Source organism: Streptomyces aureocirculatus (assembly GCF_000720475.1).
Taxonomy (GTDB): domain Bacteria; phylum Actinomycetota; class Actinomycetes; order Streptomycetales; family Streptomycetaceae; genus Streptomyces; species Streptomyces aureocirculatus.
Window position 1 is genome coordinate 1 of sequence record NZ_JOAP01000060.1, and the last position, 43,245, is coordinate 43,245.

Sequence of the window (43,245 nt, forward strand, 5' to 3'; positions counted from 1 at the left end):
GCGGTCCTGAGGGCGGCCCGGGCGATGGGTCCGAGGGGGGCTCGGCCGGTGGGTCCGACGGCGGCCTTGGCGGCGGCCTTGGCGGTAGTCCTGGCGGTGGTCCTGGCGGCAGGCCGGACGGCGGTCCTGACGCCAGGCCTGTCGGTGGCTTCGGCGGGGCGGGGCGTTCTGGGCCGAGACGCGTGCGGGGTTACACCCATGACTGAGGCGGACGGAGTCGGACCCGCGCGCCGGGCCGACGTTCTCGACCCGCGTACCGCGCGGCGGCGCTACGTCGTGGTGTGCGCGTTGTTCTGGCTGCCGCTGGGGATGGCCATCGCCCCGATGGTGACGCTGCTCACCGAACGCGGCCTCGGCCTCGCGGCCGTCGCGGGCTGTATCGCCGCGCACTCCCTCACCGCCGCCGTCCTCGAACTCCCCACCGGTGGCCTGTCCGACGTACTCGGCCGGCGCCCGGTACTCGCCGCCGCGGGCCTGCTCGACCTCGTCGCCCTCGTCCTGCACGCCCTCGGCACCACCGTGTGGGTGCTCGCCCTCGGCATGGCCCTGAAGGGGGCGGGCCGCGCCCTGTCCAGCGGCCCCGCCGAAGCCTGGTACGTCGACACGGTGCACGCGAGCGCGGGGCCCGACGCGGAGCTGCGCACCGGCCTGGCCCGCGGCGGCGCGGCGACCAGCGCGGCGCTCGCGGCCGGCGTCCTCATCGGTGGCGCGCTGCCCTGGCTCCTCGGCCTCGGCCCCGACCTCGGCGCCCGGCTCGACGAGGCCACCGGCGGGCTCGTGCTGCCGCTCTCCGTACCCGCGCTGCTCGGCGTGGCGGTCGAGGTCGTCTTCCTCGTGTACGTGCTCACCGCGCTGCCCGAGCCGCCCCGGCCGCGGACCACCCTGCGCGGGGTCCTGAGCGGCGTCCCCGCCACCGTCATGGCGGGGGTGCGCCTCGGCGGCCGGGACGCCCTCGTGCGGCGGATCCTGCTCAGCGCGGCGGCCGCGGGCAGCGCCCTTGTCACGGTGGAGGTCCTCACTCCCGGCCGGGCCGTCGACCTGACCGGTGCGCCGGAGACGGGGGCGGTGCTCTTCGCGGGCCTTGCCTGCGCCGGGTTCCTGTGCTCGATGGCGGGCAGCCACCTCGCGCCGCCCCTCGCCCGGATAGCGGGCGGCAGCGAACGGGCCGTCCTGGCAGGTCTCGGCGCGGCTGCGGCCGGGCTGCTGCTGCTCGGCGTCACCGCGGCGGCCTCGGTGCCCTCGACTCCCGCGGGCCCGGTCCCGCTGGCCCTGGCCGTCCTCGGCTACGCGCTCGTGTACGTGGGGCTCGGCGCCGCGGGTCCCAGCGAGAACGAACTGCTGCACCGCCGCGTCGACAGCGCGGGGCGCGCCACCGCCCTTTCGGTGCAGTCCCTCGCCCTGCAACTGGTCGGCGGGGGCACGGGGATGGCCGTCGGCCACCTCCCCGCGGGCGCGCCGCGCTGGCTCCTCGGCGGCCTCGTCCTGCTCGCCGGGGCCCTACTGTGGGTGCGCCGCACCACGGCGCGCCGGGCCCCCACGGGCTCCGCGCCCAACGGCCGCGTGGGCACCGCCCCAGCGACCACCGACCCCGCCCGCACCGACCTCGCCCGCTCCGACCTCGCCCGCTCCGACTCCGCCCGCTCCGACTCCGCCCGCTCCGACTCCGCCCGCACCGACTCCGCCCGCACCGGCTCCACCCGCATCCGCCCCGCACGCACCGCGAAGGCACGCACCGCGAAGGAAGGCACGTCCTGATGCGCACCCTCCACGTCGTCACCCACCCGGAGGCGACCCACCACGTCGAGAAGGTGGTCGGCGGCTGGCACGACTCCGAACTGACCCCCGCGGGGCGGCAGTCCGCGGCGGCGATCGCCCGCGCCCTGCGCGCCGACATCCCCGGCGGCGCTGACGTGGAGATCATCTCCTCGGACCTGAGACGCACCGCGCAGACGGCCGACGCCGTGGCCGAACTGTTCGGCGTGCGGCCGGTCCTCGACCGGCGGCTGCGCGAGAAGTCCTACGGCGACGCGGAGGGCAGGCCGCAGGAGTGGCTCGACCGGCGCTTCGTCCCGCCGCCGGCCGAGGGCGACCGGATGAACCACCACGAAGGCCCGCGGGGCGCCGAGACCCGGGGGCAGTGCGCGCGCCGCGTCTACGCCGCGGTGGAGGACATGTTGCGCCGCCCCCACACGCACCAGATCGTCGTCACCCACGGCTTCGCCCTGACGTTCGTCGTCACGGCGTGGATCGGGATGCCCCTCGAATCCGTGGGCTCCGTCAGCTTCCCGGTGCCCTCCGGCAGCATCACCGTGCTGCGCCAGGACGACTTCTTCCACAACCGTCAGGTCGTACGAGTGGGCGACAGGCCCGCGCCGTGACGGCCCCGGCCGGAAAACCGGAGGCTCCGCGCACCCCGCCCGGATACCTTCGCCCGCATGGCCGATGAAATCTTCCAGGACCCGCGACTCGCCGCGCTCTACGACGTGTTGGACCCCGCCCGCGGCGACCTCGACGCGTATCTGGGGATCGTGACGGAGTTCGGTGCGCGGCGGGTCCTCGATCTGGGGTGCGGTACGGGGGTGTTCGCGCTGCTCCTCGCGGAGCGGGGGATCGACGTCGTGGGCGTCGACCCGGCGCTCGCCTCCCTCGATGTGGCCAGGGCCAAGCCGGGTGCCGAGCGGGTGCGATGGATTCACGGCGACGGGACGGATCTGTCCCCGCTCGGGGCCGACCTCGTGACCATGACGGCGAACGCCGCCCAGCAGATCACCGGTGCCGGTGCCTGGCGGGAGACGCTGCGGGGCGTGCGTGCGGCGCTGCGGCCGGGCGGGCGGTTCGTGTTCGAGACCCGCGATCCGTCGCTGCGGGCCTGGGAGTCGTGGAACCGCGCGGCCTCGCACGGCGTGACGGACGTGCCCGGGGTCGGGGAGGTCGAGAGCTGGGTCGACCTGTTGGCGGTCGATGGCCCGCTGGTGACGTTCCGCTGGACCTATGTGTTCGCGGCGGACGGCCAGGTACTGACGTCGGAGTCGACCCTGCGGTTCCGCGAACGGGAGGAGACCGAGGGCGACCTGGCCGCCGCCGGCTATCTCGTCGACGCCGTACGGGACGCTCCCGACCGCCCCGGCCGAGAGCTGGTCTTCCTCGCCCGCACCTCGGGGGAGCAAGCCCCGTAAGGGGCGCGGGGAACGGCGCGCTCGGCCACGAATCAGCCGCAGTCGCGTCTGCGGGGTGTCTTGGCAGTTGCGTCTGCGGCTTTGCGTGGGCTGGTCGCGCAGTTCCCCGCGCCCCTTGGTGGGGCGGGGTTGCTGTGGATCTGATAGCGGGAGAAGGCTGCTGGGCAGGTGAGAAAGTCGGGTGTGTGACCCGGAGGCGTTACGACGAGATCGTGTCCGAGCTGCGGGACGTGGTCGAGAAGCGGTCCAAGGGGCAGTTCCGCATCGGTGACCGGGCTCTGGAAGTCGAGCCCGCGCGTTCTCGCGGGGGTGCTCCGGGTGAGAGGGAGTTCTCGGTGCAGCGGACTTTGACGGAGCTGGCTGAGGACATCGGGTTGAAGTACAGCTCGGTGCGTAATGCGCGCTGGACGGCATCGCGGTGGCCGCAGGAACATCGGCAGCCGGGCGTGTCCTACACGGTGCACCGCATCCTGGGCGGGATCGAGGACGACGAAGAGCGGTACGCCGCGGTCAAGACACCGCCGGAGGGGAAGAGCCGGTGGACGCCGGACGATGCCAGTCGGCGGGTGGGCCGTCAGGTCGAGAACCCCGTCTCGCCGCAGGAGAAGGTCATCGCGATCCACTCGCTCGCCCGGGACGACGAGGTCACGGCCCGGGTGACCGGTGACCTGCTGCGGCGGCCGAAGGCGGCGACCAAATTCCCGGCGGAGGAGAAGGCCCGGGTGGTCGAGGAGTTCACCCGGGACGAGAGGGTCGCCACGACGGCGGCCACGAATCTTCTGCGCAGGCCCGACGTCGCCTTCAAGGTGATGAGTGCCTGTTGACCGGACTAGCAGAAGACACGCCGAGGATGGAGAGGAGTGGATCTCTTCTGGGCGATAGACCTCGTGCAGCTCGAAGTGAGGAGGCTGCATGGGGGCCAGGACTGGCGAGGTTGAGCGGGACATCACAGCGATCCGCTTGCCGAAGTGGGGGCGGGTGGTTCCCGCCGAGGGTGTGGTGCCGTGGCTGGTGGTCGGCCCGGACGAGGTGCCGGTGGAGCCGATCCGGCGCTACCTACGGGACTTCACGGCGAGCAACCGGCCGGGCTCGGTACGCAACTACGCGTACGGGCTGCTGAGATGGTGGCGGTGGCTGCAGGCCGTCCATGTTGAATGGGAGCACGCGACTGCGGCGGAGGCCCGGGACTTGGTGCTGTGGCTGCGCCAGGCGGACAAACCGCGGAACTCTCCCCGGCGAGCGTCGGCCCACACGGCGGGCAAGGTCAATCCGATCACTCGCAAGAGGAACCTGGGCGACGGCTACGAGCCCCGGACTGTCCGTCACAACAACGCCGTCGTCCGCAGCTTCTACGAGTTCTGGATCGAGATCGGCGAAGGCCCTCTGGTCAACCCCATGCCGCTCGACCGCAAGGGGCGCCGCCCGCACGCGCACCACAACCCGCTCGAGCCGTTCCGAGCCGAAGGCCGGGTCCGCTACAACCCCAAGGTGCCCCGATCCAGGCCCCGTGAGATTCCGGATGAGCGCTGGAAGGAGTTGTTCGGGGCCCTTCGTTCCAACCGCGACCGCGCGATCCTGGCACTGGATCTCAGATGCGCCGCCCGTGCGAGTGAGGTCCTCGGACTGCGTGGTGTCGACCTGGACCGGGGCGACCAGCTCGTGCGGGTCCGGCGCAAGGGCAGCTACGCCGAGCAGTGGCTGCCCGCCAGTTCCGAGGCCTTCATCTGGCTGCGGCTCTACCTGGCCGAGCTGGGCCTGTTGGACCCGAACGACCCGATCTGGTGGACACTTCGACGTCGCGATCACGGTGACGGCCTGCGGCACCAGCCGATGAACTACGACGCCTTGAGGGCTGTGCTCCGGCGGGCGAACGCCCTGCTCGGGACGGACTACACGATGCACGACCTGCGACACACCGCGGCTCTGCGCATGAGCCGCGATGAAAGCCTCTCGCTCAGGGACGTACAGACCATCCTCGGCCACACCCACCTCAGCACCACCGCCGACGTCTACCTCATCGAAGATGAGGCCCGGGTGATCCGTCGCGTTGCCGAGCACCTGGCGGCACGTGAAGTTCGTGCTCAGCAACCTCCGCCGCAAGTTGCCGTCGGCTACCACGCCACTGACCTGGACGTGCTGTTCGGAGGCCTTCCCCGGTGACCACAACTGCCAGCAGGGCAACAGATTCTGTCCTCTCGGTTCGCGACGCCCTCGGGAGCAAGTGGGGTGATCGGTCGCGCGGGGCCGCCCGGATCCTCGACTGGCTCAAGTCTTTCCCCGGGAACGGCTGGCAGGAACGATGGCTCGTCTCCGGTGCCGACAGCGGCTTGGCCTGGCTCGATGTCGTCACGGACGGATACGGCTGCGTGGAAGCATCTCGACGGGAAGTGACCACAGACGGTCTGGGCTGCTTGCTCCTGGCCAGGGTGGTGCGTCCGAGTTACGAATTCCTGCAGTGCTACCGGACTTCGGGACTCTATCGCCACGCCGAGCTGGAGTTCGGCGCTGACCTGTTCAGCAGGCTCCGACAGTCCGGCATGACCCGGGGAACGATCCCAAGTCACCTGAGCACGGCCGAGAACAGCCTGGTCAAGGTTGCCTTCCGGACCGGCCGCGACCTAGCCGATCTCACCGCAGACGATCTGATCGCTTACCACGACTGGAGCAAGGAGACCTTCGGCAAGGCACCCATGGGGCTTCACGCCGCCTGGGACCTCCTGCGCGACATCGGGGTCCTGGACGAGAAGCTGTCCTTGCGTCGGACACTGGCACGCGGGCAGATGCCGACAGCACGGCTCGTGGACCGGTACGGCATCCGATGCGGGCCCGTCCGGGACGTGTTCGTACGCTACCTGGACGAGCGCCGCCCCAGCCTCGACTACAGCTCGGTATCCGGCCTGGCCAGCCAACTGCTGGGTGCATTCTGGGCCGACATCGAAAGGCACCATCCCGGCATCTCCAGCCTCCACCTGGCACCTGAGATCGCGGAGGCATGGAAACAGCGGGTGAAGGTGATCAACCGTCCGGGCAAGGCCCCCGCCCCCCGCGAGGCCTGGGCGAGCGTGCTGACCGCCGTCCGGGCATTCTATCTCGACATCGCCGAGTGGGCCCTTGAAGATCCGAGCTGGGCTGCCTGGGCTGTCCCCAGCCCGGTCCGCCGCTCCGACACCGGCGGCTATACCAAGGTCAAGAAGAAGGCCCGGGCCAAGATGCACCAGCGGGTGCGTGAACGGCTGCCGCGCCTGCCTGAGCTCGTCGACACCACTGAACAGCACCACGCCCACCAGAAGCGCCTGCTGGCAGCGGCCGAGGCCACCCCTATCGGTGAGACCTTCGCCCTGGACGGTCGCGACTATCGGCGCATCGACAGGAAGGACGACCAGCCAGAAAGCGATTCCACTACCGACCCACCATCGTGCTCGCGCAGGACATCACCACCGGCGAGCAGGTCGACCTCACCCGCAGCGAGGATGAGGCGTTCTGGGCCTGGGCGGTCATCGAGACACTCCGTCACACCGGAGTGCGTCTCGAAGAGGTGCTGGAACTGACTCACTTGGCGCTGGTGTCCTACGAGCTTCCCGACACCGGTGAGATCGTTCCGCTGCTGCAGATCGTCCCGTCCAAGAGCAACGAGGAACGACTCCTACTGGTCAGCCCCGAGCTGGCCGGCGTCCTTGCCACCGTCATCAGTCGGCTCCGCGGCGACAACGACGGCGTCGTTCCCTTCGTCGCGCGCTATGACCCCCACGAGCTGGTCACAGGGCCGGTGCTTCCACACCTGTTCCAGCGCCGCGTCGGCTGGAGGCGCGATGTCATCACCACCAACATGGTCTACCAGTTGCTCAACGACACCTGGCCCGGGCATCACTGACCGACCAAGCTGGCCAGCCGTTGCGTTACACGCCCCACGACTTCCGAAGGATCTTCGCGACCGAAGCCGTCACCGGCGGACTCCCTGTCCACATCGCTGCCCGTTTGCTCGGTCACGCCTCAGTGGTCACCACGGAGGCATACGTGGCCGTGTTCCAAGCGGACCTGATCCGCTCCTGCCGGGCCTTCCTCGACAAGCGTCGCTCAGTCCGGCCCGTCGAGGAGTACCGCGAACCCACCGATGACGAATGGCGTGAGTTCCAGGAACATTTCCACACTCGCAAGCTCGAATTGGGCGATTGCGCCTGCCCCTACGGCACCCCTTGCCAGCATGAGCACTCCTGCCTCAGATGTCCCATGCTGAGGGTCTCGTCCCGTCAACGAGGACGCCTGGTCGAGATCATTCGTAACCTCGGCGACCGCATCGACGAGGCGCGGATGAACGGCTGGCTCGGCGAAGTCCAGGGCCTCCAAGTCAGCTTGAGCAAGGCCAAGGAGAAGCTCGTCGGCCTTGACCGCAGCATCGACCGGACCCGCTCGACCGGCGGTTCCGTCCACCTCGGCATGCCGACCATCACCAAGTAACTCAGGAATCGAGAAGCTCAAGATCGTACGCCGAGCTCTCCCTTGGTGAACCCGTATTTGTGTGCCGCGAGCACAGTGGCGAGTGCAGGGACGAGCAGTGCGAGCGTGACCCAACTCAGCCAGGATGCATCCAATCCGCTGAGGACGATGCCTCCGATGATGCCACCACCGGCGATTCCGACGTTCCATCCGGTGGTGAGGAGTGCTTGGGCGACATCGCCGGCGTCGCCTGCTGCTTCGGCGACTGCGGTCTGCAGCAGGGTAGAGGTGCCGCCGAACGCGAGCCCCCAGAGCGCTGCGCCGGCGTAGACGAGCGAAGGCACGCCGGAGAAGATGCCGAGCAGCAGCGCGCATGTCGCGAAGAGCACACACGCGAGGATCATGAGGAGGCGCAGGTGCCGATGGACGTGCGCTCCGGCGATCCAGATGCTCACCAGCGACACCAGGCCGAAGGTGAGCAGCACGGCGCCGACTTGACCTGCCATGCCGAGCAGCTTGAGGAACGGGGCGATGTAGGTGTAGAGGATGCTGTGGGCGAGCACGAACGTGAGGGTCACGAAGAGCACGGGCGCTACGCCGGGAATGCGGAAGGTACGGGTGAGCGGGAGCCGTGAGCCCTTGGGCTGTCCGGGGAAGTTCGGCACCGCCGCGATGACCCACACGATCAACGCGAGCGTGAGGACGGTCATGATCCCGAACGCGTATCGCCACTCGACGAGCTTGGCCAGAAACGCCGCAGCAGGAACTCCGACGGACAGGGCAACGATTGCGCCCCCCATCGCGATCGCCATTGCCTTGCCGCGCTGATGTGAGGGAACCATCCGTACCGCGTACCCGGCCAACAGCGCCCAGAGCAACCCGCCGACGATGCCGCCGAGGCACCGGGCGGCTAGCGTAAGTGCGAAGCTCTCGGAGAGCGCGGTGATGGTGTTGGCGATCGCGAATCCTGCGATCGCCAACAGCAGCAAGTGTCGGCGCGGCCAGCCGATCGTCGCCTTGGTGAGCGGGATCGCGGCGAGGATCGCCCCGATCGCGAAGACGGTGACGCTCTGCCCGGCAGCACTCTCGCTCACACCCAGGTCTCGGCTCATCCCGGGAAGCAGCCCGGCGGGCATCGTCTCGGTCAGGAGCGTTATGAACCCGGTGGCGGCCAAGGCCAGAAGACCCGCCAGTGGGAGCCGGGCGTTCGTTATCGAGGGAGATGGCACAACATGTGTTCGTGTCATGGCCCTATGATCGAAGGGTGACATTGGTGTGAGGGTCAATTCGGTGTCCGCTGAGTCACACGACGCCAGCCACAGAGGGCGAGGAGAGGGATATGCGGATCGGTGAGTTGTCGACGCACACGCGGACTCCGGTGAGGTTGCTGCGCTACTACGAGGAGCAGGGACTGATCGCGTCAGATCGACTGCCCAACGGATACCGGGACTATGAGGAGTACGTCGTTGACCGGGTTCTCCAGGTACGAGGCCTGCTCGACGCAGGGCTGCCCACACGGATCATCAAGCAGATCCTGCCCTGCCTGAACACCCCCCGCACGATCCACATGCCCTACGTCACGCCAGACATGGTCGCAACGCTCGAACACGAACGCGACCGCATGGCCGAAAAAATCGAATGCCTCACCAAGAACCACCGAGCCATCACCGACTATCTCGACGCCGCACGCCGCGATACCCGAGCCTCCTACCGGTAGTCCGCTAAACGACAGTACCGCCCGCCACCAGGTCAACCAGGTCAACCAGCGGCACCACGGCCGACAGCAGCTATCCAAGCCGCCTGAACCTACAGAACGAACGTCATCTGTCCAGCGGCCGACAAGGGCTTGCGTGGCAGCGGCCGGGCGGGCGGTGCAGACGTCCCAGAGAAAGTGCATCCCTGCTCCAGAGCCGCCAGCCGACGGCTCTGGAGCCTTTCTGGAGAAGCTGTGCGCTGGCGTCAGGCGCGGGCCGGAAGGGTCAGACGGTGCTGGCGAACCAACCGACCGTCTCATTGCCATGGGTGCCGTCGCTCTTGGCATTGGTGGCGTAGATCTCGTTGAGGCGGATCAAAAAGCCCTCGGGTGTCACGCTGGCGATGCGCAGGCCGGGAGTGTGGGCGCCGTTGAACGTCTGCACTTGCGCGAACACCACGACCTCAGCTCCTTCAGGGAAGGGGGTGGGGAAGTTGACGCGGGTGAAGGTGGACGTGTTGCCGCCCTGGGTCTCCACGGGGTTGTCGGAGCGCAGGGTCAGTTTGCCGGTCTGCGTCATGCTCATGGGTCCAGCCCTTCCTCGATCGAGCTTGCTGAGCGGGCAGTCCGGCCGGTCCGTCCCGCCGGAGCATGCTCACCCGCCGGGCTGGCCATGCGGCATCCATACGATTGAGTGATCGCTTTCCGGCCACCCCACTCCTGCCGGCCCACACCTCGCATCAGCCGTGGTGAGCGGACGAACCGGCCAAGGGGTGCGCAGGTCGCCCTCGCCCTGTTCTCGCACAGGACTGGACCGGCCCGACGGCACGGCCGATGCGATAGCAGCAGTCCCGCTCCGAGGCCGAAGCAGACGCGCGATGACATGCCCCTTTGGAGTCAGGTTCTAAGGGGCGCGGGGAACGGTGCGCTCAGCCAGGAAATAGCCGCAGTCGCGTCTGCGGGGTGTCTTGGCAGTTGCGTCTGCGGCTTTGCGTGGGCTGGTCGCGCAGTTCCCCGCGCCCCTTGGGGGGTGTCGAGGGGTGCCCCGTCAGGGGCGCGGGGAACGGCGCGCTCAGGCACGAAACAGCCGCAGTCGCGGCTGCGGGGTTTCTCGGCAGATGCGTCTGCGGCCTTTCGCGGGCTGGTCGCGCAGTTCCCCGCGCCCCTGGGGGGGGGCGGGTCGCAGGCCTACGTGGTGCGCACCGCGCGGGTGCTCTCCCGTTCGATCAGCCGCGGCAGCGGCACCTGCACCGTCCCCGCGGGGCCGTCGTCGAGGAGCCCGAGAAGTTCCCGCGCCGCCGTCCGCCCGAAGGACACCGTGTCACGGGAGAGAGCGGTGAGCCAGGGGTGCACCATGCGGCACAGGGCCGAGTCCTCCCAGGCCACCACGGACACGTCGTCCGGGACGGCGAAGCCGAGGGAGGCAGCGGCGGCCACCCCGGCCACGGCCATCACGTCGTTGTCGTACACGAGCGCCGTCGGCGGAGCGTCCGCACCGAGGACACGCCGCGTCACCGCGGCCCCCTCCGCGTCGGAGTAGTCCGTGGTCACCGAGCGCACCTCGGTGAGCCCGCGCCGGTCGGCCTCCGCCCGCAGCGTACGCATGCGGCGCTCGGTGTGCGCGAGGCCGGGCAGCCCGGCGATGTGCACGACCCGGCGGTGGCCGAGCGCGTGCAGATGGCCGACGACGGACGCCATGGCCCCCGCGTCGTCGGCCCAGACGGTGGACAGACCGGGGCGCTGCGGCCGCTCGGTGTCGGGCACGCCGCCGGTGACAACCGCAGGCAGGCCCAGCTCCGCGAGGAGCTCGGGCCGCGGGTCGTCGGTGCGCGGGTCCACGACGAGGACACCGTCGACCCGGTGCTCGGCCCACCACCGCCGGTACACCGCGCACTCGGCGGTGACGTCCTCCACCACCTGGAACAGCAGACCCAGTTGACGCTCGGCCAGCACCTCCTGGATGCCCGAGATCAACTGCAGGAAGAACGAGTCGACGCCCAGCGTCCCGGCAGGACGTGCCACCACCAGGCCGACCGTCGCCGCCCCCTCGCCCGAAAGGGCACGCGCGGCCGTGCTGGGCCGCCAGCCCAGTTGCTCGGCGACCCTGCGCACCCGGTCACGCGTGATGTCGGAGACCCCGGGACGGTCGTTGAGCGCGAAGGAGACGGCGCTCTCGGACACCCCGGCGCGCCGGGCGATGTCCTTCATGGTCGGCCGGCGTGCCGGTGACCGCTTGCCTTGCACCCGTTGCCCCTTTCCGCCTGCGGCGACGCGCAGGGTGTGTGCCGCGGTGCGCGCAGGGAATCGGCGCGCGTGGACTCGGTGCGCGCATGGACCGCCGACTGCCGACTGCCCCCTGCCGACCACCGCCTGCGCGGCCACGCACCGGGCTTGGCCTCGTACTCGTACGTACTAATGCGCTTGAGCCAGCACAGCCTAAAGCGCTTTAGCGTTCTCTGGCAAGGGATTCAACACGCCACCCTGACCTGCTAGTTCGGCAGTGCGAACGGGATCTGAGCCAGCAAATCGCCCCCAATCCATTGACTTTTTACTTCCGTTCCATGCAGGGTCTGCCTCGGTGCGATTTCCGACGCGGCCGACACCGCCGCCGGTGATCGCCGCCGCCCACGCCGGGCCGAGCAAAGGAGCCGTTCACCGTGCGTCAATCCCGGAGTTCCCGGATATCGAGAAGCCCCCGCGGAGCGGTCACCGCCGCCGCCCTCGCCGCCGTCATGCTCGGTCTGAGCGCCTGCGGCAGCGGCGACGACACCGGCTCGGCCGACGCCTCCGGCAAGGTCGAGGGCGACATCACCTTCCAGACCTGGAACCTGAAGGCCAACTTCAAGTCGTACTTCGAGGGTCTGATCGACGACTTCGAGAAGAAGTACCCCGACACCAAGGTCAAGTGGGTGGACCAGCCCGGCGAGGGCTACGCCGACAAGATCAGCGCGGATGCCGCCGCGGGCACGCTGCCCGACGTCGTGAACGTCTCGCCCGACCTGGTGGCCCCGCTCGCCAAGGCGGGCCTCGCGCTCGACCTGGACAAGTCGGCAGGAAAGTACGAGAAGGAGTACCTTCCTGGCGCCTGGGAGAGCCACCAGGTGCCGGGCCTCGACGGCACGTACGCCTTCCCCTGGTACCTGAACACCGGGCCGCTGTTCTACAACAAGCGCCTGTTCAAGGACGCCGGTCTGGACCCGGAGAAGCCGCCGAAGACCTACGACCAGTTGTTCGCCGACGCCGAGAAGCTGGCCGAGGAGAGCGACGGCAAGGTCGCCACGCTCGCCAATGTGCCCGCCATCGAGGACTTCGGCCGCTACGGCGTCCCCCTGATGAACAAGGAGGGCACCGGCTTCGCCTTCAACGACGCCAAGGGCGTCGAGCTCCTCACCAAGTACAAGAAGCTGTACGACGCCAAGGCCCTGGACGGCCAGGCGCTGACCGCGACGCCCGAGTCGACCGGCAAGAAGTTCCTCACCGAGGCCGTCGCCATGAACCCGGGCAGCGCGCTCGACCTGGAGAAGTTCAAGAAGGACGCGCCCCGGCTCTACAAGAACATCGGCATCACCCCGCAGATCAGCAGCACCGGCAAGGACAACATGTATGTGATGGGGGTGATGGTGAACACCCGCACCAAGCAGACCCCCGCCGCCGTGGCCTTCGCGCACTTCGTCACCGACGCGCAGCGCCAGATGTCCTTCGCCAAGAAGGTCGCCATCTTCCCCAGCACCAAGGGCTCCCTGGACGACCCGTACTTCACCAAGGCGGACGGCTCGGACCAGACCCGGGTGCGGATCGCCGCCGCCAAGTCCCTGAAGACCGCGGTGAACTACACGCCCGTGCTGTTCAGCGAGCAGATGAAGGTGGAGCTGCGCAACGCCGTCGCCCGGGCCCTCCAGGGCAAGCAGAGCCCCAAGGAAGCACTTGACAACGCTGTCAAGAGCTGTGACCGGCTGCTGAAGCAGAGCTGAGCCCGGTGCCGAGCCACCCCAGGACCAGGGAACGTACGCCATGAAGAGTCAAGGAGCAGCCGCGGCGGCCACCGCGGGCCCGGAGGCCGTCACCGCGGCGGGGCGCGGGCGCCGCGCCGGTGCGCCGGGCGCCGCGGGAGGGCGAGAGGGCCGCGACGGCGCGTCGGGCACCGCCCGGCAGGGGCCCGCGAGGCGCCGCGTCCGGCGCCAACTGGTCACCAGCCCGTGGCTGTTCGCCGCCCCCGGCCTCGCGGTCGTGGGCATCTTCATCCTCTATCCGTTCGTCAGCACCGTCATCAACTCCTTCACGGACAAACGGCAGTTGATCGAGGGCAAGTACGTCGGCCTGGCGAACTTCCGCGAGCTGCTGCACGACGACATGTTCTGGATCGGCCTGCGCAACAGCACGCTGTACGTCCTCGTGGTGGTGCCCGCGCTCGTCGTCCTTCCGCTGCTGCTCGCACTCCTGGTGCAGAAGCAGATCCCCGGCATCACGTTCTTCCGGTCGGCCTTCTACACGCCGGTGGTCGCCTCCATCGTCGTGGTCGGCCTGATCTGGGTGTGGATGCTCGATGAACGCGGCCTGGTGAACGCCGTCCTGGAGGCGGTGGGCGCGGGCAAGGTCGGCTTCCTCAGCGACCAGTGGCTGCTGCTGTTCTCCGCCATGGGCGTCACGGTCTGGAAGGGCCTCGGCTACTACATGATCATCTATCTCGCGGCGCTCGCGAACGTGCCCCGCGAACTGCACGAGGCGGCCGCCGTGGACGGCGCGGGACCGGTGCGCCGGTTCCTCTCCGTCACCGTCCCGGCGGTCCGCTCCACCATGGTGCTTGTCGCGGCACTGTCCTCGGTGGCCGCCTTCAAGGTCTTCTCCGAGGTGTATCTGATGGCGGGGCCGACCGGCGGCCCCGCGGGCGAGGACACCACCCTCGTGATGCTCGTGCAGCGCACCGGCACCGGTCTGACCGGGCGGGTCGGCTATGCCTCCGCGATCTCCGTGGTCATCTTCGTCGTCACCGTGGCACTGATGCTGCTCGTGCTGCGCGCGGACCGGAAGGAGGACGCGTGATGCCCGCACCGAAGACGGCCCCCGAGGCCCCTGCGTCGCATGTGCCGCATGTTTCCGGGGAGAACCGCACCGTCCCCGGCACCCGCGGGCGCCGCGGCCGGGTCAGGGACGAGAACGGCCGCCGCATGCCCCTGTGGGAGCTGATCCTGCGCTACACCCTGCTGCTCGGCGTGCTCGCCCTGATGATCGGGCCGTTCCTGTGGCAGCTCTCGACGTCCCTGAAGGGCCCGCACGAGAACATCTTCAGCTCGCCGCCGAGCTTCCTGCCCTCCGACCCGACCCTGCACAACTACGAGCGCGTCGCCGACACCATCCCCGTGTGGGACTACGCCCTGAACTCCCTCAAGGTCGCCGCCGCCAACGTCTTCACCAACTGCGTGGGCGCGGCGCTCGCCGGCTACGCCCTCGCCCGCCTGCGCTACCGCGGCCGCAAGGCGGCCACCCTGGTGTTCATCCTCGCCATGCTGGTCCCCGTCGAGGGCATCATCATCGCCCAGTTCACGACGATGCGGGACCTCGGTCTGAACAACACCCTGATGGGCGTGCTCCTGCCCGGCTGCGTCTCGGCGCTCAACGTCCTCCTGATGCGCAACGCCTTCCTCAATCTGCCCTACGAGGTGGAGGAGGCCGCGTTCGTGGACGGCGCCAACGTGTGGCAGCGGTTCTTCCGCATCGCGCTGCCCGCCGTGAAGGGCACGCTCGCCGTGGTGGCGATCTTCGCCTTCATGGGCGCCTGGGACGACTTCCTGTGGCCGCTGATCGTGCTCAGCGACCCCGACAAGTTCACGCTCACCATCGGCCTCAACTACCTCCACGGCACCTTCGCCAACGACGAACGCCTCGTCGCCGCGGGCACCGTGATCGCGGTCCTGCCGCTGATCGTGCTCTTCGCCTGCCTGCAGCGGTACTTCTTCCGCGGCGTCGGCGAGGGCGCGGTCAAGGGCTGAAAGGCGCGCCGCCCGCCGCCGCCCGCCCGCACCGCCCCAGCTCCCAGAACCAGGATCCGCATGACGTCTGACGACACGACCGGCGCGGCCCCCGCCGCCCGGCCCCGCTTCGGCGCCAACTACACCCCGAGCGAAGGGTGGTTCCACCACTGGCTCGACTTCGACATCGACGCCGTACGCCGTGATCTCGACGGCGTCGCAGCCCTCGGCCTCGACCACGTCCGGGTCTTTCCCATCTGGCCGTACTTCCAGCCCAACCGCACCCTGATCCGGCCCCGCGCCGTCGAGCAGCTTGTCGCGCTGGCCGACGCCGCCGCCGAGCGGGGCCTGGACGTGAACGTGGACGGCCTCCAGGGCCACCTGTCCAGCTTCGACTTCCTTCCCGCCTGGACCCAGACCTGGCACCGCCGGAACATCTTCACCGACCCCGACGTGGTGGCCGGGCAGACCGCTTATCTGCGCACCCTCGCCGCCGCCCTCGCCGACCGGCCGAACTTCATCGGCATGACCATCGGCAACGAGATCAACCAGTTCGCGGCCGGGCCGCACCCCGACCCCGACCGCATCACCCGCGAGCAGGCGGCCACCTGGCTGCGCACGGTCCTCGCCGCCTGCGAGGAGGGCGCCCCCGGGAAGCTGCATCTGCACGCCGAGTACGACGCCGCCTGGTACCAGGACGACCAGCCGTTCACACCCGCCCAGGCCGCCCGCATCGGCGCCGTCACGGCCGTGCACTCCTGGGTGTTCAACGGCACCGCCCAGCGGCACGGGCAGAACGGCGTCGCCACCGGGCAGCACGCCGCGTACATGATCGAGCTGTCCAAGGCGTGGGCCCTCGAACCGCACCGGCCCGTGTGGCTCCAGGAGGTCGGCGCGCCCGCGCCCCTCATACCGCCCGCCGCCGCCGCGGACTTCACCGAGGCCACCGTGAACGCGGCGCTCGACTGTGCGGACGTGTGGGGCGTGACGTGGTGGTGCTCCCACGACGTGTCGCGCTCGCTCGCCGACTTTCCCGAACTCGAGTACAGCCTCGGCCTGTTGACCAACGACGGGCGGGTGAAGCCCGCGGGGGAGGCGTTGGGGCGGCTCGCGAAGGAGTGGCGTGACCGGCCCGCGCCGCCGGTCCGTACCACCGCGGTCGTCGTCGACATCGGCGCGGACTTCGGGGGGCGGGCCGTGTGTGCCCCCGGGGGTGCGGTGTTCGAGGCGTTCGCCCGGCTTGCCGGGGACGGGGTGCGGTCCGCGTTCGTCCTCGCGGAGCGGGCGGAGGATGCGGCTCACCTCGCCGCCCGGGGCATCCGGGAGGTGGTCCGCCCGTCCGACGTCCTCGGCTGAGGGGCCCTGCCGGGGGCTCCCCGCTGTATCCATCAGCGCGCTCCGCGCGCGGGCACCCCTTTCCCGTAACCAGGGGCGCTGCGCCCCCTGGAACCCCGCCCTTTATCGGCGCTCCGCGCCTCGTCCTCAAACGCCGGACGGGCTGAAATATCCCCGCCGCACCGGAGAGAGTTTTTGAGCCCGTCCGGCGATTGAGGACGAGGCCGCAGGCCGATACGGGGTCTGGGCGGAGCCCCAGGATCGGAGAAGGGGTGGGACTGGGGCGCCCCGCGAGGATCCACCCACCCGCACCGAACCACACACCGCACCGCACCCCCGAAACACGGAGACCCCCTATGCACGACGACCGCAGCCTGGTCGAGGGCCGCCTCAAGCGCGTCCTCGACGAGCGCATCCGCCCCGCCGTATACCCCGCCTCCGTCCCCCTGGACATAGCCGTCTGGAACGCCCCGGGCGAACCGGTCCCCGTCGCCGATGGCCTCGCCGCCACCCCCGAGCCGACCGAGGTCGGCGCCCGCTGGGGCGCGCCCTGGGGCACCAGTTGGTTCCGGGTCACGGGCACGGTCCCGGCCCAGTGGGCGGGCAGGACGGTCGAGGCGGTCCTCGACCTCGGCTTCGACGAGAACATGCCGGGCTTCCAGTGCGAGGGCCTGGTGTACCGCCCGGACGGCACCCCGGTGAAGGGCCTGAACCCGCGCAACCAGTGGGTGCGTATCGCCGCCCCGGCGAAGGGCGGCGAGGAGGTGTGCCTGCACATCGAGGCCGCGTCGAACCCGGTCATCCTGGACTACCACCCCTTCCTGCCGACACAGCTCGGCGACAAGGAGACGGCGGGCAGCGAACCGCAGTACCGCCTGGAGCGCATGGACCTCGCCGTCTTCGACGAGACGGTGTGGCAGCTCGTCGTCGACCTGGAGGTCCTCGGCGAGCTGATGCGGGAGCTGCCCGAGGACTCCGGCCGCCGATACGAGATCCTGCGGGCCGTCGACCGCGCCCTGGACGCCGTCGACCTCCAGGACGTCAACGGTTCGGCGGCCGCCGCGCGCGCCGCGCTCGAAGGCGTGCTCGCCGCGCCCGCGCACGACTCCGCGCACCGCGTCAGCGCCGTCGGGCACGCGCACATCGACTCCGCCTGGCTGTGGCCGCTGCGCGAGACGGTGCGCAAGGTGGCGCGTACGACGTCCAACATGACGGCGCTGCTCGACGACGAGCCGGACTTCGTGTTCGCCATGTCGCAGGCCCAGCAGTGGGCCTGGATCAAGGAGCACCGGCCCGAGGTGTGGGCGAAGGTGAAGAAGGCCGTCGCGGACGGGCGGTTCGTTCCGGCCGGTGGCATGTGGGTCGAGTCCGACACCAACATGCCCGGCTCGGAGGCCATGGCACGGCAGTTCGTGCACGGCAAGCGGTTCTTCCTGGAGGAGTTCGGCGTCGAGAACGACGAGGCGTGGCTGCCGGACACCTTCGGGTTCGCGGCGGGCCTGCCGCAGATCATCAAGGCGGCCGGTTCCAAGTGGCTGCTCACGCAGAAGATCTCGTGGTCGCAGACCAACAAGTTCCCGCACCACACCTTCCAGTGGGAGGGCATCGACGGCACCCGGATCTTCACGCACTTCCCGCCCGTGGACACGTACAACTGCTCCATGAAGGGCAGCGAGATCGCCCACGCGGCCAGGAACTTCAAGGACAAGGGTGTCGCCCGGCACTCGCTCGCGCCGACCGGCTGGGGTGACGGCGGTGGCGGTACGACCCGCGAGATGATCGCCAAGGCCGCGCGGATGCGTGACCTCGAAGGCTCGGCGACCGTGAACTGGGAGACCCCGGCCGCGTTCTTCGAGAAGGCCGAGGCGGAGTACCCGAACGCGCCGGTCTGGGTCGGCGAGCTCTACCTGGAGCTGCACCGTGCCACCCTCACCAGCCAGGCCGGCACCAAGCAGGGCAACCGCCGCAGCGAGCACCTGCTCAGGGAGGCCGAGCTGTGGGCGGCGACGGCCGCCGTGCGGGCCGGATTCCCGTACCCGTACGAGGATCTCGACCGGATCTGGAAGACGGTGCTGCTGCACCAGTTCCACGACATCCTGCCCGGCTCGTCGATCGCCTGGGTGCACCGCGAGGCCCGCGCCACCTACGCGGCGGTGGCGGCCGACCTGGACGCGATCATCACTGCGGCCCAGCGGGCCCTCGCGGGCGACGGCGCGAGCACCCTGGTCTTCAACTCCGCGCCGCACACCCGCGCGGGCGTCCCCGCGGGCGGCGCCGCACTGCCCCTGGCGGCCGGGGAGTCCGCCATCGCCGTGCGCGCGGACGGCGGCTACCTCCTCGACAACGGCCTGCTGCGCGTGGAGATCGACGCCCGCGGCCTCGTCGTCTCCGCGTACGACATCGCCGCCGGACGTGAGACCGTCGCCCCCGGCGCCGCCGCCAACCTGCCCCAGTTGCACGCCGACTTCCCGAACATGTGGGACGCCTGGGACGTCGACGAGTTCTACCGCCACTCCGTGACCGATCTGACGGACGTGGCGGAGGTCGTCCCGTGCGACGGGGCGTCCGTGCGCGTCGTGCGGCGATTCGGGTCCTCCCGGCTGACCCAGGTCCTGACCCTCGCGCCGGGCGAGCGGCGCCTTGACATCGACACGGAGGTCGACTGGCACGAGACGGAGAAGTTCCTCAAGCTGGCCTTCCCCCTCGACGTGCACGCCGAGCGGTACGCCTCGGAGACCCAGTTCGGCCACTTCCACCGGCCCACGCACACCAACACCAGTTGGGAGGCCGCCAAGTTCGAGGCGTGCAACCACCGCTTCCTGCACATCGAGGAGCCCGGTTGGGGTGTCGCCCTCGTCAACGACTCGACGTACGGGCACGACGTGACCCGTGCCGTGCGGGACACCGACGCCGGTACGACCACGACGGTGCGCGTGTCGCTGCTGCGGGCGCCGCGGTTCCCCGACCCCGAGACCGACCAGGGGGTGCACCGGTTCCGGCACGCCCTGGTGCCGGGGGCGGGCATCGTCGACGCCGTGCGTGAGGGGTACCGCATCAACCTGCCGGAGCGCCGTGTCACCGGTGCCGCGGACGCGGTGGCGCCGCTGGTCGCCGTCGCCGACGACGCCGTGGTCGTGACGGCCGTCAAGCTCGCCGACGACGGCAGCGGGGACGTGGTGATCCGCTTCCACGAGGCGCACGGCGGGCGCGCCCGGACGACGCTCACCCTCGGCTTCGAGGCCGGGTCCATCGCCGTGACGGACCTTCTGGAGCGGCCGCTCGACGGGGTGCTGGCCCCGGAGCGGGACGGCGCCGTCCTCACGGTGGCGCTGCGGCCCTTCGAGCTGGTGACGCTGCGGGTGGCGCGCGCCTGAGCCGGTCCGCGGCGGGTGCGGAGGGCGGCCGCCTCCTGCGCCCCCTCCGTGCCCGCCGCACCGGACGGCGAGGCGTTCTCACCCGCCGTGCATGGCGACCGCGTCCGTTGCCATCTGGTCGAGGAACGTCTGGAGCGCGTCGTTGAAGGCGTCGGGGCGCTCCATGTTGGGGTAGTGCGCGCAGCCCTCGATGGTGACCGTCCTGCCGTCGACCACGGAGGAGGCGAGGCGCTCGGCCATGGCCAGGCAGTCCTCGGAGTCGACGGCGCCGCTCAGGGCCAGCACGGGTACGTCGATCTCCGCGGCGCGGGCCCAGGTGTCGGTGACCGGCAGGATCTTCGGCGGCTCCGCGCCCGTGTGCTTGCTCAACGTGTGCGTGACCATGTCCCGCACCCGGTGGACCACGCTCGGCTCCACGTCGTCGAAGGTGCGGTGCGGCCCCGCCACGAACGATAGGTGCGCCGCGGCGAACGCCGCCGCGTCACCGGTGGCCGCCGCCCGTGCCCACTCGGCCTGAATGCCCTTCACCCACGGGTCGGCGTACTCGGGTTCGCTGGTCCCGGCGCCGCTGACCACCAGGGCTCGGACCAGATCCGGGTGTTCGATGGCGGTGTCCACCGCGATGCCCGCGCCCATCGAGAGCCCGACAAGCACGGCCGGGCCGACGTCCAGGTGGCGCAGGAGCGCGGCCAGGTCGTCGGTCTGGCGGAACGGCACGCTCGCGTTCGCGGACCAGCCGTGGCCGCGGACGTCGGGGGCGATGACGCGGAAGTTCCGGGAGAAGCGCGCGATCTGGTCGTCCCACATGCGGTGGTCCACGAAGCCGCCGTGCAGCAGGACGAGCGGGGTGCCCCAGTTGGTGTCGCGGTAGGCGAGCGGGCCGTCGGCGGTGTCGAGGAAGAGCACATCAGGGGTGTCTGTCATGACAACCAAGGTGTCATCTTCGGACATCTTTGACAACTGAGGTGTCATGTTGGCGGGACGCCTTGACACCCCGGGTGTCATACTTGCGCCGTGACCGACGCCGCGGAACCGCTCGCCCCCGATGACCTCGCCGCCCGCCTCACCGAGGTGTTCGACCTGGTGGGCCCCCTGTACCGGCGCGTGCAACGCAAGGTGGAACAGGCCGCCCCGCTCGACGGGCTCTCCGTGGGCACCCGTGCCGTCATGGTCCTGCTGCGCGAGCACGGGCCCATGACCGTCCCGCAGATGGGCCGCGCGCAGTCCCTGAGCCGCCAGTTCGTCCAGCGCATGGTGAACGACGCGGCGTCCCGCGGCCTGGTCGAGTCCATCCCCAACCCGGCCCACCAGCGGTCCTCCCTGATCCGCCTGACCGAGGCCGGAGACGCGGCGATCACCGCCGTGCTCACGCGGGAGCGGGACGCCCTGCGCCTGGTCGGCGGCGATCTCACCGACGCCGACGTGGCGGCGTGCGTGCGGGTGCTGACGAAAGTGCTTGAGCTGTTCGACGATGTCGACGTGAACTGAGCGACGGCGCCGGTGCGAAGAGGATCTCCTCCGGGTCGGCGGTGGCGTTCATGGCCGCCAAGTGCCGCTCCACGTCGCCGCCGCGTCTACGGCTCGGGCCCACGCGGTGACGAGAGCCGGGTCGGTGGCCAGAACTCCCGTACATAGGTCCGCCGCCACCACACCCCGTCCGCCCGCAGCTCCCGCCACGTCGCGAACTCGTACCGGTAGAGCACGGCCCGCACATACGCGGGCGGGGCGTCGGCCGGGAACGGCACCCGGCGAAGGAGCCGCAGCGTGTCCCGGTCCCCGTCGAGCAGCCGTTCCACGAACGGCCCGAACCAGGCGCGGGCGTACGCGGGGGAGAGACCGGCGAACCACATCATCCAGTCGAGCCGCAGATGGTAGGGCGCGAACTGCCGCGGCCACCGCCGTACGTCCCCGGGCTTGCCCTTGAACTCGTACTCCAGCCACACGGAGTCCGCCCGCGGCACCGCGTCCGCCGTGCCCTCGATCACCACTTCCTGCCGCGTCCGGCTGATGCTGCCGAACGCGCCGTAGGAGTTGACCAGGTGCAGCGGGTCGAAGGAGAAGTTCATGATCTGCCGCCGCGAGAACAGGTTGCGGGCCGGACGGTAGCTGAGGCCGAGGAGCCCCGCGGCCGCGGCGAAGACGAGGACCTCGTACCAGAGCGGCGGAGCGGCGAGGTCCGTGGGCGGCGCCGCAGCGGCACCGAACAGCCAGGTGAAGTCGACGGCGCTGACGGCGAGCACGATCGTCAGCCAGTTCAGCCACGCGAAGTTGCCGGAGAGCACCAGCCACAACTGGGTGGCGATCATCAGCAGGGCCGCGCCCGTTGCGACCGGCTGCGGAGTGAACAGCAGAAAGGGCACGGCGAGCTGGGTGACGTGGTTGGCGGCCGCCTCGACGCGGTGCAGCGGCTTCGGCAGTTGGTGGAAGAACCAGCTCAGCGGCCCCGGCATGGGCTGCGTCTCGTGGTGGAAGTACAGACAGGTCAGCTTCCGCCAGCACGCGTCGCCCCGCATCTTGATCAGCCCGGCGCCGAACTCGACCCGGAAGAGCACCCAGCGCAGCAGGAAAAGGACGAGCACCGGCGGCGCCACGTCGTCGCCCGCGAGGAACACGGCGAGGAAGCCGATTTCGAGCAGCAGCGACTCCCAGCCGAAGCCGTACCAGGTCTGCCCCACGTTCACGATCGACAGATACAGCGCCCATGGCAGGAGCCACAGCAGCATCGCGCCCCACAGCGGAAGCAGCCCGTCCACGCCCGCGAGCAGCGCCACCGCGATCGCGCAGCCCGCCCAGGCGCACAGCGCGAAGAACCGGTCCGAGTAGTGCAGGTGGAAGAGGCCGGGGGCCCGGCGGAACGGCACGTTCGCGACGAACCGCGGCACCGGCAGCATGCCGCGCTCGCCGATGAGCGCACGGAACTGCAGCGCCGCGCCGAGGAAGGCCACGAGGTACAGCGCGGCCAGCATCCGCTGGAAGACGAGGCGGCTGAGCCAGTAGGAGTCCGCCGTGAACCACTCCACCCCTCCATTGTGGCCAGGAGAGCGCCAGGAGTGCGGCACGAGTCCTGCGCGCCGCGGCGGGCCCGGGGGCCGGCTCAGCGGGACGGCGCCACCAGGCCCGCCTCGTACGCGATGATCACCAACTGGACCCGGTCCCGTGCCCCCAGCTTGGAAAGCAGCCGCGTCACATACGTCTTGGCGGTGGCGACGCTGATGTGCAGCCGCGCGGCGATCTCGGGGTTGGACAGGCCGCTGCCGACCAGCGTCAGGACTTCCCGCTCACGCCCGGTGATGCCCGTAAGGACCGCGCCGTCCCGCGGCGGCGGGGCGGCGGGGCGGTCCGCGAACTCCTTGATCAGACGGCCGGTGACGCTCGGCGCGATCAGGCCGTCCCCGGACGCGACCACGCGGACCGCCGCGAGGATCTCGTCCAGGGCCATGTCCTTGACGAGGAAACCGGACGCGCCCGCGCGCAGCGCCCCGTACACGTAATCGTCGTCGTCGAACGTCGTCAGGACGACGACGCGGGTGGCGTCCGTGGCACCGGTGATCAGCCGGGTGGCCTCGATGCCGTCCATGCCGGGCATGCGGATGTCCATCACCACGACGTCGGGGCGCAGCTCCGCGGTGCGGCGGACCGCCTCGGCCCCGTTGCCCGCCTCGCCCACCACGTCGAGGTCGTCGGCCTCGGTGATGACCATCTGGAGCGCGGTGCGCACGAGCGGCTGGTCGTCGGCGAGCAGGACCCGTACGGTCGCCGCCGTCATCGCACGCCCTCCGGCACGGGCAGACGCGCCGCGACCCGGAACCCGCCCCCGGGGCACGGCCGGGCGGAGAACTCGCCGTGCAGCAGACCGACCCGCTCCCGCATCCCGAGCAGGCCGTAGCCACCACCCACCGGAGGGCCGCAACCGGAACCTGAACCGGGAGCGGCACCAGCACCGCAACCGCCACCGGAACCGGAACCGGAAGCGGCACCAGCACCAGCGCCAGAGCCGGAAAGGGAAGCGGCACCAGCACCAGCACCTGAGCCGGAAACGGAACCGGCGGCCGGAGAGTCGCTGCCGCCGTCCAGGACCTCGATGGCCACGTCGTCGCCCCGCCTCTCGACCGTCACCCGGCAGGAGCGCGCGCCCGCGTGCCGCACCACGTTGGTGAGGGCCTCCTGGATGATGCGGTACGCCGACACGTCGATCTCCGGGGGCAGCGGCCCGCGCTCGCCCAGCCAGCGCACGTCGACGCGCACCCCGGCGGCCGTCGTGACGGCGGCGAGCCGGTCGACGTCCGCGAGGCCGAGGCCGGGGTCGAGCGGCGCCTGCTCGCGAGGCGCGCCCGGCTCGGCGGTGCGCAGCGCGCCGAGCATCCTGCGCAGCCCCGAGAGGGTCTCGCGGCTCGCGGTCTCCACCTCGCCGAGCGCCTCGCGCGCCCGTCCTGGCCGGGAGTCGATGACGCGCCGTGCCGCGCCCGACTGGAGCGCGATGATGCCGATGCTGTGCGCCACCATGTCGTGCAGTTCGCGCGCGATGCGCAGCCGCTCCGCGGTGACGGCCTGGGCCGCGGCCCTGGTCCGCAACTCCTCGGCGTGGTCACGGGACCGGCGTGCCGCGTCACCGAGCAGCCAGGCGACGACGGCCGTCAGCGCGACGGTCAGCTCGGCGGAGGTGCCGACCACCCAGCCGCAGGCCAGACGCGTGGCCAGATAGGCGGTGAGCGTGCCGAGCGCCAGGGCCAGGGCGACGGCGCCGGTCCTGCGCGGCCTCGTCGCGGTGATGGCGTACACCGCGACGTCCACCGCGACGAACTGGAGCAGCGGGATCTCGGCGACGCTCAGGGTCGTCGACATCCCCGCCGAGGCCCCGAGGAGGAGACCGAGCCCGGCGAGCGGCCGCCGGTCCAGGAGGTGACTGCCCGCGAGCGCCAGGGCGGTGGCCGTCGCGAGCATCGTCAGGCCGTCCCAGCGGAAGAACAGGACGCCCTGCTGGGCCGGTTCGGCCTCGCCGGGCAGCCGGAAGCGCGTGAGGACCGTGAACGCCGACCCCACCCACCAGGCCAGTGCCGTCCAGGCGCCCGGCGGCAGGCGTTTGAGCAGGGGCGGCGTCGGTGTCGCGGACATGCCCGCATCGTAATCGGGAGATCATCGGCGCGGATCGGGCCACGGGTGTACAACCAGGGTCGACATCGGGGGCGCCGATTGTCCGCGGTGGGCCGATGCCTGGGGGGCGCCCGCCCCGGCACCGTTGACCCATGATCGAAGTCAAGGACCTGACGAAGCGCTTCGGCGCGACGACCGCTGTCAAGGACCTCACCTTCACGGTGCGGCCCGGACGCGTCACCGGTTTCCTCGGGCCGAACGGCGCCGGCAAGTCCACCACCCTGCGCATGATCCTCGGCCTGAACGCGCCGACCGGCGGCTCCGTCACCGTCGGCGGCCTTGCCTTCCGCGACCGGCCGCGCGGCCTGCGGCACGTGGGCGCGCTCCTGGACGCGGGCGACGTGCACGGCGGCCGCAGCGCCGCGGCGCACCTGGCCGTGCTCGCCCGCAGCAACCGCATTCCGCGCCGCAGGGTGGACGAGGTGCTCGCGGAGGTCGGCCTCGCCGGGGCGGCGGGGCGCCGCCGCGTCGGGGGATTCTCGCTCGGCATGAAGCAGCGCCTCGGCATCGCCACCGCCCTGCTCGGCGACCCGCCGGTGCTCCTCTTCGACGAGCCGCTGAACGGCCTCGACCCCGAAGGGGTGCTGTGGGTGCGCGGCCTGTTCCGGCGCCTGGCCGGTGCGGGGCGCACGGTCTTCGTGTCCAGCCATCTGATGTCCGAGATGGAGAACACGGCCGACGAACTGATCGTCATCGGCCGCGGTGAACTCATCGCCGCCGAGAGCCTCGCCCGGTTCGCGGCCCGTGGCTCCGGCGCCGGCGTCACGGTGCGCACCCCGCGTCCCGCCGCCCTCGCCGAGGTGCTGACGGCCGCGGGGGGCACCGTGAGCCAGGACGGGCCGCTGCTCGCCGTTACCGGCCTCGACGCGTCCCGCATCGGCGACCTCGCAGGCCGCCACGCCCTGCCGTTGCACGAACTCACCCCGCGCACGGCCTCCCTGGAGGACGCGTTCATGAAACTCACCGCCGACAGCGTCGAGTACGCCACAGGAGACGCAGGAGAATCCCGATGACCAACAGCCGTGTGACCGGTGCCCGTGAGAGCCCCGCCCCGGCCGTGCCGACCGTGCCGATGCCGCCGCCCGCCGCCCGCTTCCGTGACCTCCTTGCCGCCGAGTGGCTGAAGCTGTGGTCGCTGCGCTCGACACCCTGGGCGTATCTGATCGCGGCGCTCGCCGTCATCGGCTTCAACGTGGGGCAGGCGTACGACACCTACCGCTACTGGACGATGGAGAACACGGCGGACAAGGCCCGGTTCGTCCGCGACGGCATCCCCCTCGCCGAGGCCTTCACCTCCAACGCGGCCTCGATCCTCATGCTCGCGGCCGGAGCCATCGGCGCGGTGACGGTCGTGGGGGAGTACGGGACGGGGCTCATCCGGACGACGTTCGCCGCCGTGCCCGCCCGCCGTTCGGTCCTCGCGGCCAAGGCGGCGGTGCTCGCCGGGGTCACCACCGCACTCGGCGCCCTGATCGCGGCGGTGTCCTTCTTCGCGACCCAGGCGATCCTGGCCGGGCGGGACATCGGTGTCTCCGCCGGCCATCCCGGCGCCCTGCGCGTCATCGTGGCGTCCGCGCTGCTCACGCCGGTGTCCGCGCTGGTGGGCATGGCCGTCGGCGCCCTCCTGCGGCAGATGGGCACCACGATGGTGGCGACCTTCGTGACGCTCCTGATCCTGCCCCTCGTCGTGAGCCCGGGCCGGTACTGGTCCGCCCTGCTCGCACACGCCCTGCCGTATTCCGCGTGGCAGCGCCTGACCGAGGTCGGCTCGCCCGTCGTGGCGTATCCCTGGTCGCAGGCCGGGGCGTGGACGGTGTACGGGGCCTGGGCGCTGGGGGCCGTGGTGCTCGCCGTGTTCACCGTGGACCGGCGGGACCAGTAGCCGGGGAGCGGAGGGTTCCGCGCCTGCCCGGTGGCCCGCCGTCCACATGCGGCCGCCCGAGGGTGCGCCTAGCGTTGGCGCATGGACGCGGGCACGGGAGGTGTCGAGGCGGCGCTGCGGCGCTGCGGCGGCTGTGCATCCGCTCCCTCGGGCCCCACCTGCTGTTTCCTGGCGTCCTACGGCCCCGGCCTGGGAATGGGCGGCTTCGAATGGGACCTCAGGACCAATGTGCTGCTCCTGGACGAGACCGGGCTCACCCTCTTCGACCTGCGGCGCGACGAGTTCGACAACCGCCCGCAGAGCCTCGCCGTGCGGGTGCCGCCGGGCGAGGCCCACCGCCTCGACGTCCAGGTGTCACAGGCCATCAAGAGCGGCGACGTCGGCTACGGCGCGTACTTCCGGGTACGGCTGCGGGACGGCAGCATGCACTGGCGGCACACCCAGGGTCACGTCCTGCACGACGGCTCCGAGCGGCCGCAGCGCATCGTGGGGATCATCCGTGACGCCACCCGCGAGCTCAGCGACAGCACGGCGCACCGCGAACGCGTCGAGGAGGAGGCGGACCGGCGCCGCCGCACCAGCGTCGTGCAGGGCACCACGGCGGCCCTGGCGCACGCCCGTACCGTCGCCGACGTCATCGACGTCCTGAGCGACGCCAGGGGCCTCGCGCACCTGGGGGCGTCGCACCTGGTCATGGGCCTGGTCGAGGCGGGCAGGATCCGCCTTGTCGCGGAGGGCCCGCCGGAGGGCTACGTACCCGGCACCCGGCTCACCCGCGTCGACGAGCACTACCCCATGAGCGAGGTCGTGCGCACGCTGGCGCCGCGCTACATCGAGACACCGGAGGAATTCGCCTCCTCCTACCCGAAGCTGTGGCCGCACATCGAGCACCTAGGCATCACCTCCGCCGCCTATCTCCCGCTGATCGCCCAGGCCAAGCCGCTCGCCGTGCTCGGCCTGCTCTACCAGGACCGCACCGGCTTCACGCAGGAGGAGCGCACCGTCCTCGTGGCGCTCGGCAGCAGCATCGCGCAGAGCCTTCAGCGGGCCATGCTGTACGAGCAGGAGAAGGACCTCGCCCAGGGCCTCCAGCAGGCGATGCTGCCCCGCACCATCCCGGGCGTGCCCGGCGCCGACATCGCCGTGCGCTACCGCAGCGCGGCACTGGGCCGCGACATCGGCGGCGACTGGTACGACGTGATCCCGCTGCCCGGCGGCAGGGTCGGCGCCGTCATCGGTGACGTCCAGGGCCATGACACGCACGCCGCGGCCGTCATGGGCCAGTTGCGCATCGTGCTGCGCGCGTACGCCGCCGAGGGCCACACCCCCGCCACCGTGATGGCCCGCGCCTCCGGCTTCCTGCACGAGCTGGACACCGACCGCTTCGCGACCTGCCTGTACGCGGAGACCGACCTCAGCACCGGTGTGGTGCAACTGGTGCGCGCCGGGCACATCGACCCGCTGCTGCGGCTCACCGACGGCACCTGCCGCCGCGTGCCCGTCGAGGGCGGCCTGCCGCTCGGCCTCTCCGCCGAGTTCGGGCGGCTCGACTACCCCGCCACCACCGTCGAACTCGACCCCGGCCAGACCCTGTTGCTGTACACCGACGGCCTCGTGGAGGAGCCGGGCGAGGACCTCGACGACGGCACCCAGGCCCTCGCCGAGCTCGTCTCCGTCGGCCCGCACGACCTCCAGGAGCTGGCCGACCTGCTGTGCGGGCGGGTCGACGACCGCCGCGGCGACGACGACGCGGCACTGCTCCTGCTGCGCCGCCGCACCGCGGACGCGCCGCGCTCCGGCGGCAGGCTCCAGCAGCACGTCGCCCCGAACGACCCGGAGGCACTCGCCGAGGCACGGCACATGATCAGGGCCGCCGTGCGCGCCTGGGGCGCCCGCAACCGCGCCGACGAGATCGAGCTCGCCGCCGACGAGCTGATCACGAACGCCCTCATGCACACCGACGGGCCCGCGATCGTCACCCTGCGCGTGGTGTCCGCCGCCGACCGGCGGCTGCGCGTCGACGTCGACGACTCCTCCAGCGCGCTGCCCCGCCTCCGCGAGGCCTCCGACGACGGGGTGTCCGGGCGCGGACTGCTGCTCGTGGACCGGCTCGCGGACGTGTGGGGGGTGGACTCGCGGGGCGGCGGCAAGTGCGTCTGGTGCGAGTTCGTGGTGCCCGCGCGCGGCGCGGCGGACGGAGGGTGAACGAGGCATGCCGGAACTGCCGGAGGTACAGGCACTGCGGGACTTCCTCGACGAGGAGCTGACCGGGCACGAGATCGTGCGGGTCCTGCCGGTCGCGATCAGCGTCCTCAAGACGTATGACCCGCCGGTGACCGCGCTCGAAGGCAGGACCGTCACGGGCGTCGCCCGGTACGGCAAGTTCCTCGCCGTCGACACCGGCGGGCCCCGGCTCGTCACGCATCTCGCCCGCGCGGGCTGGCTGCGGTGGCAGGACCCGCTGCCGAGCGGCGTGCCCCGGCCCGGCAAGGGCCCGCTCGCGCTGCGCGTGGCCCTGGAGACCGGGGCGGGCTTCGACCTCACGGAGGCGGGCACCCAGAAGCGGCTCGCCGTGTACGTCACCGAGGACCCCGCCACCGTCCCCGGCATCGCCCGCCTGGGACCCGACCCGCTGGCCGCGGACTTCACGCGGGAGAGGTTCGCCGAGCTGCTGCGGGGGGAGCGCCGCCGCATCAAGGGCGCGTTGCGCGACCAGAGCCTGATCGCGGGCATCGGCAACGCCTACAGCGACGAGATCCTGCACGCCGCCCGCATGTCCCCGTACAAGCTCGCAGGGGGCCTGTCCGCGCGGGAGACGGAGCATCTGTACGCGGCGCTGCGCTCGACCCTGGAGGAGGCCGTCGAGCGGTCGCGGGGCGTCGCCGCGGCCCGCCTGAAGTCGGAGAAGAAGTCCGGCCTCCGTGTGCACGGGCGTACGGGGGAGCCCTGCCCGGTGTGCGGCGACACCGTCCGCGAGGTGTCCTTCGCCGACTCGTCGCTGCAGTACTGCCCCACCTGCCAGACGGGCGGCAAGCCCCTGGCCGACCGCCGGACGTCCCGCTTCCTCAAGTAGCTCCCGGCGGGCGGGCGGGCGACCCCGGCCCCCGGTTCCGGGGCTGCCCACGGTCAGTGCGGCCGCAGCGTGAGCAGCCGCCCGCCCCCCACGGCCCGCACCTCGAACCGCTCGATCCCCTCCGGAGGGAGCCCGGTGCCGCCGTCGGTCTCCATCTCCCGGCCGGGGCCCCGCCATGTCGTCACGACGTCCCGGGACCCGTCCGTGCCGACGGCGACCAGCTCGCAGACCCGCGCCGGGCCCCCGTCCCGCACCTGGAGCCCGACCTCCGTCCCCCACGCCTGCTCCCGGGCCGTGAGCACGGCCGCCACGCCGGTGCGTCCGTCGTGCGCGGCGGCCCGCAGCGGCCGCGGTCCGCCGCCCGTGTCCAGGACGGCCGCGGTGGGGCCGACGGCGGCGAGGGCCACGCCCGCCGCGACGGCACCGAACCAGCGACGGCGCCGCAGCCGCCGGGCGCGCCCCGTCGTGTCGAGGAGCCGCCCGAGCAGCGGGGCACCGGGTGCCGCCGGGTCGAGGACGTACGGCACGGATCTGCCGTGGGCCCGCAGGGCCCGTGCGGGCAGGCCGAGGTCGGCCACCCGTGCCCGGCAGGGGCCGCACTCCATGAGGTGGTCCTCGAAGCGGAACCTGTCCGCCTCGTCGAGGACGCCGAGCGCGTAGGCGCCGGCGTCGCGATGCCGCTCCAGGGGCCTCATGGTGTTCCTTGTCGGTGAGGGTGCTCCTTGCCCTCCCGTACGCAATCGGCCGCGGAATCATTCAAGCGGGATCATTCGAGCGGGATCATCGAGCGGGATCATCGAGCGGGATCATTCAAGAGGCAGCGGCCCGCGGTCAGAACAACTGGATGGCCAGATGCCCGAGCGGAAGGCCGAGCTGCCACGCGGCCGTCCACACCTTCGGCACGTGGTCCTCGTCGTCGTCCCCGTGCCCGGCGTACGGGTCAGGGCCCCCGGAAACGGCCTCCAGGTCCGGGGCGAGCAGTTCGGTCTCCTCCAGCCAGCGCCAGGCGGCCTCGGCGAGCACGAGATCGGGCGCGGGGCCGCCGGTGGCCGCGACGTCGGCGCCGAGGCCGTCCATGCGCTCGCGCACCCACTCCTGCCACGGCTGGTCGTACGCCGTCAGGGAGAGCCAGGTCTCCAACTGTGAGACGACGCGGATGCCGGACAGCTCCCCGCGCGTGTCCGACAGGAAGATGGTGAGCGCGAGGGCGTCACGCCCGGCCCGGTACTCGAACGACGTGGGCGGCATCAGGTCGCCGGTGCGCAGCAACTCGTCCGCGATGTACTCGGCGTACAGCCACGCCATCGGGACCGTCAGCTCGTCCCCGTCGGGGCCTTGGGCGCCGTCCGTGCTCTCGTGCAGCATCACGCTCCGCCTTCCTGTGCTCCGTGTGTACGCGTCACCGGCTCTTGGCCCCCCACCCCGGAACACGGATGAGGACAGCCGATTACCCAACAGGGGTGCCGAGCAAGGCGCTTTACCGAGCCTTGACCCGGCCTACGGTTTCATCGCAGGTCGCGGCGGCTGTGTTCTTCGGCTCACTGGGTGAACACTTTGACGCTATTGCGGTGAATTGCAGGTCGTTACTCCTTGACTCACCCTTGTATTCGTATGTGGATCGGTTTTAACGAAAATCTCCCCATACGGAAGTCCGGTCGATGACACAGCGCACCCGCCCCGCACGGCCCGCCCGCCGCATCCGCCGCACCCGCCCCGCCCGGGGCGCCCGGCGCGCTCACCCGGCCCTCGCCGTCCTCACCGCCGCACTGGTCGGCGCCACCGTCGGCTGCGCCGCGCAGCAGCCGTCCGAGCCGGGGCAGGAGCAGAAGCGGGCGTCCGCGGCCCGGCACCCGGCGTCCGCACCGTCCGCGGCGGGCGGCGCGAACGACGCCCGCGCCTTCACGCTCGTGGCCTCCGGCGACGTGCTGCCGCACGCCTCGATCATCCGGCAGGCGAACGCCGACGCGGGCGGCGCAGGCTATGACTTCGCGCCCATGCTGGCGGGCGCCAAGTCCGTGGTCGCCGACGCGGACCTGGCGATCTGTCACATGGAGACGGTGTACGGCCCGCCCGGCGACTACACGGGCTATCCGACCTTCAAGTCACCCCCGCACGTGGCCAGGGCGCTGCGGAGCACCGGCTACGACGCGTGCTCCACGGCCTCCAACCACACGCTCGACGACGGCGCGGACGGGATCCACCGCACCCTCGCCGCCCTCGACCGGGCGGGCGTCAAGCACGCGGGCTCCGGGCGCACGGCCACCGAGGGCCGCTCCCCGGCCTGGCTGCGCGCGGGCGGCGCCAAGGTGGCCCAGCTCGCCTACACCTACGGCACCAACGACATCCCGCTGCCCAAGGGCAAGCCCTGGTCGGTGAACCTCATCGACAAGGACCGCATCCTCTCCGACGCCCGCGCCGCGAGGAAGGCGGGCGCCGATGTCGTGGTCGTGTCCCTGCACTGGGGCACCGAATGGCAGGACGCCCCCGACCGCCGGCAATTGAACCTGGGCAGGGAGCTGACCGCCGCGCGCACGGCGGGGCGGCCGGACGTCGACCTCATCATCGGCACCCACGCGCACGTCCCGCAGGCCTACGAGAAGGTCAACGGGACCTGGATCGTCTACGGCATGGGCGACCAGATCGCCGGGGACATGATCAACCACGCGGGCGCCGAGGACCCGCGGGGCAACCAGGGCACCGCGGGCCGCTTCACCTTCGCCGCCCCCGAGAAGCCCGGCGGCCGCTGGAAGATGGCGAAGGCGGAGTTCGTGCCGTTCTGGTTCGACACGGCCGCGGGCCGCGTCGTCAACCTCAACGCCGCCATCGACCGCGGCCGGGACGTCGGTGAGCTTCGCGACCGCATCCGACGCGTCGTCCTGAGCCGGGGCGCGGGCGAGGACGGCCTGACGATGGGGCAGTGACGGGCCGCCGCCGGGACGGAGGCGGCCCGACGGCGGAGCGGCGACCGCCCACCTAGGAGCCGGACTGCCGCTGCTCCGCCTTCGCCATCTCCGACCTGCGGTAGGAGTACGCGAAGTACACGACGAGGCCGAGGGCGAACCACACCCCGAACCGCACCCAGGTCTGCCACTCCAGGAACGTGATGAGCCAGATGGAGAAGACGACCCCGACCGCGGGCACCACCGGCATGCCGGGGCAGCGGAACGTACGCGGCAGGTCGGGCCGCTTGTAGCGCAGCACGATCACCGCTACGCACACCACGACGAACGCGAGCAGGATGCCGATGTTGGTGAGTTCGGCCGCCTCGCCGATCGGCAGGAAGCCGGCGATCGCGGCCGAAGCGAACCCGACGATCCATGTCACGCGCGTCGGCACGTGTCGCGTCGGGTGTGTCTTCGCGAACCACTTCGGCAGCAGTCCGTCGCGGCTCATCGAGAACCACACGCGCGTGCAGCCCAGCATGAACGTGAACATCACCGTGAGGATGCCGATGATCGCGCCGACCGCGATGACGTCGGCGAGCCCGCCGAGCCCCGCCGCCTTGAACGCCGAGGAGAAGCCGCTCTCCGGATCGATGTCCTTGTAGTCCTGCATGCCCGTCAGGACCAGGCACGCGAGCACGTACAGGACCATCGAGACGGCGAGCGAGTACATGATCGCCTTCGGCATGTGACGCTGGGCGTCCTTGGACTCCTCGGCCGCGGTCGACATGGCGTCGTACCCGAACACCGCGAAGAACACGGTGGCCGCTCCCGTGAAGGCGCCGCTGAGCCCGAATGGGAAGAACGGCTCGTAGTTGCCCGTCCTGACGTGGAAGAAGCCGACGCCGATGACGAGCAGGACCACCAGGACCTTCAGGATCACGACGACCATCTCGAAGCGCGCCGCGTTCTTGATCCCGAGGGTCAGCAGATAGGCGATGAACAGGCACAGGACCGCCGCGAACAGGTCGACCTTGTGGCCGTCACCGGTGCCGGGCGCGCCCAGCATCCACGTCGGCAGCTCCGTGCCCATCTCGTTCAGGAGGAAGTTGAAGTACCCGGAGATGCCGATCGCGACCACCGCCACGATCGCCGTGTACTCCAGGAGCAGGTCCCAGCCGATGAACCAGCCCGCGATCTCGCCGAGCACCGCGTAGCCGTAGGTGTACGCCGAGCCCGCCTTCGGGATCAGACCGGCGAACTCCGCGTACGAGAACGCGGCGGCGGCGCTCGCCACGCCCGCGATCAGGAACGAGATGAGAACGGCGGGCCCTGCCTTCTCGTTCGCGACGGTGCCCGCGAGGGTGAAGATCCCGGCGCCGATGATGCCGCCCACGCCGATCGCGGTGAGCTGCCACAGGCCGAGGGTGCGGGTGAGCTGCGCGGACCCGCCGTCCGCCTCGGTGTCCTCGATGTGGTCGATGGGCTTGCGGCGCAGGATTCCCTGCCCCGTCCGTGGTCCGGCCATGAGCCTCACCTCTTCGCTGACGGTGGTCGGCTGACGGCGGATCATGATGGCTCAGGGACTCGCGGCACGGAAGACACCACGCAGCACGCGCGGGGGCGCGGTGGCACCGGCGAAGAGGTTCGCCCAGTCGGCCCCCGGCCCCCCGGCCCCCCGGGGAGGGGATCGGCTCTACGGCACCACCACGGTGCGGGACCGGCCCTACGGCACCACGGTGACCGGCCAGCGGCCCGCCTTCACCAGGCGTACCGCCACCGAGCCGACGATGCGGTGCCCCGCCTGCTCCGACGCGCCGACCACGACGGCGTCGGCCTTCAGCTCGTCGGCGGCGGTGACCAGGCCGTTGTAGGGGTCGCCGCGGAAGGTGTGGAACTCCCAGCGCACGTCGAATATGCCCTTCACGCGCTCGGTCGCGTCGCGGATCTCGGCGATCAGGTTCTCCGCGATCTCCTCGGTGGTGTCCGCGATCGGCGCACCCAGGGCCGCTCCCGCGGCCACCACCGGCTGGACGTAGACGACGGCGAGCAGCGCGCGCTGTCGTCTGGCAAGGCCACCGGCATATGCCGCAGCCCGCAGTGAGGAGTCCGAGCCGTCGACCCCGGCGACGATCACTTTCGGCCCGTCGGTGCCGCGTTCGAACTGCTGGGACTTTTCAGGGGCGTCTTCCGTCACCCCCCGAGGCTAGCCCAGCCCTCGCCCCCTTCAAGGCTAGGGGGGTGCCCCGTCAGGGGCGCGGGGAACTGCGCGACCAGCCACGAAAAAAGCCGCAGACGCGTCTGCGGGGACCGCGGCAGACGCGTCTGCGGCCTTTCCTGGGCTGAGCGCGCAGTTCCCCGCGCCCCTGACGGGGCGGGACGGAGGCCGACGGGCGGGGTGGGCCGGGGGTTCTTAGAGTCGAGGCATGAGTGCCTCCGTGGACGACCCGGGCGGCGCGCGGGGCACCCTGCGCCAGGCCCCGCAAGGCTTCGCGGGATTCTTCGGCGCCCTGGGCCTGCTCTGCGCGCTCCTCGCGATCATCCCACCGCTGCGCCGCCTCCTGCGGCCAGCGGTGCGCCTCCTGGACCTGGCCACCGTGCCGGTCAGCGCAAACCTCGCGTACGCCGTCTTCCTCTTCCTCCTCGCGGCAGCCATCGCGGCCCGCAAGAAGGTCGCGTGGTGGCTCGTCGTCAGCTATCTGGGCCTGCTCATCGCCTTCGACGTGCTGGGGATCGCGCTCGGCCTCTGGGCCGATTCGGTGCCGTCCCTCGTCGTGTGCGGCGCCGCGCTCGTCCTGCTCGTACTGGCCCGCGGCGAGTTCGACGCGGACTCGCGGCACGGGGCGGTGTGGCGGGCCGCGGCCGTGCTCGCGGCGGGGCTCGGTCTTGCGATCCTCGCCGGGTGGGGGCTCGTCGAACTGTTCCCCGGCACGCTGGTGCGCGGCGAGCGCCTGCTGTGGGCGGCGAACCGGGTCTGCGGCGGGTTCCTGCACGGCCACGAGTACTTCGACGGCGCCCCACCACGTCCCCTGTTCTTCTTCCTCGGCCTGTTCGGCGCGCTCGCGCTGCTCAACGCCGCCGCGACGCTGTTCCGCTCGCAGCGCATGGAGGCGGCCCTGCACGGCGACGAGGAACCGCGCATCCGCGCCCTCCTCGGCCGGTACGGCGACCAGGACTCCCTCGGCTACTTCGCCACCCGGCGCGACAAGGCCGTCGTCTTCTCACCCAGCGGCAAGGCCGCCGTGACCTACCGGATCGAGGCGGGCGTCTGCCTGGCCAGCGGCGATCCGGTCGGCGACCGCGAGGCCTGGCCGCACGCGATCGGCGCCTGGCTCGACGTGGCCCGCCGCTACGCCTGGGCCCCCGCCGTGATGGGCGCGTCCGAGGAGGGCGCCAAGGCCTTCGCCCGCGCCGGGCTCGGCGCCCTCCAGCTCGGCGACGAGGCGCTCCTGTACGTGTCCGGCTTCGACCTGGACGGCCGTGACATGCGCGTCACACGGCAGGCCGTGAACCGGGTGTGCCGCACCGGCGCCACGGCCCGGGTACGCCGCCACGCCACCCTCACCGACGAGGAGATGGAGGGCATCGTCGACAGGGCGGACGCCTGGCGTGACACCGAGACCGAACGCGGCTTCTCCATGGCCCTCGACCGGCTCGGCGACCCCGAGGACGGCCAGTGCCTGCTCGTCGAGGCCCTCGACGCCGACGGCAGGCTCCTTGCGCTGCTGTCCCTGGTGCCCTGGGGCAGGGACGGCGTCTCCCTGGACCTGATGCGCCGCGACCGCAGCGCACCCAACGGCGTCATGGAGTTCATGGTCGCCGAGCTGTGCGCCGCCGCACCCAAGTTCGGGGTGAAGCGGATCTCGCTGAACTTCGCCGTGTTCCGCTCGGTGTTCGAGGAGGGCGCCAGGATCGGCGCGGGCCCGGTCCTGAGGCTCTGGCGCCGGCTGCTGCTCTTCTTCTCCAAGTGGTGGCAGCTCGAGGCGCTGTACCGGTCCAACGCCAAGTTCCACCCGGAGTGGTACCCGCGCTTCATCTGCTACGGCGACACCGGCGCCCTTCCCCGCATCGGCCTCGCGTCCGGCATCGCCGAGGGCTTCGTCTCCGTGCCGTCGCTGCGCAAGCTGTGGGGCAAGGGCCACAAGCCGCGCGGCGTCACCAAGCCCGCCACCACCGAGGGCCTGCCCTCCATCGCCGCGCTCGGCCTCGGTGACGCCACCGGCGCGGCCCGCGACCCCGCCGACGCGCTGCCCGAACAGGTCCGCGTCCGGCACCGCAAACTCCATCGGCTGCGCGCGGCCGGCACCGACCCCTACCCGGTCGCCGCCCGCCCCCGCACCCATGTGCTGGCAGCGGTGCGGGCGGACACGGCGGGGCAGCAGGTCACCGTCGCGGGCCGCGTCATGCTCGTACGCGACTTCGGCGGCGTCGTCTTCGTCGTCCTGCGCGACTGGTCGGGCGATCTCCAGCTCGCCTTCTCGCGGGACCGTTCGGGCCGTGCCGTCCTCGACTCCTTCACCGCGGACACCGACATCGGCGACCACCTCGCCGCCACCGGCGAGGTCGGCCGCAGTGACACGGGCGAACTCACCGTCTTCGCCACCTCCTGGCAGCTCACCGGCAAGTGCCTGCGCCCGCTGCCCGACAAGCGCCGCGGCCTCACCGACCCCGAGGCGAAGGTGCGCCGCCGCTATCTGGACCTGGTGGCGAGCCCCACGGCGCGCGCCGCCGTACACGCCCGCTCCACCGCCGTACAGGCGCTGCGGCAGGGCCTGCTCGACCGCGGCTACCTGGAGGTCGAGACGCCGATGCTCCAGCAGATCCACGGCGGCGCCAACGCCCGCCCCTTCACCACCCACATCAACGCCTACGACCTCGATCTGTATCTGCGCATCGCCCCCGAGCTGTATCTGAAGCGGCTGTGCGTCGGCGGCATGGAGAAGGTCTTCGAACTCGGCCGCACGTTCCGCAACGAAGGCGTCTCCTACAAACACAACCCCGAGTTCACCATGCTGGAGGCCTACCAGGCGTACGCCGACTACGACGTGATGCTCGACCTCACGCGCGAACTGATCCAGGCCGCCGCGACCGCCGCCTTCGGCACCCCGACGGCCCGCAGGACCGACGCCGGGGGCCGTGTCACCGAGTACGACATCTCCGGCGCCTGGCCGGTCAGGACCGTGTACGGGGCGATCTCCGAGGCGCTCGGCGAGGAGGTCGGCGCCGACACCCCGCTGCCCGCCCTGCACCGTCTGTGCGACCGCGCGCGGGTCCCGTACACGGCCGACGACGGCCGCGGCGACGTCGTCCTGGAGATGTACGAACGCCTCGTCGAGGAGCGGACGACGCTGCCGACCTTCTACAAGGACTTCCCGACCGAGGTCTCGCCGCTCACCCGCGGGCACCGCGCGGATCCGCGCCTCGCCGAACGCTGGGACCTCGTCGCCTTCGGCACCGAACTGGGCACCGCCTACTCAGAGTTGACCGACCCCGTCGAACAGCGCCGACGGCTCACCGCCCAGTCCCTGCTCGCCGCCGGGGGAGACCCGGAGGCGATGGAGCTCGACGAGGACTTCCTGGAGGCCCTGGAGTACGCGATGCCGCCCACCGGCGGGCTCGGCATCGGCGTCGACCGGCTCGTCATGTTCCTCACCGGCCTGACGATCCGCGAGACGCTGCCCTTCCCGCTGGTCCGCCGCCGCTGACGCGCCCCTCCCCGTGGGCCGCTGGTCCCATCGGGTGCATTCGCCTGCCGGGGCGGTGTCGCGGAGACGCCGCGGGCCTCAGCCGTGCCACGGATTATTCATGAAAAACGATCAGATGCCTCCGGGGCGCCGGGCCCTGCTCGGCTGGGCCGCCGTGCTCGGGGTGGCCACCACGGCCCGGTTCCTGACCGCGGACACCGCGGAGCCCCCCGGTCCTGGCGTCCCCGCCGACACCGGCGCCGGATCCGCCGCCGGACCGCAGGCGGGCGCCGCGCCGAAGGCCCCCGGGCGCGCCCCCTACCGGCTGCAGCCCATGGCGGGGTACGGCCCCCACCGCGGCGCCCCGGCCCGCCCGCCGGTGCGCAGGGCGCCGATCCTGCGCATCCCGGGCCGCGCCCGCTCCATGGTCCTGAGCTTCGACGACGGGCCCGACCCGCGGTACACCAAGGACATCCTGCGGATCCTGCGGCGCCACGACGCCCGCGCGATGTTCTTCGTGTGCGGCGAGATGGCGGCCGCCCACCCCGACCTGCTGCGCGAGATGGCCGCCGACGGGCATGTGATCGGCAACCACACCTGGAGCCATCCGCTGCTGTCCCGCCTCACCCGCGCGGGGATCCGCCGCCAGATGGAGCGCACCTGCGAGGTCGTCGAAGCCGTGGCGGGCACCCCGCCGGTGTGGTTCCGCGCCCCGTACGGCGCCTGGAACCGCGCGGCCTTCGAGATCGGCGCCGACCTCGGCATGGAACCGCTCGCCTGGACCGTGGACACCCTGGACTGGCGCACGCCCGGCACCGGCGCCATCGTGCGGCGGGTGCTCCGGGGTGCGGGACCCGGAGTCGTCGTGCTCTCGCACGACGCGGGCGGCAACCGCTCGCAGAGCGTACGGGCGCTGCGCCGCTATCTGCCCGAACTCCTCGACGAGGGCTACCGGCTCACGGTGCCGAGCCGGTACCGGGTGTAGCGCCCGTGCCGGCGGGCGTGCGGCGCACGACGGCGCCGCCGCGCGCCGCACCAAGGCCTCTCAGCGCACGCCCGCGAAGGGTCTCAGCGCACGCCCACACGGTCTCTCAGCGCACGCCCACACGGTCTCTCAGCGCACGTCCACGAGCCGGGCGAACACCACCACGTTCCCGTCGTAGCCGTTCTGCTTGGAGAAGCCGCCGCCGCATGTGATCACCCGCAGTTCCGGGGTCCCGCCATTCTTGTACACGCGGTCGCCGGGGAAATTGTTCTTCGCGAACACCTCGATCCCATAGATCTCGAAGACCGCGGTGCGCCGGTCCTTGCGCTTGACCTCGATGCGCTGCTTCTTCTTGAGCGAGCCGAGGCCGTAGAAGACGGCGGGCCCCTGCTGATTGTCGACATGTCCGACGACGACCGACGTGCCCTGCTCGCCGGGGGACACCGCGCCCGTGAACCAGCCCGCGAGATTGGAGTCGTCCGGCGGCGGCGCGTCCACCCAGCCCTCCGAGTCCAGGCCGACCGCGATCACGGGGGCGTCCACCCGGATCGGCTTGATGCGGATGCGGTCCGCGGGCGAGAACGTCAGCGGCGCGGGGGCGCCCTTCCTGGTGGGAGCCCGGTCGGCCGCCGCGGCCGACGCGGGCTGCGGCGGGCCCACGTCGAACTCTCCGGAGCCATTGCGGATCAGTGCGAGCCCGGTCAGCAGCACAAGCGCCATGACGCCCCACGGCGCCCGTCTGCGCTGCCTCTCCTCCTCTTCGAACTCTTCCGACGGCTGGGACGAAGACATGCTCTATCCCCTCTCGACGCGACTTGTGCGGCCACGTCCATTGCGCGTACGAAAAACGCTATGCGCAGCGCGCCCGGCGTGCGAAAGGGCGGGAGCGAACGGGTGGCTCGCACCGGCGGCGTGCGCCATCCGAGTTCGGGCCCACCGGAAATTTCTGACGGTCCGTGACCTGCGGCAATGACGACCTGCGCGGACGCCCTTCGGCGTGTCTTCTCACCAGGACGGCCGATCCCCGAAATGCGGCCCCACGCAGCGCGTCTGAGGGTCTGACTGGGAGGCGTTCTCGCCGATCGACCGGGGAAATGGTGTCCCCGGGACGCTTTCCGCGGAGGAAGAGACCCATGCGCAACTCTCGTGCACTCGCGGCCGTCGTGGCCGCCGGCGCCCTGGTCGGGTTCGGCGCGCCGTCGGCCGCGGCCTGGGCGGAACCCAGCAATATCGTCGCCATGCCCAGCGTCATCGCCCGGGGCGGGCATCTGACGGTCACCGTCGACGGCAGCTCCTGCCACGCGGCCGGCAGCTATGTCGAGTCACCGGCGTTCCCGCGCACGCACCTCAAGCCCATCTCGGGCGGCACCACCGCGAGCGCGACCGTCAAGATCAACCACAATGCCCACCCGGGCGCGTACGACATCACGGCCAACTGCGGCGGCAAGCCGCTGACCAGGCCGCACGCCTTCACCGTCATCCACGGCGGGGTCCGCGGCGGCGTCGGCGGCGGCACCACGTCCGGTGCGACCCGGACCGACATGGCGATCGGCGGGGCCCTGGTGACCGTCGCGGTCGTGGGCGGCGGGGTCTTCTGGATGCGCCGCCGGTCCGAGAGCAAGGCCTGAGGGCTCCGCGGCCTCCCTGCCCGGCGCGACCCCTTCCGCGCCGGGCCGGGACGCCGGGACGTCAGGAACCGTTCGGCCCGGTCCTGCGGCGGGCCCAGAAGTACGCCGTGCCGATGACGCCCGCGATGAGGGCGCCGCCGACCGCGATCTGCTGGGCGTCGGAGCCGTCGGAGCTGCCGCCGACACCGGCCTTGACGCCCCGGGTGTGGCGCGGGGTGGGCTGGGGGGTGGGGTTGTTGCTGGAGCCGCCGCCGACGATGGTCAGGTCGGTCGTGCCGGACTCCTGGCCGCAGGCGAACGTGACCTCGTACATGGCGCCGGGCTTGGCGTCCCAGAACACCTTCGCGGTGGCCGACGCCTGGCCCTTGGGGATCGTGACGTCGTCGAAGATGCCGGACGTCACCTTGGTGTTGTGCTCGCAGCCGTCGACGCTGAGCGTGACCTGGCCGCCCGCGGCGATCGCGGCGGGGGTGACGCGGAAGCCGAACGAGGTGATGTTCTCCTCGCCGGTACGGGCCGCCGACGCGGGGGGCGCGGTCAGGGCCAGGGTGGTGGCGGTGAGCAGAGCGGCCGAAGCGACGCGTATCGCGCGCATGATTATTCCTCCGGGTCCCCGAGGAGCAGCCGCGGACCTTCTTCCGCTTGTGCCGGTGATGCACCTCGATGTCCCGAACGCTAGGCAGGGCCGGGACGCGCCGCGATCGGTGTCGTGCGAACGGGTCACAGGGCTGGGCCGGACGGGCGAAGGTGACGGCGTGGCGTGCCGCACGGGCGGGAGGATGGGGCAAAGGGGGGTGCGCTCGCGGCCGGAGGCCGGGCACGGCTCACACGCCGTGTGTTCCCCGCGCACCTACTGGCGCCCCGCACACACTCCCCGCGCGGGCGGGGCAAGGGGTTTGATGGCGCATATGCCGCACGGACGGGGTCCGTCCAAGGGCCGCGGGGGAACACGGGGGACAACGGGGGCGTCCGGCGGCAGGGCCACCGGAACTTCCCCTGCGCCGGTGGCCCCCTGGGACAGAACCTGCTGTCCCGCCCTAGTCGCCGATTCCGGGGAACAGCGCTTCGAACGGCTCGGCCGTGGCCGCGATGCCCCGGCTGTAGGGGGCGTCGAAGTCCCAGATGAGGAAGAGCAGGAAGGCGATCAGGGCGGAGAAGAGGCCCGCCAGGAGCAGTTCGCGGGCGGTGCGGCGGATCTGGAGCGGGAAGATCAGGCCCACGGTGACGAGCCCGCCGGTGATCAGGCCGAACCAGACCACCCCCGGCATGGTGGCCTCCACGCTGTCGCTGCGATTGCCGCGGGCCTCGTCGGCGAGTGTGATCTGGTCGAGCAGCGGCTGGTAGGCCTGGGCCTGGAAGTCGTTCGTGGGCTCGTAGTCGGTGACGTCGTGGCGCAGCTTCGCGAGCAGTTCGTCACCGCGGTCGGTCACATTTTCCCGCTCGATCATGGTGTCCCACTCGGTGTTCACGACATGGCCGACATACGCCGTTACGTCGTCGCGAATGCGGTCCCGGGCCTCGACGGGGTACACCCGGACCCGCTCGTGCACCTCGTGCAGGGCCTGGGCCTCGGCACGCACATGATCCTGGGCCGCGCTGCGGGCCTCCCAGACACCGGCGATGGCGAGTCCGAGGACGATGGCGTAGACCACGCCGATCATCATCGTCATGTACTCCATCACGTCCGGTGTTTCCGAAGCATCCACATCCGGGGCGGTTCGTCGGCGCTGGAGCACCACGACGACGAGGACGATGCCGCACACGGCGACCATCGCGAGGGTGAGAACAAGCCATTCCGACATGGGTCCTCCGGCGGTCAGCGCGGTCGCAGCGCGGCGACGGCGAGCACCGCGGGCGCGGTGATGAGCAGGGTGAGGGTCACGAGTGAGGAGCCGTTGCGGGGCGGCCGCTTGTGCGGCGACGGGCGGTGCTCGGGGTAGGCCACGGGCTCGGGCGGCGGGGTGACCCTTGGGGGCTTGGGG

The 43,245-nt window shown here is 71.4% G+C and carries 37 protein-coding genes and 1 pseudogene; 24 read left to right on the forward strand and 14 right to left on the reverse strand.

What is annotated here, in order from left to right:
• The first annotated feature begins 198 nt into the window (after positions 1-198).
• The 9 genes and pseudogenes from IG78_RS0136205 (at position 199) to IG78_RS50750 (ending at position 7,631) form a co-directional block, all read left to right on the forward strand.
• Positions 199-1,755, forward strand: coding sequence for an MFS transporter (locus IG78_RS0136205; RefSeq protein WP_249926154.1), 1,557 nt, complete (start codon positions 199-201; stop codon positions 1,753-1,755).
• A complete protein-coding gene (locus tag IG78_RS0136210; protein ID WP_030572221.1) occupies positions 1,755-2,378 on the forward strand; it encodes a histidine phosphatase family protein in 624 nt (207 codons plus the stop codon). Before IG78_RS0136205 ends, IG78_RS0136210 begins: the two co-directional genes overlap by 1 nt.
• A gap of 57 nt (positions 2,379-2,435) precedes the next feature.
• Positions 2,436-3,176, forward strand: a complete 741-nt coding sequence (locus IG78_RS0136215; protein WP_030572223.1) for a class I SAM-dependent methyltransferase — start codon at positions 2,436-2,438, stop codon at positions 3,174-3,176.
• A gap of 185 nt (positions 3,177-3,361) precedes the next feature.
• Positions 3,362-4,000, forward strand: a complete 639-nt coding sequence (locus IG78_RS0136220; protein WP_051853297.1) for a DUF6192 family protein — start codon at positions 3,362-3,364, stop codon at positions 3,998-4,000.
• An 88-nt stretch (positions 4,001-4,088) separates the two neighbouring features.
• Positions 4,089-5,336, forward strand: a complete 1,248-nt coding sequence (locus IG78_RS0136225; RefSeq protein ID WP_030572227.1) for a tyrosine-type recombinase/integrase — start codon at positions 4,089-4,091, stop codon at positions 5,334-5,336.
• The gene (locus tag IG78_RS50740) at positions 5,333-6,724 is read left to right on the forward strand and encodes a hypothetical protein (RefSeq protein ID WP_199813345.1); all 1,392 of its coding nucleotides are present in this window, start codon (positions 5,333-5,335) and stop codon (positions 6,722-6,724) included. Before IG78_RS0136225 ends, IG78_RS50740 begins: the two co-directional genes overlap by 4 nt.
• Entirely contained in the window at positions 6,712-7,047 is a 336-nt protein-coding gene (locus tag IG78_RS50745; RefSeq protein WP_199813346.1) for a hypothetical protein, read from the forward strand. Before IG78_RS50740 ends, IG78_RS50745 begins: the two co-directional genes overlap by 13 nt.
• Before the next feature lie 20 nt (positions 7,048-7,067).
• Positions 7,068-7,142 (forward strand): annotated as a pseudogene (locus IG78_RS52850) (hypothetical protein); the annotation flags it as partial.
• A 48-nt stretch (positions 7,143-7,190) separates the two neighbouring features.
• On the forward strand, positions 7,191-7,631 hold the full coding sequence (locus tag IG78_RS50750; protein WP_249926155.1) for an integrase: 441 nt from the start codon (positions 7,191-7,193) through the stop codon (positions 7,629-7,631).
• Between the two features lie 17 nt (positions 7,632-7,648).
• On the opposite strand, the gene IG78_RS0136245 is transcribed toward IG78_RS50750, so the two are convergent.
• Complete coding sequence (locus tag IG78_RS0136245) at positions 7,649-8,785, reverse strand: MFS transporter (RefSeq protein ID WP_030572235.1); 1,137 nt, start codon at positions 8,783-8,785, stop codon at positions 7,649-7,651.
• Positions 8,786-8,949: 164 nt separating this feature from the next.
• On the opposite strand from IG78_RS0136245, the gene IG78_RS0136250 reads away from it, so the two are divergent.
• Entirely contained in the window at positions 8,950-9,327 is a 378-nt protein-coding gene (locus IG78_RS0136250) for a MerR family transcriptional regulator (RefSeq protein ID WP_030572237.1), read from the forward strand.
• Positions 9,328-9,589: 262 nt separating this feature from the next.
• Here IG78_RS0136250 and IG78_RS0136255 read toward each other — a convergent pair whose 3' ends face one another.
• Both IG78_RS0136255 and IG78_RS0136260 read right to left on the reverse strand, forming a co-directional pair.
• Positions 9,590-9,889, reverse strand: a complete 300-nt coding sequence (locus IG78_RS0136255) for a hypothetical protein (protein ID WP_030572239.1) — start codon at positions 9,887-9,889, stop codon at positions 9,590-9,592.
• Between the two features lie 602 nt (positions 9,890-10,491).
• Positions 10,492-11,511: a LacI family DNA-binding transcriptional regulator gene (locus IG78_RS0136260; RefSeq protein WP_051853299.1), complete on the reverse strand. Its 1,020-nt coding sequence runs from the start codon at positions 11,509-11,511 to the stop codon at positions 10,492-10,494.
• Positions 11,512-12,035: 524 nt separating this feature from the next.
• Here IG78_RS0136260 and IG78_RS0136265 point away from each other — a divergent pair.
• From IG78_RS0136265 to IG78_RS0136285, 5 genes are all read left to right on the forward strand, one after another.
• The gene (locus tag IG78_RS0136265; RefSeq protein ID WP_051853300.1) at positions 12,036-13,274 is read left to right on the forward strand and encodes an extracellular solute-binding protein; all 1,239 of its coding nucleotides are present in this window, start codon (positions 12,036-12,038) and stop codon (positions 13,272-13,274) included.
• A gap of 40 nt (positions 13,275-13,314) precedes the next feature.
• Positions 13,315-14,343: a carbohydrate ABC transporter permease gene (locus IG78_RS0136270; RefSeq protein ID WP_225882354.1), complete on the forward strand. Its 1,029-nt coding sequence runs from the start codon at positions 13,315-13,317 to the stop codon at positions 14,341-14,343.
• A 125-nt stretch (positions 14,344-14,468) separates the two neighbouring features.
• On the forward strand, positions 14,469-15,290 hold the full coding sequence (locus IG78_RS0136275; protein ID WP_225882356.1) for a carbohydrate ABC transporter permease: 822 nt from the start codon (positions 14,469-14,471) through the stop codon (positions 15,288-15,290).
• Between the two features lie 60 nt (positions 15,291-15,350).
• The gene (locus IG78_RS0136280) at positions 15,351-16,625 is read left to right on the forward strand and encodes a glycoside hydrolase 5 family protein (protein ID WP_030572252.1); all 1,275 of its coding nucleotides are present in this window, start codon (positions 15,351-15,353) and stop codon (positions 16,623-16,625) included.
• A 335-nt stretch (positions 16,626-16,960) separates the two neighbouring features.
• Positions 16,961-19,978 (forward strand): alpha-mannosidase, encoded by a 3,018-nt coding sequence (locus tag IG78_RS0136285; protein WP_030572255.1) that lies wholly within the window; start codon positions 16,961-16,963, stop codon positions 19,976-19,978.
• A gap of 78 nt (positions 19,979-20,056) precedes the next feature.
• Here IG78_RS0136285 and IG78_RS0136290 read toward each other — a convergent pair whose 3' ends face one another.
• Positions 20,057-20,902, reverse strand: a complete 846-nt coding sequence (locus IG78_RS0136290) for an alpha/beta fold hydrolase (RefSeq protein WP_030572259.1) — start codon at positions 20,900-20,902, stop codon at positions 20,057-20,059.
• Between the two features lie 90 nt (positions 20,903-20,992).
• On the opposite strand from IG78_RS0136290, the gene IG78_RS0136295 reads away from it, so the two are divergent.
• On the forward strand, positions 20,993-21,466 hold the full coding sequence (locus IG78_RS0136295) for a MarR family winged helix-turn-helix transcriptional regulator (RefSeq protein ID WP_030572262.1): 474 nt from the start codon (positions 20,993-20,995) through the stop codon (positions 21,464-21,466).
• An 86-nt stretch (positions 21,467-21,552) separates the two neighbouring features.
• Here the strand turns inward: IG78_RS0136295 and IG78_RS0136300 are convergent, their stop codons facing one another.
• The 3 genes from IG78_RS0136300 to IG78_RS0136310 form a co-directional block, all read right to left on the reverse strand.
• Positions 21,553-22,998, reverse strand: coding sequence for a lipase maturation factor family protein (locus IG78_RS0136300; protein WP_030572267.1), 1,446 nt, complete (start codon positions 22,996-22,998; stop codon positions 21,553-21,555).
• A 74-nt stretch (positions 22,999-23,072) separates the two neighbouring features.
• On the reverse strand, positions 23,073-23,744 hold the full coding sequence (locus IG78_RS0136305; protein ID WP_030572270.1) for a response regulator: 672 nt from the start codon (positions 23,742-23,744) through the stop codon (positions 23,073-23,075).
• On the reverse strand, positions 23,741-25,090 hold the full coding sequence (locus IG78_RS0136310) for a sensor histidine kinase (protein WP_037687227.1): 1,350 nt from the start codon (positions 25,088-25,090) through the stop codon (positions 23,741-23,743). The genes IG78_RS0136305 and IG78_RS0136310 overlap by 4 nt, the downstream gene beginning before the upstream one ends.
• A 131-nt stretch (positions 25,091-25,221) precedes the next feature.
• Here IG78_RS0136310 and IG78_RS0136315 point away from each other — a divergent pair, with 131 nt between their 5' ends.
• The 4 genes from IG78_RS0136315 to IG78_RS0136330 all read left to right on the forward strand — a co-directional run bounded on the left by IG78_RS0136315 (position 25,222) and on the right by IG78_RS0136330 (position 30,084).
• Entirely contained in the window at positions 25,222-26,142 is a 921-nt protein-coding gene (locus IG78_RS0136315) for an ABC transporter ATP-binding protein (protein WP_030572276.1), read from the forward strand.
• Between the two features lie 59 nt (positions 26,143-26,201).
• Complete coding sequence (locus IG78_RS0136320) at positions 26,202-27,011, forward strand: ABC transporter permease (protein WP_030572279.1); 810 nt, start codon at positions 26,202-26,204, stop codon at positions 27,009-27,011.
• A gap of 81 nt (positions 27,012-27,092) precedes the next feature.
• Positions 27,093-29,216 (forward strand): SpoIIE family protein phosphatase, encoded by a 2,124-nt coding sequence (locus tag IG78_RS0136325; protein WP_030572282.1) that lies wholly within the window; start codon positions 27,093-27,095, stop codon positions 29,214-29,216.
• Between the two features lie 7 nt (positions 29,217-29,223).
• The gene (locus IG78_RS0136330) at positions 29,224-30,084 is read left to right on the forward strand and encodes an Fpg/Nei family DNA glycosylase (RefSeq protein WP_030572285.1); all 861 of its coding nucleotides are present in this window, start codon (positions 29,224-29,226) and stop codon (positions 30,082-30,084) included.
• A gap of 53 nt (positions 30,085-30,137) precedes the next feature.
• Here the strand turns inward: IG78_RS0136330 and IG78_RS0136335 are convergent, their stop codons facing one another.
• Both IG78_RS0136335 and IG78_RS0136340 read right to left on the reverse strand, forming a co-directional pair.
• Positions 30,138-30,779, reverse strand: a complete 642-nt coding sequence (locus IG78_RS0136335) for a zf-HC2 domain-containing protein (RefSeq protein WP_030572288.1) — start codon at positions 30,777-30,779, stop codon at positions 30,138-30,140.
• A gap of 136 nt (positions 30,780-30,915) precedes the next feature.
• Positions 30,916-31,449 carry a hypothetical protein gene (locus IG78_RS0136340; protein ID WP_030572291.1) on the reverse strand — a complete coding sequence of 178 codons (534 nt, stop codon included), beginning with the start codon at positions 31,447-31,449 and terminating at the stop codon, positions 30,916-30,918.
• A 293-nt stretch (positions 31,450-31,742) separates the two neighbouring features.
• Between IG78_RS0136340 and IG78_RS0136345 the strand changes: the two genes are divergently transcribed.
• Positions 31,743-33,005, forward strand: a complete 1,263-nt coding sequence (locus IG78_RS0136345) for a CapA family protein (RefSeq protein WP_225882355.1) — start codon at positions 31,743-31,745, stop codon at positions 33,003-33,005.
• Positions 33,006-33,057: 52 nt separating this feature from the next.
• Here the strand turns inward: IG78_RS0136345 and IG78_RS0136350 are convergent, their stop codons facing one another.
• Entirely contained in the window at positions 33,058-34,494 is a 1,437-nt protein-coding gene (locus IG78_RS0136350) for an amino acid permease (protein WP_030572297.1), read from the reverse strand.
• Positions 34,495-34,692: 198 nt separating this feature from the next.
• Positions 34,693-35,163, reverse strand: a complete 471-nt coding sequence (locus tag IG78_RS0136355) for a universal stress protein (RefSeq protein WP_030572299.1) — start codon at positions 35,161-35,163, stop codon at positions 34,693-34,695.
• 229 nt (positions 35,164-35,392) lie between these two features.
• Between IG78_RS0136355 and lysX the strand changes: the two genes are divergently transcribed.
• The gene (lysX, locus tag IG78_RS0136360; protein WP_030572302.1) at positions 35,393-38,671 is read left to right on the forward strand and encodes a bifunctional lysylphosphatidylglycerol synthetase/lysine--tRNA ligase LysX; all 3,279 of its coding nucleotides are present in this window, start codon (positions 35,393-35,395) and stop codon (positions 38,669-38,671) included.
• 100 nt (positions 38,672-38,771) lie between these two features.
• Positions 38,772-39,635, forward strand: coding sequence for a polysaccharide deacetylase family protein (locus tag IG78_RS0136365; protein ID WP_030572305.1), 864 nt, complete (start codon positions 38,772-38,774; stop codon positions 39,633-39,635).
• A 129-nt stretch (positions 39,636-39,764) separates the two neighbouring features.
• Here the strand turns inward: IG78_RS0136365 and IG78_RS0136370 are convergent, their stop codons facing one another.
• Positions 39,765-40,427 carry a class F sortase gene (locus IG78_RS0136370; RefSeq protein WP_030572308.1) on the reverse strand — a complete coding sequence of 221 codons (663 nt, stop codon included), beginning with the start codon at positions 40,425-40,427 and terminating at the stop codon, positions 39,765-39,767.
• A gap of 341 nt (positions 40,428-40,768) precedes the next feature.
• Between IG78_RS0136370 and IG78_RS0136375 the strand changes: the two genes are divergently transcribed.
• The gene (locus IG78_RS0136375) at positions 40,769-41,263 is read left to right on the forward strand and encodes a hypothetical protein (RefSeq protein ID WP_030572310.1); all 495 of its coding nucleotides are present in this window, start codon (positions 40,769-40,771) and stop codon (positions 41,261-41,263) included.
• A 61-nt stretch (positions 41,264-41,324) separates the two neighbouring features.
• Here IG78_RS0136375 and IG78_RS0136380 read toward each other — a convergent pair whose 3' ends face one another.
• Together IG78_RS0136380 and IG78_RS0136385 are read right to left on the reverse strand one after the other, a co-directional pair.
• Positions 41,325-41,858, reverse strand: coding sequence for a hypothetical protein (locus tag IG78_RS0136380; RefSeq protein ID WP_030572312.1), 534 nt, complete (start codon positions 41,856-41,858; stop codon positions 41,325-41,327).
• A 442-nt stretch (positions 41,859-42,300) separates the two neighbouring features.
• Positions 42,301-43,065, reverse strand: coding sequence for a bestrophin-like domain (locus tag IG78_RS0136385; RefSeq protein WP_030572314.1), 765 nt, complete (start codon positions 43,063-43,065; stop codon positions 42,301-42,303).
• Positions 43,066-43,245: the final 180 nt, after the last annotated feature.

Coding starts and splice junctions, on each gene's coding strand:
- IG78_RS0136210 (WP_030572221.1), top strand. CDS start 1,755: ATGCGCACCCTCCACGTCGTCACCCACCCGGAGGCGACCCACCACGTC.
- IG78_RS0136290 (WP_030572259.1), bottom strand. CDS start 20,902: ATGACAGACACCCCTGATGTGCTCTTCCTCGACACCGCCGACGGCCCG.
- IG78_RS0136350 (WP_030572297.1), bottom strand. CDS start 34,494: ATGGCCGGACCACGGACGGGGCAGGGAATCCTGCGCCGCAAGCCCATC.
- IG78_RS0136365 (WP_030572305.1), top strand. CDS start 38,772: ATGAAAAACGATCAGATGCCTCCGGGGCGCCGGGCCCTGCTCGGCTGG.
- IG78_RS0136375 (WP_030572310.1), top strand. CDS start 40,769: ATGCGCAACTCTCGTGCACTCGCGGCCGTCGTGGCCGCCGGCGCCCTG.
- IG78_RS0136320 (WP_030572279.1), top strand. CDS start 26,202: ATGCCGCCGCCCGCCGCCCGCTTCCGTGACCTCCTTGCCGCCGAGTGG.
- IG78_RS0136330 (WP_030572285.1), top strand. CDS start 29,224: ATGCCGGAACTGCCGGAGGTACAGGCACTGCGGGACTTCCTCGACGAG.
- IG78_RS0136305 (WP_030572270.1), bottom strand. CDS start 23,744: ATGACGGCGGCGACCGTACGGGTCCTGCTCGCCGACGACCAGCCGCTC.
- IG78_RS0136215 (WP_030572223.1), top strand. CDS start 2,436: ATGGCCGATGAAATCTTCCAGGACCCGCGACTCGCCGCGCTCTACGAC.
- IG78_RS0136265 (WP_051853300.1), top strand. CDS start 12,036: ATGCTCGGTCTGAGCGCCTGCGGCAGCGGCGACGACACCGGCTCGGCC.
- IG78_RS0136345 (WP_225882355.1), top strand. CDS start 31,743: ATGACACAGCGCACCCGCCCCGCACGGCCCGCCCGCCGCATCCGCCGC.
- IG78_RS0136370 (WP_030572308.1), bottom strand. CDS start 40,427: ATGTCTTCGTCCCAGCCGTCGGAAGAGTTCGAAGAGGAGGAGAGGCAG.
- IG78_RS0136335 (WP_030572288.1), bottom strand. CDS start 30,779: ATGAGGCCCCTGGAGCGGCATCGCGACGCCGGCGCCTACGCGCTCGGC.
- IG78_RS0136205 (WP_249926154.1), top strand. CDS start 199: ATGACTGAGGCGGACGGAGTCGGACCCGCGCGCCGGGCCGACGTTCTC.
- IG78_RS0136380 (WP_030572312.1), bottom strand. CDS start 41,858: ATGCGCGCGATACGCGTCGCTTCGGCCGCTCTGCTCACCGCCACCACC.
- IG78_RS0136250 (WP_030572237.1), top strand. CDS start 8,950: ATGCGGATCGGTGAGTTGTCGACGCACACGCGGACTCCGGTGAGGTTG.
- IG78_RS0136255 (WP_030572239.1), bottom strand. CDS start 9,889: ATGAGCATGACGCAGACCGGCAAACTGACCCTGCGCTCCGACAACCCC.
- IG78_RS0136285 (WP_030572255.1), top strand. CDS start 16,961: ATGCACGACGACCGCAGCCTGGTCGAGGGCCGCCTCAAGCGCGTCCTC.
- lysX (WP_030572302.1), top strand. CDS start 35,393: ATGAGTGCCTCCGTGGACGACCCGGGCGGCGCGCGGGGCACCCTGCGC.
- IG78_RS0136270 (WP_225882354.1), top strand. CDS start 13,315: ATGAAGAGTCAAGGAGCAGCCGCGGCGGCCACCGCGGGCCCGGAGGCC.
- IG78_RS0136280 (WP_030572252.1), top strand. CDS start 15,351: ATGACGTCTGACGACACGACCGGCGCGGCCCCCGCCGCCCGGCCCCGC.
- IG78_RS0136225 (WP_030572227.1), top strand. CDS start 4,089: ATGGGGGCCAGGACTGGCGAGGTTGAGCGGGACATCACAGCGATCCGC.
- IG78_RS0136310 (WP_037687227.1), bottom strand. CDS start 25,090: ATGTCCGCGACACCGACGCCGCCCCTGCTCAAACGCCTGCCGCCGGGC.
- IG78_RS0136260 (WP_051853299.1), bottom strand. CDS start 11,511: ATGAAGGACATCGCCCGGCGCGCCGGGGTGTCCGAGAGCGCCGTCTCC.
- IG78_RS0136325 (WP_030572282.1), top strand. CDS start 27,093: ATGGACGCGGGCACGGGAGGTGTCGAGGCGGCGCTGCGGCGCTGCGGC.
- IG78_RS0136340 (WP_030572291.1), bottom strand. CDS start 31,449: ATGCTGCACGAGAGCACGGACGGCGCCCAAGGCCCCGACGGGGACGAG.
- IG78_RS0136275 (WP_225882356.1), top strand. CDS start 14,469: ATGCCCCTGTGGGAGCTGATCCTGCGCTACACCCTGCTGCTCGGCGTG.
- IG78_RS0136385 (WP_030572314.1), bottom strand. CDS start 43,065: ATGTCGGAATGGCTTGTTCTCACCCTCGCGATGGTCGCCGTGTGCGGC.
- IG78_RS0136315 (WP_030572276.1), top strand. CDS start 25,222: ATGATCGAAGTCAAGGACCTGACGAAGCGCTTCGGCGCGACGACCGCT.